This is a genomic window from Corynebacterium sp. NPDC104732, from assembly GCF_055583565.1.
Genome location: NZ_JBVJNS010000005.1, coordinates 57,672 through 111,989 on the forward strand (window position 1 = coordinate 57,672; position 54,318 = coordinate 111,989).

Consider the following 54,318-nt stretch of genomic DNA (forward strand, 5'->3'; position numbering starts at 1 on the left):
GGTTTCCGCGTCCTCGGTGGCAATGAAACTCCAACTGCTCTCAACCACTGGAGTCTTTGTGAGTGCGATCGTCTCGGTCGTGTTTCTGCTGGCCTACTTGTACGCCCAAACCCCGGCCCGAGCCGTTTTCGACGTCTACCGGGCTCCCGAAGAATACCCGGTGCCCTGGGGACGTGTCATTTTCCCGCCCGCGGCGGTGGTCTGCGGGGCGATCGGGCTCCCCGACACCGCCGCGTCGGATGCATTGCTGCTCACGGCCGGTACTGCGGCAGGAACCTTATCAATGCACACTCTCTTTTCCCGAGGCCTTCGTGAGCAGCGCCTCCGCCTCCGCACGCTGGCCAGCCGCACAGAAATCTCGGAACTCACCACTACCCGTCTCACCGCCCTCGACGAGCACCGCGAGTTAGCCCACACCCTAGCCACCATGGGAGCATTCGATGGCACCAGGGTCCGCGTATCCTCAGTCTCCCCCGACTACGAGGCAGTACTCAGCGCCGGTAGCGCCCTCGAGCGCCACGGGCTGGCCCGCATCTCCCCCATGATGCACGCCGACGACCGCAGCAAATGGTGGATCGAACTCACCGCGCTCGGCGTGCAAGCGCTTGCTTCACGACGCTAACCCCTTCATTCTGGGGCCCTTGCATGCCTGTATATCCACTCCGCCCGCAATCCCCGGGAAGCATTCCCCGGGTTTCGGAAGAAAAAACAAGAAAAAGTACAACTGAAGCCCTAAACCTCCCCGAGATCCGGGAAACGCTTCCCGGGTTTCGCAATCGCCTGCCCCAAGTCCCCATCCCCAACACAAAACCCCGCCTCAATGAGGCGGGGTGAAAACCAAAACGTTTGTTTTACAGGTTAGGGAACCAGATTGCGATCTCGCGCTCTGCGGACTCTGGGGAGTCGGAGCCGTGGACGACATTCTCGCCGACGGTCAGGGCGAAGTCGCCACGGATGGTGCCTGGGGTGGCCTTGGATACTGGGTCGGTGCCACCGGCCAGCTGGCGCCAAGCCTCAATTGCGCGTGGGCCCTCAACGATGCCTGCAACGAGTGGTGCGGAGGTGATGAAGGAGACGAGCTCGCCGAAGAATGGCTTGTCTGCGTGCTCAGCGTAGTGCTTCTCTGCGGTTTCCTTGTCTGCTACACGCAGATCCATGGCGGCGAGCTTGAGGCCCTTGCGCTCGATGCGGGCGATGATTTCACCGACGTGTCCATTTGCAACACCGTCTGGCTTGATCAGGATGAGAGTACGTTCAGTCATGGCGATTAGTTTACCTGCTCCACTAGTTCCACTGCAGTCTTGAGGTCGCAATAGCGGTACCACAGGCGTACCTGTTTAATCGCAGCGTAGCCTTTACCCTGGTCTTTCAGGTTTTTGATGGTGTCTTTTTGTTCCGGGGTGAGGGTGATGGGGTCGCGTTCCAGGCGAATTCGGTTGTTGCGTTTTACAAACCCGCTGACCAAGCTGGAGCCGGCAGCAATGATGAACACCACGGCCAGCCAGAAGCTCATACCGGTGGCTCGGACATAGACAGCAAGTAGCGCGAAGATTGCGCACGCAAAGAAGTCCAGGTTTCGCATGAACATGCACAAACTCCTAGTCGTGTTGGGTGGTGAGCAAGCCTCGTTGCATGCGCTCAATCAGGTTTTTACGCAGCACGAGGATGTACGCCCATACTCCCACGAAAATCAGTCCCATGATGCCCATTGATGGGTGTACGAAGAATCCCACGACCGCGAGCACCTGCAGTACGAGGTTGACGGGCAGTGCGATAGGTAGCTTTTGCATGAATGCCCACACGAACATCAGAGCACCGACGATGGTGACATAAACCCAGTTCAGCGTGGTCCAGTGCTCGCCGTTGTCCACGCGGAGGATGACGGTGAGCACCAGCCAGATGGAGATCGCTTCCATGACGAGGGTACCGGCCATGACGCCGCGCAGTCCTTTCATGGGGTCTTTGACGGGGGCATGTCCGGGGCCGAGTGGGCCGTATTGCTGGGTCATGCAGGTTCCTTTCCAAACAGTGCGCGGGCTTCACCGGCGGTGACGACGGAACCGGTGATGATCACACCTGCTCCTGACACGCTTCCACCTTCTGAGGTATCTTCGGCCAATTCGACTGCGACTTCCACGGCGTCGACAAGCGTGTCCGCTACATGGACGCGCTCCTCACCGTAAATCTCGCGGGCTAGCTCTGCCAGTTCGTAGGCGTCGAGGACGCGTGGCGAGGTGTTCTGAGTAACCACCAGCTCGTTGAGGTACGGTTCGAGCTGTTCAAGCACACCGCGCGCGTCTTTGTCGGCGAGCACAGAGACCACGCCGATTACGCGGCTGAAGGAGAAATCTCGGTCGAGCGCCTGGCCAAGGGCTCGCGCCCCGTGCGGGTTGTGGGCAGCATCGATAAAGACGGTGGGGGTGGCACGGACGCGCTCGAGTCGGCCGGGAGAGTCCACCGACGCGAAACCGGCGCGCACCGTATCGACGTCCAGTTGCCGGCCCGCCCCGGCACCGAAGAATGCTTCTACCGCCGCCAGTGCCACCGCTGCGTTGCGGGCCTGATGCTCGCCGGAAAGCGGGAGGAAAATGTCCTCGTATTCGCCACCTAGGCCACGCAGGGTGAGCTGCTGTCCACCCACCGCAATGGTGGAGGACACCACGCCGAATTCCGACCCGGCGCGCGCCACAGCAGCATCGACCGAGACGGCTTTCTCCAGGATCACCCTCATTGCAGCTGGATCCTGCTCCGCGATAACCACTACGTTGTCCGGAGGGGAAAGCAGATCGTCGGTGTCCCAGCGAGACTTAATAATGCCGGCTTTTTCTGCGGCGATCTCTGCGATGCTCTCCCCCAAGATTCCCGTATGGTCCAACCCGATTGGGGTAATCACGTTGACGTCTGCATTGATGACGTTGGTGGCGTCCCACCGCCCGCCGAGCCCAACTTCGATCACCGCGACATCAACTGGGGCGTCAGCGAACGCTGCGTACGCCATGGCCACCAGTACCTCGAATTTGGACATCCGCACGCTAGATCGGGCATCCACCATCTCAACATAAGGTTTGATTTCCTCCCAGGTTCGCACATAGTCACGTGGGTGGATTGGCATGCCGTCGATGGCAATGCGTTCGGTAACCAACTGTAGGTGCGGGCTGGTAGTGCGCCCCGTGCGACGATGGAAGGCCCTCATGAGCGCTTCGATCATGCGGACCGTAGAGGTCTTGCCGTTGGTACCGGCCACGTGGATAGCGGGGAATGCGCGCTCTGGGTTGCCTAGCAGGTCCATGAGCAGTTCGATTCGTTCGAGGGACGGATCGATCTGGGTTTCGTTCCACCGCTGATCCAGTTCCGCCTCTACCGCTGCGAGGGCGACGAGATCGTCGTGAGTAATCTCTCGGGAGGCAGGCTCATTCGTTGGTCCTGCAGCATCAATGGGCAGCGTGAGCCCGGTTTCGTCCAGGGAAACCTCGTGTTCAGACATGCGTTTTAGTGTAGCGCACGCACTTCGACAGCTGTTTCGAAGTGTTCGGCTGGGATACCGATCCTGATGACGGCGATACCGTTGGCGTCGGTGCTGATCGTTTCCACCACTTCTGGCCAGGGGTACCCATCCGGCCAGCGTTGTACTGGAACCTGGGCGAGTTCCTCTTGGCTGAGGTGCCGCAGAGCCGGGTCGAAGGGCACCAAGACTTCGGCGAGGACGCTGAAATCTCCTGGGTTGTTCGGAGAGAATTCCACGTAGCGGAACCAACCGATGTTGTGCGCCGCCCAATAGCGACTGGTGGCAGTGGCTTCGGTTTCCCGGCCGGGTTCCAGGATGGTGTCGAGGCTGACGTCTGCTCCGCTGTTGCGCTCCCGGAACACGCCGATGCCACGGGAGACTTTATCGCGGAGCAGGAAGTCGGAGTCCGGGTCAGCGGCGATGGCGAGTCCCACAGCCGTCGACGCAGTGGGCAGCGGTGAGCGGTGGACGCGGTGTCCGTAGCGTTCGCGAAGCAGCCGAGGAATCAGGGGCAGCGAGCTTGCGCCGCCCACCAGGTAGATGCCCGCAATGTCGGTATCAGTGAGGTTCTCTGATTCACCAATTAACGGTTTGAGCACCTCATAGGTCTGCTCCACCAGTGGCTGCGCTGCATCGTAAAACTCTGATACTGGCAGCACTACCATGTCGTCGCCGGCTTCAATCATGATGCGACGCGACTGCGGTTTGAGCTGCTCTTTCGCGGTGCGGGCTGCTTCCATGAGGTCAACATCGGTGCCCAGCTGTTCCCGCGCCATGTCGGCGAGCAGCGCGTCGAAGTCATCGCCACCGAGCCTGCCGATGCCGAGGGTCTTTTCCACGAGGTGTTCGTTGTCGTCGATCCGCATGAGTGTGCAGTCGAAGGTGCCACCACCGAGGTCGTAAACGATCACGGTGCGCCGTTTCGTGTTCAAAGTTCGCGCGTGCCGGTGGGTGTATTCGAAAGCAGCCGCCGAAGGCTCGTTCACCATCCCGGTTACCGTGGCACCGGCTTGGGTGAAGGCGGTGAGCGTCATGAGGCGCTGCGTGGAATGCGCGTTCGCCGGGACGCCCAGCACGATCTCAATGGAATCGGTGTCATAGAGTCGGCGGAGTTCGTCCACTACCGCACGAGCGAACACGGCGAGAACCTCCCCGAGCGGGAACGTTTTCTCACCGATCTGCACTGGAGTATTCGCGTTGGCATCGGGCGTCGCCAGCAGGCGTTTGAAGGAGCGCACGTTATCCGTGCACTCCTGCGCTGCCCAGCCCGCGACCAATTGGTCACCGGCCAGACCAACCACCGTTGGAATAAACTCCCGCAGGTCACCGTAGGTATCTTCCACTGCGACCACGGGGTAGTTCCCGCGGTCTACAGCAGCGATTACGGTTCGGGTGGTACCAAAGTCAATGCCAAAGCGCATGACACTAGACCCTAGCCGAGCTCCCCAAGTCGTGCAGTGATGCGCTCGAACTCTTCCTTAGCCAGTGCCTGACGAGCCTTGATCTTCTCCACCACAGCCTCTGGCGCCTTCGCCAAGAAAGCCTCGTTACCCAGCTTCTTCGCGGTGGTGTCCAGCTCCTTCTCGGCAGCCTTGAGATCCTTCTCCAGGCGCTTGCGCTCAGCCGCCACATCCACACTTCCGGAGGTATCCAGTTCCACCTCGATGGTGGCTTGGCTCAGGCGAATCTCGATGCTTGCGCTCGGGGTGAAGTCTGCAGGCTTCTCGACGCGCGCTAGGCTCCGAATCGTGTCCTCTAGCGATTCCAGGTCTGCTGCAGCAAAGTCCAGTCGCGCTGGAACCCACTGAGAAGGCTTCACACCCTGATCGGAGCGGAAGCGACGGATCTCCGTGATGAGCTTTTGCACATCCTCGATGCGACGAGCTGCATCCGCATCTGCAGGTGCTCCCCCATTCGTCGTATCAGCGGTTGGCCACTGCGCGATTACGAGGGATTCGCCGTCGGTAAGCGCCTGCCACAGCGTTTCGGTGACAAACGGCATTGCTGGGTGCAGCAGTCGCAGCACCACGTCGAGCACCCGACCGAGAACCAGCTTGGTGTTCTCGCCCTGCTCAGTCTGGCCTTCGCGCGGGATCTGGACCTTCGCAATCTCGAGGTACCAGTCGCACACCTCGCCCCAGACGAAGGCGTAGAGCTCCTCGTTGGCCTTTGCAAACTGGTAGCGGTCCAGGTAGTCATCTACATCGGCGCGGACCTGCTCGAGGCGGTCGAGGATCCACTTGTCGGCGTCGGTAAGGTTCTCGCGAGCTGGGAGCTCGCCCACCACCGCGCCGTTCATCAGCGCGAACTTCGTGGCATTGAACAGCTTGGTGGCGAAGTTACGGGAGCTCTGGGCCGCGTCCTCACCCACTGGAAGGTCGACGCCAGGGTTCGCGCCACGCGCCAAGGTGAAGCGCAGAGCGTCGGCGCCGTACTTTTCCACCCAGTCCATCGGGTCAATACCGTTGCCCAGGGACTTAGACATCTTGCGCCCCTGTTCGTCACGCACCAGGCCGTGCAGGAAGATGTCCGTGAATGGGATCTTCGGCAGGTCACTGTTCTTGCCGGCGAAGGTGCCGAACATCATCATGCGGGCAACCCAGAAGAACAAAATGTCATAGGCCGTGACCAGCACCGAGGTCGGGTAGAACTTGTCCAACTCTGGGGAGCCCTCAGGCCAGCCCATCGTGGAGAACGGCCACAGCGCGGAGGAGAACCAGGTGTCAAGGACATCCTCGTCCTGGACGTAGCCTTCCGGTACTTCTTCACCAGGACCAACGCAGATGACGTCGCCGTCGGGACCGTACCAAATCGGAATGCGGTGACCCCACCACAGCTGGCGCGAAATGGTCCAGTCGTGCATGTCATCGACCCAGTCGAAGTAACGCGGCTCGAGGTTGGCTGGGTGAATCTTGGTGTCGCCGTCACGAACTGCGTCACCGGCCATCTTGGCCAGCTCTGCTACCTTCACGAACCACTGCAAGGACAGGCGTGGCTCGATTGGCTCACCGGTGCGCTCGGAGTGGCCGACGGAGTGCAGGTACGGGCGCACCTCTTTCACGATTCTGTTTTGTGCAGCCAAGGCTTCACGGATCTTCACGCGGGCCTCGAAGCGATCCATGCCATCGAATTGGGTGCCGGTATCGGCGATGTGACCGGTGGCGTCCATGATGGTTGGCATGTCCAGGCCATGGCGTTGGCCCATCGCGTAGTCATTCGGGTCGTGAGCTGGGGTGATCTTCACCGCGCCAGTACCGAACTCTGGGTCAACGTAATCATCGGCGATGACAACCATCTCGCGCCCCTCAATGAATGGGTGCTTGAGCTTCTTGCCCACGAGATTCTTATAACGTTCGTCATCTGGGTGGACAGCGACTGCGACGTCGCCGAGCATCGTCTCGACGCGGGTGGTGGCGACAACAACATGGTCGCCGTCTGGGTCACCGTAGAGGATGCTCACCAGCTCACCCTCGACGTCCTTGTAGACCACCTCAATATCCGAGACAGCGGTCTCCAGCACAGGGGACCAATTAACCAGGCGATTCGTGCGGTAAATCATGCCCTGGTCGTAGAGCTGCTTGAAGATGGTCTGGACCGCATTAGACAGTCCTTCATCCAGCGTGAAACGCTCGCGAGACCAGTCGACACCAGAGCCGATGGCGCGCATCTGCTCGGTGATCTTGCCACCGTACTCGCGCTTCCACTCCCAAACCTTCTCGATGAACTCCTCGCGCTCGTAGTCCCAGCGCTTCTTCCCCTCGGTCTCACGCAGCATCGCCTCGACCTTGGTCTGGGTAGCAATACCGGCGTGGTCCATGCCTGGAAGCCACAGGACCTCAAAGCCCTGCATGCGCTTGCGCCGGGTAATCGCGTCGATAAGGGTGTTGTTCAGCGCGTGTCCCATGTGGAGCTGGCCCGTCACGTTCGGCGGTGGCAGCATGACAGAGAATGGCTGCTTGTCGCTGCTTGGATCAGCAGTGAAGTAGCCCTTTTCTACCCACCCCTCGTACAGGCCCTTTTCTACAGCCTTCGGGTCCCAGCTCTTTGGAAGTTTATCCGCGCGATTAGTCATGGAGACTATCTTAACGCGGTCTACAACTGCACCAGTGGCGGGGTTCTACACCGGGATTCCTTGACCCTCACACTGTGTCATGGTTTACAACTGGGGCATGAAGATTTCTGATGTTGCGAAGGCATGCGGTTGCTCGGTGCGCACTATTCACAACTACCATGCACTTGGGGTGCTCCCAGAGCCTCGTCGCACGTCTGCGAACTATCGGGAGTATTCGGTGAATGACCTGGCGCACGCCTTCCAAATCAGAACCTTGAGCCAGGCAGGGATCCCACTGAAAAAGATCGGTACAGCGCCGCTTTCTGAGCTCGTTACCGAAGCCCAGGCGAATCTGGATGCTCAAGAACAGGCTATTGCGGAGCAACGCCGTCGCTTAGAGCTGTTAGCCCTAGGCGAAGTAGGCGCGCCGCGGGCTGTCACGCAACTGCTCGTTGATGTCATCGGGAATTCAGATTTTGCCAAGCATGAGATTGCCATGCTTGATCTCATGGTCATTGCAGGGGTCACTACTCCCCGCACGTGGGAGCTGTTGTCTCGAAATCTCAAGTCAGCCAGCCACATAGCTGCAACGCGAAAGCTCGCAGCGCTTTGGAGCTGCTCAGAGCCGACCACTGAGGTACTGCAAGAGTTCCGGGAAGCTGTTCCGCAGGCCTACACTCAAGGAATCGAAGAAACCCTCCGCCCTGGTTCTCTGCCATTCCAGCTCTCAGACCTAGACCTTTCTCCTGCTCAGCGAAAGCTACTTGAGGCTGCGCTGCCATGAAATGGTTCGGGCTCGTTGTCCTTGTCCTCCTCGGAGTTCACATTGCTCAGGCCACCCGCCACGGCATCAAATCCGTTCTCCCGGTCCGGGTGTTTCTTCAGGAGCTGCAGTTATGGCGCGACTTTTACTATTTTGTTCGTCGCAGGCAGTTCTTTCCCACCGATGCCCACCCCATCATGCACACCAAAGGGATGTGGACACTCCCCATCGCCATCGGTTGCGCGTCGATCATCGAGCTCATCGCCATTGAACTGTTGTTGGATTCCCTAGCTTTGCGGCTCCTGCTCGCGGTATTAAGTGGCTATGGAATTGCTCATTGCTTATTGTGGTCGACAGTACGTCTACCCAAGTTATATGGATAGCTCCACATTCGTAATCAAAGTAAAGGGAACTGAAATTGCATTGATTCCCATTACTTCGATCACGAGCATTCACCCCTTGAGAACTTTTGCTACAGACAACCACCTGATCAAAAATGAATGCCTCATTCTGGGAGGACCCGAAGGCACAAACATAGAGGTCATTCTGGATCCTCCAGTTCGAGCACTGGGACCTCGCTGGTGGTGGCAGGAGAAACAAGAATTCCCAGTGTTACGCCTGCAATTGTGGGCGGACAAGCCCGAAGGGGTTAGTAAGTAAAATTCTGCATTTCGCACCTCCGAGAGCCCCAATCGTAGGCCAAAATATCGAGTTTTACGTACGGTGTCCAATAGAAAAAGTGCCCTTCCTACTTGGGAAGGGCACTTATCAAACGGATCTAGCCAAGCAGGTCCTTGACGGCTTCGCGCTCGTCGAGGAGTTCGGCGACGTTAGCGTCGATACGCTTGCGCTGGAAGTCAGAGATCTCCAGGCCTTCGACAACCTTCCACTCGCCACCTTCAGCGTAGGTTGGCAGACCAACAACGATGCCCTCTGGGATGCCGTATTCGCCGGTGGATGGGATAGCAGCGGTAACCCACTTGTCGGTGCCGTTGATCCAATCGTGCATGTGGTCGATGGCTGCGGAGGCTGCGGAGGCTGCAGAGGAGCTGCCGCGAACGTCGATGATTTCTGCGCCACGCTTTGCTACGCGTGGGATGAACTCACCCTCGTACCAGTCAGCGTCCACGAGCTCGCTCACAGGCTTGCCTTCACAAAGAGCGTAGGTGATGTCTGGGAACTGGGTTGCAGAGTGGTTGCCCCAAACGACCATCTTCTCGAAGTCGGTGGAGTCCTTCTCCAGCTTGGTAGCCAGCTGGGACAGCGCACGGTTGTGATCCAGGCGCATCAGTGCAGAGAAGCGAGATGCAGGTACATCTGGAGCTGCGGACTGTGCGATCAGCGCGTTGGTGTTTGCAGGGTTGCCTACGACGACGACGCGGATGTCATCAGCCGCATTGTCGTTGATGGCCTTGCCCTGTGGTCCGAAGATCTTGCCGTTGGCTGCGATCAAGTCAGAACGCTCTTCACCCTTGCCACGTGGCTTTGCGCCGACAAGGAAAGCAGCAGATGCGCCGTCGAAAGCCTCGTTAGCGTTGGCGGTGATGCGGATGTTCTTCAGCAGTGGGAATGCGGAGTCCAGGAGCTCCATTGCTACGCCTTCGGTGGCGCGCAGGGCTGGCTCAATCTCCAGCAGGTTGAGCTCGACTGGTACGTCCTTGCCGTAGACGTCACCGTTGGCAATGCGCCACAGGAGGGAGTAGGCGATGTTACCGGCGGCACCGGTGACGGTGATCTTCTTTGCAGAGGTCATAGGTTCAAGGTCCTTTCAAAAGGCGACCACAAAGTGTGTACTAGCTACTACAGTAGCGAGAATTTCGCCCTCACACAGAGCGAAGGATGTGGTTCAACTCAAACGGGTGCAGGCCAATGCTCACATCATTAAGTCTCCAGTACCCCAATTCTGGGTTGACCACCCGGAAAACAAACTGGTTGTTTAGGTATTTGCCTAACCCTTGTCCCTACAACCAGACTTTTTGAGGCACGATAAGTTCTATATACCCATTGGCAAAAATGTGAAGAAAAGGTTTGGAACTGTGAGCACCCTCGTCGATTCTGATACCCCAACACCTTCCACAGAACGTGTTGTTGAAGTGGCGCTGACTCAATTCGCCCGTACCGGATTCGAGGAAACCAAGATCGACACCATTGCGCATGAGTCTGGGATGTCGAAGCGCATGATTCATTACCACTTTGGGGATAAAAAGGGTCTCTACCTGGCGGCCCTGAAGTTGGCTATTGCGCATTTGCGCCCAGAGCCGCAGGATATGGAGCTGGAATCGACGGTTCCGGTTGAGGGGGTCCGCAAGGTAGTTGAGGTGATTTACCGCCGCATTACTTCTCACCCGTGTGCGGTGCGGTTGATGGTGCTTGAGAACCTGTTCGGCTGGGGCGACATGAAGAATTCCACCCCGTTGGCGGATCAGTCAGTGGTGATGCTACAGATGGACAAGCTGCTGATGATGGGCCAGGATGCGGGCGCGTTCCGGTCAGGCATTTCCGCTGTGGATGTTTATTCGATCATTACGTCGATTTGTTTCCACCGCACCGTGTACAACGCGACTTTCAACAACCTGTACTCCATCGACCTGGAGGATGAGGCGAACTTCGAGGGGAACCTCAATCTGGTCATTGACACGGTGCTCGCGTTCCTCACGTCGAACCTGGGTTCACGCGAGGAAATGAGTTACCTCAAGCTGCGTTCTGACAGCAACGATAAAGGGGCTAGCAGCGCTATTTACGACGACTTGTCAGCCCCTACTGTGGAGTTTTAGGCTGTCTTTTCTTTCTCTGCAGTGGTCACGAGCCGCGGTTCGGCTTCACCGCGCGCTACGTGCTCATTGATCACCACTTCTGCGAGGTCTTCCCGATCCGGAATGTCGTACATGATCGGAACCAGGATTTCCTCCATGATGGAGCGCAGGCCACGGGCGCCGGTCTTACGCTCGAGCGCCAGATCCGCGACGGCCTCCAGCGCTTCATCGGTAAAGACGAGGTCGACGCCGTCCATCTCGAACAGGCGCTGATACTGCTTCACCAGCGAGTTTCGTGGTTCGGTGAGGACTTTCACCAGGGAATCACGGTCCAGGTTCGTGACGGTTGCCACCACGGGGAGGCGACCGATGAATTCTGGGATGAGGCCGAACTTCACCAGGTCCTCGGGGCGAACCTCGGAGAAGATGTCCACTTCATCGCGGTCTACCTTGGAAGCAACCTCAGCACCGAAGCCCAGGCTGGTTTTGCCACGGCGAGCCTCAATGACCTGCTCCAGGCCAGCAAACGCGCCGGCCACGATGAACAGGATGTTGGAGGTATCCAGCTGGATGAATTCCTGGTTCGGGTGCTTACGCCCGCCTTGTGGTGGGACGGCAGCGACGGTACCTTCCAGGATCTTCAGGAGCGCCTGCTGCACGCCTTCGCCGGAGACATCACGCGTGATGGATGGGTTCTCCGACTTGCGGGAAATCTTGTCTACTTCGTCGATGTAGATGATGCCGCGCTGGGCGCGGGCGACGTCATAGTCAGCAGCTTGCAGGAGCTTCAGCAGAATATTTTCCACGTCTTCACCGACATAACCTGCTTCGGTCAGTGAGGTGGCATCGGCGATGGCGAACGGGACGTCGAGAAGCTTTGCCAGCGTCTGCGCGAGGTAGGTCTTGCCGGAGCCGGTCGGTCCGAGCATCAGGATGTTAGACTTAGCCAGCTCGATGTCGTCGTCTTTTTTGCGGCCGAGCGCTTTGGTTTCCTCGGCGCGGATGCGCTTGTAGTGGTTGTACACAGCGACGGCGAGGACGCGCTTAGCCCGATCCTGCCCGATGACGTACTTGTCTAGGAACGCGGAGATTTCCTTCGGCTTCGGCAGCTTCTGCTCGTCTTGTCGCTCTGCGGCAGCGGTGTTGAGCTCTTCCTCAATGATCTCGTTGCACAGTTCGATACATTCGTCACAGATGTACACACCGCCACCTGCGATGAGCTTTTTTACCTGCTTTTGACTCTTCCCACAGAAGGAGCATTTGAGCAGGTCAGCGCTTTCTTGCATGCGTGCCATGGAAGTGTTGATCTCGCAATCGTTGGTTACCTACGGATGCCCTACCCTACCGCACTTTTTGTCACGGGCAACAATGCCCCGCCGCTTACCGACGCCCTTTCCCGCTACCCTGGAGCCCATGACTACTTCCTCATTGCATGTTCGCGAATTTGGCACTGCTGGCGTTCCCCTCGTCCTCATCGGTTCGCTGGGGTCGTCGATCAAAATGTGGCTGCCACAGCTTGATCATTTTTCTGCGTCCCGGCGGGTGATTGCGGTAGATCTGCGTGGCCACGGCAAGTCCGAAATAATTCCCGGCTCCACCACTATGGCCGAGCTAGCTGACGATGTGCTCGCTGCGGTCGATGCACCCGTTTTCGACGTCATGGGTCTTTCCTTGGGTGGGGGTATCGCGCAACAGATCGCGCTTTCGTCGCCGGAACGAGTGCGCCGATTGGTACTCGTTTCCACTGCCCCGAAATTCGGCGAGTCCGAAGCATGGGCACAAAAGGCTGCAGACGTGCGCGTCGGCAAGCTGGACGAGTTGTCCCAGGGCACCATCGAGCGCTGGTTCTCACCTGGCTGGCTGCAGTCTCATCCCGCATCCCGCGAATACTGGCGGGCCATGGTGGCAGATAGCCCAGCGGAAGGCTACGCGGCAGCATGTACAGCGCTGGCTGCGTTTGATACCCGAGAGCTCCTCCAGACGATCGACAAACCTACCCTCGTGGTGGCAGGAACGCAGGACACGTCCACACCGCCAGAGGTAGTCAAGCAGCTTGCCGACGGCATCCCCGGAGCCCAATACCACGAGTTCAATCCCGCAGCGCACCTGCTCAATATCGAGCGGGCCGAGGAATTCAATTCGCTAGTGGAAGAGTTTCTCGGCGAAGGTAGTTAGCAGCTTCCCCGGCCATGGCAAGGAGTGTTTTCCAGCGTTTTCCATCTGGATAACATGCTCGGGACGGGAGTAACCGCTGGACGGCTCTGCATCTGCTGGCACGGTGCTCAGAAATAAAGAAAACGCCTCGGATCGAATCATCCGAGGCGTTTTTCTTTTTAGCCGTTCAACTTGCGGTAATCAAAGACCTGGTCAATGATTCCGTACTCTACTGCTTCTGCGGCAGTGAGAATCTTGTCACGGTCAGTATCGATGCGGATCTGCTCCGCGGACTTTCCGGTGTGGTGCGCCAGCGTGGTCTCCATGAGAGTTCGCATACGCTCGATCTCCGCTGCTTGGATTTCCAAGTCGGACACCTGCCCTTGGACGCCACCGGTGGCTGGCTGGTGGATGAGGACGCGGGCGTTCGGTAGTGCCGCGCGCTTGCCTGGGGCACCCGCTGCAAGCAGCACTGCGGCGGCGGAAGCAGCCTGGCCGAGGCAGACGGTTTGGACGTCTGGGCGGACGTATTGCATGGTGTCGTAGATCGCCATCAGCGAGGTGAAGGAACCACCTGGGGAGTTGATGTACATGGTGATGTCGCGATCTGGGTCGAGTCCTTCGAGGACGAGGAGCTGCGCCATGATGTCGTTGGCGGCGGTGTCGTCCACCTGGGATCCCAGGAAGATGATGCGCTCTTCGAAGAGCTTGTTGTAGGGGTTGGATTCCTTCGCCCCGTAGGAGGAGTGCTCTACGAAGGACGGAAGGACGTAACGGGAAGATGGCATCTGCATTGTGTGACAGTCCTTCCTTAGTTGGTGATGTCGCCGTGCTTGGCGTGTTCGATGACGTGGTCGACGAAGCCGTATTCTTTGGCTTGCTGAGCGGTGAACCAGCGGTCGCGGTCAGAGTCCTTGGTGATCTGCTCGAAGGTCTGGCCGGTGTGCTCAGCGATCAGCTCGGCCATTTCCCGCTTGGTGTGGGCAAACTGCTCAGCCTGGATGGCGATGTCGGACGCGGTACCACCAACGCCGGCAGATGGCTGGTGCATCATAATGCGTGCGTGTGGCAGGGCGTAGCGCTTGCCTTTGGTGCCAGCGGACAGCAGGAACTGCCCCATGGATGCGGCCAGGCCCATGCCGTAGGTGGCGATGTCGCATGGAGAGTACTTCATCGTGTCATAAATCGCCATACCGGCGGTGACGGAGCCACCTGGGGAGTTAATGTACAGCGAGATGTCGCGGGTTGGATCCTCGGCGGACAGCAGCAGGATCTGCGCACAGAGCTTGTTGGCGATGTCGTCGTCCACCTGGCTGCCCAGGAAGATGATGCGCTCGCGGAGCAGTCGCTCGTAGACGGAGTCACTGAGGTTCATTCCGTTCGGTGAAGTCATGAATTCCCTACTTTCTGATCTTTGTTAGCAACCAATGTAACGCAGGTTGGGGCGTCGTCATGCCCGTGTTCGCTGACAGCGTTGCTGGGCTTACCGACGCCAAAGGCAAAGGCCCAGCACACTGCTGGGCCTTTAAGTGTCTAGCCGCTGATTACTCAGCTGCTTCTTCTGCTTCTTCTTCGGTCTCTGGGCCGAAGTATTCGGAAGCGTCAACAGCGTTGCCGTCAGTGTCCTTGACGGAGGTCTTGCAGATTGCGGCTGCCAGTGCCTTGCCGCGACGAACGTCGGCAAAGAGGTTGGCGATCTGGCCGGACTGAGTCAGCTGCTGCACGAACTGATTAGGATCCATGCCGTAGGACTGTGCGGTGAACAGGATGTGGTCGGACAGCTCCTGCTGGGAGACCTCTGGCTGCTCTTCCTCAGCGAGGACGTCGAGGAACAGCTGGGTGCGGACTGCTTCTTCAGCGGACTTGCGGGAGTCGGCGTCGAACTGCTCGCGGGTGGTGCCCTGTGCTTCGAGAAGGGACTCGAAGAGCTTCTCGTCGCCACCGAACTGGCCGAGCAGCTGCTGCAGCTGGCCCTGGACCTGCTCTTCCACGATGGATTCTGGAAGCGGGAACTCGGACTGAGCCAGGGCTTCCTTCAGGACGGCGTCGCGAATTGCGGATGCCTGCTGGCCCTTGGAGTTTTCCTCGACCTGCTTTGCCAGGGACTCGCGGAGCTCTTCGATGGTGTCGAACTCGGAGGCCATTTGTGCGAACTCGTCGTCGGCCTCTGGGAGTTCACGCATCTTGGTTGCGGTGACCTCGACCTTGACCAGTGCTTCCTTGCCGGCGTAGTCGCCCTGCTCCAGGGTGGTGGTGAATTCGGCTTCTTCGCCCTTCTTCATGCCCACGAGGGTCTGGTCCAGGCCGTCGATAAGCTCGTTGCTACCAATTTCGTGGTTGAGGCCCTCGGTGGTTGCTTCCTCAACTGGCTCCCCGTCAACGGTGGCGGAGAGGTTGATGGTGACGAACTCGCCCTTCTTGAGCTTGTGGTTGTGGTCCTTCAGGGTGCCGAAGCGCTCGCGGAGGTTGTCGAGTTCCTGCTCGACAGCTTCTTCCCCAGCAGAAACGGCTGGGACCTCGACGAAGATCTTGGAGAAATCAGGGACGGTGATCTCTGGGCGAACGTCGACGTCTGCGGTGAACTCAACGAGCTCGCCGTCTTCCAGCTTGGTGATGTCGATGACTGGCTGGCCGATGACCTTGAGCTCGTTTTCTTCCACTGCCTTGGAGTAGCGGGAAGGAATCATGTCGTTGATGACCTGCTCCAGGACTGGGCCGCGGCCGATGCGAGCCTCAAGGATCTGACGGGGAGCCTTGCCCTTACGGAAGCCCGGGATGGAAACCTGCTGAGACAGCGTCTGGTAAGCCTGATCGAACTCTGGCTTGAGTTCCTCGAAAGGAATCTCGACAGTTACCTTGACGCGCGTGTCATTCAGCTGCTCTACAGAACTCTTCACGAGTAAATCTCCTGGGTTGGTTAGTTCGGGTATTTAGATCAACACTCTACCTGTGTCGTTTACACCCCCTATCAACAAGGGTGCCTTAACAGCGGCCCGACAAACAAAAAATGAGGTACCACTATCAAGTGATACCTCATATTTGTCGGGGCGACAGGATTTGAACCTGCGACCCTCTGCTCCCAAAGCAGATGCGCTACCAAGCTGCGCCACGCCCCGTTAAATGTTCCGCTGCTGTGCGGTACGAGAGATGACTTTACACAGAACCATAAGAGGAAAGCAAAACAGCAGGTTATTAAACGTTTCGCAGGCGCTTTACGACGCCTCCCCCCAAAAAAACGAACATCCTGCGTTCAATCGCTGACGTGAACCGGGAGATCACCAAGTCCGCTGCGCTTTGCACTGTAACCCAGGGTGAATCACATACTAAGACCCTCCAGTCTGCACTGAACCAGTTCACTGGCCGTAGGTGGAACACGCAAACGGATGCGGACAGGGCCGTAGGGAGCGGAAAGTCCCGCGCACGGATGGAAGGCAGGTTTAAGGGACAAAAAGTGTGTCTGAATTCTGTAGGAAAGCCTGGTCAGGCTATGCGATTCGGTAGTTTATATTGCTTGAGGCCCAACCAACGACAAGCCGAACGGACGCACATTTCTTTACTTAACCCGACATTACGCCCCCGAGGTTGCTTCAGAAATGCCTCCACCAGCCCGAACTTCTGGAGGGTAATGTCGGGGTCGATACGCTATCAACCTGACACGCATTTTGCGTGTTAAGGGACAGAATGTGTGCCTGAAATCCACAGTAAAGCCAGGTCAGGGCATGTAAACAGGTGTTGTATATTGTTTGGGGCCTTATAAACCCACAAATCTTGTTCAATACCGCGAGTGATACCGCACCTGTGATAGCAGACGCGGTTACCTAACTCCGGTGACCAAAAACCCGACCCCGATGCCCCGTCTGCCTGGGACAAAAGCAAAAAATCAACGGCACCACCAGGTGACGATGCGCCACCTGTGGCGCTTCGACCACCTAAACCAGAGCTGATCTCACACACGTGGCGAACTTTCCGGGCTTTCCATGCTTATGCTGTCAGCTCAATCGCAATGACCGATACTGCAAGCTGGTGAGGTATCTCCCGATGGAGCAAGCCAACCGGGAAACAGGCCGACCGGTCCTGTTGCGTCAACGGCTATGTCAGCCGACTGCCAACACACTAGTGCCTGGCCGGGCACGCATTGTGCTGTTTAACCCTGTAAAACCCGGGAAGCATTCCCCGGGTCTCGGTGATTTTTTAGGCTTCACACCTGCTATTTCGCTGTTTTTGGCCCAAGATCCGAGAAATGCTTCCCGGGTTTTAGTAAGAATCTTCAGGGGCCGTGATCAGAGCCTCCAGAAGTGCAGTAGCAACACAAAGACCGACCGGCGACACGCCGACCAGACACACATTTTGCCCCCTTAACCCCATTTTGCTACTTAACCCACTTAACCCCGCAGTCCCCTTCCACAAAAAACAAAAAAGCAACCAGCGTCCCGGCTGGTTGCTTCGTTATTAGAAATTGGAGGGAATGACGGGAATCGAACCCGCGTCACCAGCTTGGAAGTCCGGTGTTCACGTAATCCCTACCTTTGGTTACGCATTTTGCTCGACAATCAATAGTTGAAGTGCGTAACATTATGTTGCAAGAGGGGCGGTTTTAAGCCCCGATTTCAGCACCAAGGAGCAGTGGAATGAAACGTGTGAAAGCACTCGGCAAGGGCACCATTTATAAGGAGAAAGATGGTCGACTCCGCGCCGGTTTCACAATCGGCTACGACGGCACCGGCAAGCAACTCCGCCGAACCGTCTCCGCGAGAACCGAGCCGGAGCTCTACCGCAAGCGCGAGGACTTGATCAAGGAGCTGCTGAACTCCAACATGGCACCCGGAAGCGTCACCGTGGAAACTTGGGCGGCATACTGGCTGACCGAGATCGCCGCAGACAAACTGGAGCCACGGGTCCTAGAGGATACTCGGGGCAAGGTGAGAAAGTACATCTCACCGTGCTTGGGGCAGTACTTGCTTCAAGATGTGGGGGCCGAGGAGATCCGTGAGCTTCACCGCTTCGTCCGCTCACACGGTATCTCGGAGCGCACCGTCCAGATCGTCCACTCCGTCGCCTCGGTGATGTTTAAGGCGGCGGTGCGCGAAGACAAGATTGATGTGAACCCGTGCGACAAGGTGGACCGACCAAGGGCGCTAAGCAGGCCGCGCGAGGCACTATCAGTGATGGAGGCCCGCCGAATCATCATGTGCTCCATCAAGGAAGAAGACCCACTAGCCTCGCTATGGACCAGCGCTCTGTTCCTCGGGTGCCGCAAGAATGAACTGCTGGGGCTGGAGCGCCCGCGTCTCGATCTTGAGCTTGGTTTCGTTGACCTGTCATGGCAGATCAAGTCGTTACCGTGGGGTCATGGCCCCGGCTGTCACTGCGGCGAGAAGGTGAAGCCGTATCAGTGCCCGGAGCGGATTACGCCGATGCCTCCGGGGTACGAGCACCGACACGCTGTTGGCTCCTATTATTGGACGCGTCCTAAGACTACGAAGTCTGTGCGTGCCACGCCACTCCCCTCCCCGCTGTGGGCCGGGCTGGACGCGTACATCCGGGCCACGCCGACGGGGCGGCTTGGTTTGGTATGGGCGAAGGAGAACGGTGACCCGCTATCCCCGAGGGCGGTGACAGCGGCGTGGCGTGAAGCGTGCAAGCGCGCCGGGGCGCCAGCGGTGGACTTCCACTGCGCCCGCCACACCACTGTGTCACTGCTTCTTGAGGGTGGGGTAAGTCCGGAGGTGATCGCGCAGATCGTGGGGCACTCCACTATTGCATCTACTCGCCAGTACATGCACGTGAATCACCGCCTGGCGCGGGAGGCTATGGACTCACTGGCTGATGTTATGGCTATTTCCCCGCCCGCAGACCGTTAATGAAGGCGTGGACTAGTTTTAGCTGCTCGGTGCTGAGGGTATGGAGCGACTCGGTGACGACCTGGATAAGGTTGTTTACGTCGTCGTGCTTCACCCTGTCCCCTCCGAGCGTGATCAGTTCGTCTGCGTCGAGGTTGAGGATAAGGGCCGCGCGGACGAGGTAGCCGGAGGGGATTTGAACCGGGACGCGCTTGCCGTGGAGTGGTTTGGTTCCGAGTTCGATCATTCGCCACCATCCCTCAGATACGCCGATTTCTGCGGCGGCTCTTCTGATGCTTAGGCCGTGTTTTTCTCTGGCCTCTTTGAGGCGTTTTCCGACTTCCCACTGCTCGCTCATGCTTTTTAGCATATCGGACGTGTTTCTTCCCGCCACCCCGGCTACGAACTGAAACGTATTGTTACGCTGTTTTACTTTTTGCTACATGTGTTATATACTTATTTATGCGTAACATTACGCCCTATCGAAAGGACTCCTAATGATCCAACCTGCAACTGAGATCATCCTCGATAAACCGGCGTACCGGCTGGCTGAGATCGAGAAGCTGTTCAACGTGTCACGCCATACGGTGTACCGCTGGCGGAAAGAAGGCGCGCTCAGGACGCGCCGTAAGGGAAACACCGTGATCGCCACGGCCCAGGATGTAAAGAACTTCATCGCAACGTGGGAAGACGGGGTCGCGGCATAAAAGAACCCGCCCCGGCGCTGCAACACCATGATGGGACGGGTTTTGCGATTCCCGAAAGGACTCCTAACCCGTAACGAGAAAGGAAAAAAGGAATGCAAGATCAAGACTACACGAAAGAGGTCGTAAAGACCAGCACGGACCGGCAAGTAAAACACCAGAGGGTGCTTCTCGAGGCTGCACTCCTTAAATTGTTTGAGAGCCGTCACAAGGAATTCAAGGCAGAAGTCGCCAGTGAATTTTCCCCTGGCGATAAAACAGATGTGAAGAACGCGCAAGGGCTAAAGATGGGAGGCTTGTCGATGTCTTCCCCAAATAAAGCAGCTATTTGCGTTGATAGGAACATATTCTTTGCCGACGCAAACGATAAAGGGTTTGAGGTTTTCGATAAGCTACCAGACCCCGACTCTGAGAAGGGTCGTCAAGCACTCGCTTTTCTATCTGAGCACGCGCCGGACCTGCTAGAGGCGGACATCTCGAAAGCTGAGGCCGATGCGCTATCGAAAAGTGTTCTAGAGCATTGGCAGGTCACCGGTGAGCTACCCGCCGGGTGGGAGATCGTCGAAGTATCTAAGCCGAGGTTCACGGTCACACTCGCGCGTGATGGCGTAGCGAAGGCAGCGATAGAACATCTTATGAATCAGGTTCACGGCTTAATTGATTTAAAGGCGCTTGAGAAGGGCGGTGAAAAGTAATGGCCATCAAAACCAGAAAACCTACCGGGCGTGTCGCGTTCCCCATGATCCTACTGGCCGGTGAGGCCGGGGCCGGTAAAACCTGGGCCGCGCTTGAGACCAGCGCCATGCAGGAGGTAGACCGCTGCTTCGTGATCGAGATCGGCGAGGGGCAGGCAGATGAATACGCAGCCATCCCAGGGGCTGATTTTGAGATCGTCGAGCATGACGGCACCCTGGGGCAAATCCGTCAGGCTATCGCAGACGCTAGCGCTGAATCGTCAGCCGAGGGCATGTTCAATCTTTTGGTGATTGACTCCATGACCGAGCTGTGGAATCTCCTGAAGGACGAGGCCCAGGCCGCTGCGAACCAGCGTCGCCGAGGCCGGAAAAATCAGGACGGCGACTACTCCATCTCAATGGATTTGTGGAACAGGGCTAACGACGTCTGGGAGGGTGTGATCGGTCAACTCAAGCGATTCCCCGGCCCTGTTCTGCTTACGGCCCGGCTCACAACCGCCGCTGTGGTTGACGGTGACGGGCGCCCGACCGGGGCGAAGGATTGGAAGATCGACGCCCAGAAGAACCTCCCGTACCGTGCCCCGGTGGATGTGCGGGCGCGGAAAAATGGCTCAAGGATGCCGCGTTCTACCAGCAACCCGCAGCCGGTGCCCATTTTGTGTTGTTCGGACACTTCCACCAATTCCAAGCACTCACCTCAGGGCCTCGCACGTTCCTGTGCTCCAACACCTACGACGGCGGCTCTGACTGGTTTGCTGAGCACAACGGCGGTGCATGGCAACAACCATTCGCCACCGCATTCACCACCCACGGTGGCCAACTACTCGATTTGCAGCCGATCTAGTCCACCATTTGAGCAACACAAAGGACACCACATGAGCCGAATGCTAGGAAACATGCCGTCGCGGGCGTTTTGCCATTGTTGCAACGAACCGTTCAAAACGAAGAAGGCCGCTCGAAAGATCGAGGAACGGCAATGGCGCAAAGACATGTGGTGCGAAACCGACAGCGAACAGCCAATGACCCCATACCACCATTTCAACACAGAAGAATCCGCATGATCCCGCTTATCCTCGCTTCCGCCCTCATTGCGTGGGCATACGTACACGAATTGGAGAACCGACCATGAACGACAACGAACGCCTAGATCTGTTCCGAGGCAGTGCTGAGGAAGAAGCAGCCCACCGACGCGAAGTAGACACCCAGTGGTGTGACCAGGGCGCCCCAGACGAACTAGCAGCCGAATGGGGCGAAACCTTTACGACACCAAATGCGGAAAAGTGGCTGCGTAAACACGGCTTCAAACCAGGAACACCAGTGACAGCACCGAACCCGCAGCCACTACCTGACGGCACCACAAGCACATGCAATGAGTTCGCTGGCAAGCCATACATCACGCTACGAGCCACATGGCCCCCGCAATCTTGCCCCGCCTACTACCAGTTCCCGAACGGTGTACAAGTCGCGGACATCTCAGAGCACCTCACCAGCAACGGCGGGCAAGTTGTCCAATACGTCGCCAGATCAACCCGTCTCGACGGACTAAATAAAGGCGAAGTGCTGAAAGACCTCATGAAAGCCCGCGACCTGCTCAACCGCGAGATCCGACGCATACAGGATGCGCAATGACCGACGATACGACCCGGCGCGCGATGCGCCTGCAGGCCGAATACGAGCGACGCCAAGCATCGCGGTTCATGGCGCACACACCCAGGCCATGGGGACGCATCAGCCAGCCAGAACGCGACGAACACATCGGCATCACACGCGCCGTTTTGAACGGTGAAGCAAAGTACAACGGCACGAAAATCCCCGCATGGGCACGAATGATCATCGAGGAACCACTATAAAACACTACAAGCACTGGGATTGTGTCATCATCCCCACAGGTGACGGGAAATGCTTCCTCATCCACCTACCCACATGGACAAAACTGTACCGGGATCGCATAGAATACCGCGACCTTTACCGGGGTATGAGTCGGCCCCGCGTCCCATCAGACAAAAACAAGACCTTCACCCCACGCAAAGGCCATGGTTGGAATGATGTGCACTACCAGCTGTTCACGGTGGAACAGGCCGAAAGAGTTGCTGAGGATATTGCGTGTGGTGACCCGCTGCCAGCGGTAACACTCCCCTTGTCGCACCATGATCTTACGCAGGTGTGGCCGTTCTTGAGTGATCTTTTAGGAGATTTGATTATATGAGCTGCGAATGCGAGTTTTTCAACAACGAACCACCAAACAGTCTCGCAAGTATCGCCGAAAACTATTGCTCCGGCCAGCTAGACGAAGGCGACATCATCACCGACGCAATCATCATCGGCTACGCCACCAACCCTAACCACCCCGACGAACACGCCATCGTGGTTAATTCAGGTGAATGCAAGGACAGGGGACGCATGGTGTACATGCTGACAGACGCACAACACTCCATCCTCAACACCAGGCAAAACCACTACTAGCGGGATTTGAACGACCCTAGCGTCGGGTCATCCCACGCCCCGTTAACCAAATCATCGTGTCTATCGTGACACACGAACGTGTTAGAAGCGCGAATATATCGGCGCACAATCCCTGGATACATGGGGCTAGTTTCCGTGATGATAGCATCTTCATTTTTGCCGTCACGTAACGCCTGACAGTATTCTTCCGCGTCCTTTAATCGATAATCGGCACCGTATTTATCGGCCATCTCCATCCTCACATAGGCCACCTGAATATCTGAGTTCTCGCGCAGGAGCGGGGCCGGCTCAGGCTTGGAGCACCCGGTGAGTGCGAGGGCTGCGACTAGGGTGGTAATGATGATTCGTTTCATGCCCTCAGTCTATCCCCTAGCCAACCCCCAGCGGGTGACAATCTCCACCCATGACACATTCACACATCAATTAGTTATCCACAGTGGCAACTCAAAAAGCGCTGCTACCAGTACAAATAAGATAGAATTGAAACAAATAACGGCCCGGAAAGCGATTGGAGCGCTAACCGAGCCTGTCCACAATGACACGATTGGAGCGTGCATCATGGCTAATCCTCAGCCTACCTGTCCATGCGGAAAACCAGAAACATGGAAGCCTGTCGTTGGATACGAAGGAAGCTACGAAGTATCAGATCACGGGCGCGTAAGAAGCCTAGACAGAGTGCTGGAAACAAAACAAGGTTTGCGGAAATGGCCTGGAAGAATGATGGCCCCATGTCCAGATGCGCAAAACAGGATGGTTGTAAATCTCAGGAAGGGCGGCGAATCGCAACAAGCGAAAGTCCATAGGCTTGTGATGCTTGCTTTCATCGGGCCATGCCCAACTGGGAAAGTTGTTTGCCACAATGATGGAAAATCAACAAACAACCATATTGAAAATTTGAGATATGACACTCAGTCAGAAAACAACTTTGACGCAGTTCAACATGGGACACACCACTGGGCTGCAAAAAAGCGTTGCAAGTACGGGCATGCGTTTATTCCTCAAAACCTTGTGCCATCTCAACTCAAAAGAGGCGGAAGGAATTGTCTTGCATGCGCCCGCGCTAGGAATCATGTGACCCGTCACCCAGAACTAGCCAACTCTTACCAACAGGTATCTGATAGTTACTTTGAAGATATCGTAAGGAAATCAGTTGGCAACAGTAGAAGCTAATATCGGTTCGTTTGAACGTGTCCCAGTAGAGTCGCTGTCCCTCTACTATAAGAACCCGCGCATCGGCGATGTAGATCTAATCGTTGAGTCGATTAAGGCAAATGGCATTTACAAGCCGCTTGTAGTCAATCGTGGAACGTTCACTGGTAGAAAGAACGAAGTCCTGGCTGGAAACCATAGCTTGCTGGCTATCAAGCGCATCGCAGATGAGCAAGCAAGTGAACAGGCATGGCAAGAGATCGACGTTTACATGGTTGATGTGGATGAAGACCATGCTTCCAGGCTCGTGCTTATTGATAATAAGGCAAGTGATTCGAGTTCCTACGACGTAGAAGCATTGACCGAATTACTCAGGTCTGTGGATGACCTCGACGGCACCGGCTTCACAGACGAAGAGTACAACGCCATCCTCGAAGCCCTCGACGGCGACAACGACGAAGAAGAAGAGCCAGAGCATAACCCGCAAACAGTGGAGGGCATCGGATTGTTGGTGAACTGCTCGGACATCGCCGAACGTGAAGCCTTACGTGCCGAGCTACTATCGCGCGGCTTCGAAGTCGGCGACGCCTAAAACATAAAAACCACGCATTTTTATAAATAAGCACCACACCTAATCCGGCAAGATATTGCCTATTCGCCCAATCCTTGTCAGATTAGGGGGTGCCTAATCCACCAATCGGCAAGATCATTCCGGCACAGACCAGGCTCGTTTCACCCGTGGTTGGTTCCACCCGCAGGCCTGTGCGATAGCGTAATCGGTGGCCCCGGCATCGTGCGCCTTCTTAATGAGGCCTCGAAGCTCCTGCTCAAGCTCGGCTACCTCACCCTGTAGGGCCTTCAGCTCTGCACCTACGGCCCGCACCTTATCTAGCTCTGGTGAGTCCCCGGCACTATCGTCATCGACGTGGATGATGCGGTCGAGCACCAGGTATTGCCCCGGCTCCCGCGCTTGCTGGACGCATTCACCCCACCTGGGGCTATTGGGGTCGGGTGATGGTAGGGGGAATGCTTTCCGCCCGTAGGTGGATCGGCAGACCGTGGCGACCGTGCGCCCCCGCACCGCCCCGGCTTTACTGAACGTGACGATTACCATCGTGTTCTCCTTCTGTGCTAGTGTTGGTGGTGGCTCGAGCTCCCCGCACGTAGCGGGGGTGAGCCGTCCTGGTTGCTTTGTGACCAGCTTTCCCCGCACCTAGCGGGGATTTTCTTTTTGCGGGCCAGCTGCCCCCTTAGGCGTGGTAGCCGAAGTGGGCCAAGATCGCGGTCTTCAGCTGGGCAAGTTCAGCGTCGGTAAAGTCCTCGTCTCGCAGGCCGAAGAAAACGTCGATGATGTCAGCGCAGACCTCTTGGCCCCAGTGCGTGTGCTGGAATTTTTCGGCTGCTTTTTGCGCGGCGAACTCGGACACCCAGTCGTGGCGGGACTTGTGGGTGAGGTCGATCGTCTCGAGGATCGCCTTCCCGCGGTAGTACTGCCGTGTCCAGTAGTCGGTTTCTGCCTGGGGGTATTCGGCGTAGCCCATGTTTTCCCGGTGTGCGTGGTGGTTGGCGCAGGTGGTGAGGTAGATTGCGTGGGCGCGCATGATGTAGGCGGTGTAGTCCTTGATGGTGCCGGTGTTCATTGTGGGGTCCTTTCTTTTCCCTCTCTTGCTTACAAACCCATGCTAACACATGTTAGTAACAGTTGGTAATAGCGGGGGCAACTGGAGGGGGGCAAGAAAAAGACCCTCGACATCTTAGATCAGAAAGATCAAATGCCGAGGGTCAACTCTCTGGAGCCGTAAACCAGCGCTTAAGCACATTTTTAGCACCACGATAGCGTTACGCGCCCCACCTAGGAGGCAAAGCGGCAACCGCATTAGCGCAGGTAAACCAGCTATTTTAAGTATTGGAGGGAATGACGGGAATCGAACCCGCGTCACCAGCTTGGAAGGCTGGGGTAATAGCCACTATACGACATTCCCGAATGTGGTACGTCGGGTAACTATAGCGCATGTGATCCCACTTTCCAAAATCGTCATTCCGTTATCGAACTGTGCCACTTTGGGAACCTTATTTATAATTTGCCTCGTTAAAATTGTGTGGCATGAAACCTAAAATTATCGATTCTGATACTGGTCAGGAGCTCTGGACAGCATCTGAATGCGCGGAGTTTTCTAGCACCGCACGTGGCACTTTTACTAGCTATGCCGGCCGAGGTCGCGCACCGAAGCCAGTGGCGAAGCTGCACGGGTTGACGCTGTGGAGTTCTGAGGACGTTAAGGAGTGGGCACAGGACCGGCAGAAGCAAAAGGGGAACTAACTTAACTCTTCACTCGTTGCTGTTGTAAGTGAACGGTTTACAAGGAGCAACGTGTTATCTCTAGTCCTTATCTTCGGAGTTGTCGCCGCTGCGGTATTCGCGGTGTCTAAATTGTCATCGCAAGGCGGGGCGAAGCAGGAGGCAGCTCGTTTTGACGATGCTGTGGCTGATGCTCGGCGGTGGATTGACCGTCTAGGCTCGCAGGTACTTAGCCTGACGGGCTCTGATGCGGCCTCTACCCAGGCAATGGCCGATGCTTCTGAGCGTTTCAATGCCGCAAGTTCTCAGATCAGCACAGCTCAGACCACTCGGCAGGCAGAACTTGCCCGCGAGTCAGCGCTGGAAGGTCTGCATTATGTCAATGCCGCCCGAGAAATCATGGGGATGCCCGCCGGTCCAGAGCTGCCGCCGCTCGAGGGGCAGCGCCAGGCGGGCCGGGTGACAGAAGAGCGCACGATTGATTTCGAAGGCAAGCAGATCACTGCGTCTCCGCAGGCAAGTGCTCATGCGCAGCACTACTATCCTGGCGGCATGGTGGCTGGGCGCCCAGTTCCGGCTGGGTGGTATTCGGAACCGTGGTGGGCGTCGGCAATGCGCACGGGCATGTGGACAGCGGGGTCAGTTCTGCTCTTTTCCACCATGTTCGGAGGCATGTCCGGGGTCGGTTATGACGCGTCGGCGTTCGAGGCCGGTTACGGCGATGGCTTCCAGGACGGCCTACAGGCCGGTGGTATGGACGACGCCGGTGGCGGGCTTTTCGACGACTCCCCCGGCGATCCCGGAGACTTTGGTGGCGACTTCGGCGATTTCGGAGGCTTCGACTTTTAACTAACAAAACCCCGGCGGACCGGGGTTTTTCTTATTCAGCTGGCAGCGCTGGGGCGATGCCGGTTTTCTCGTAGTCCGCGAGGATGTCGATACGGCGCTGGTGGCGCTCCGCCTGACTCCACTCCTGGTCCAGGAAAGCCTCAACGATGGCGAGGGCTTCTTCCTTGGAGTGCATACGACCCCCGAGGCCAATGAGCTGTGCGTTGTTGTGCTCGCGGGCAAGGCGGGCAGTCTCTGGGGACCATGCCAGCGCACAGCGGGCGCCCTTGACCTTGTTGGCTGCGATCTGTTCACCGTTGCCGGAACCGCCGAGGACGATACCAAGGGAACCTGGGTCGTTGACAGTACGGGAGGCTGCTTCGATGCAGAACGCCGGGTAGTCGTCGTCGGCATCGTAGGTGTGAGCGCCGCAATCAATGACCTCGTGTCCAAGGCCCTTGAGGTGCTCGGCGATAATGTTCTTCATTTCGAACCCTGCGTGGTCCGCTCCTAGGTATACGCGCATGTGACCGATTGTAGTTGTTTGTCACAAAGTTGGACGAACCACTCATGGCGGGGCTAGCGTCGGAGTTAACTGCCTGCTGATAGAAAGTGTTTCTGACGTGTCTCATGCGCCTGTAGTTCGTACCGTCCGCCATGACATTAACACCAAGCCTTTCATTGTCATCTGGGAAGTGACCCGGGCCTGTGGTTTGGTGTGCAAGCACTGCCGCGCGGATGCCCAGCATGAGCCGAACCCGAACCAGCTCACGCTAGAGGAAGGCAAAAAGCTGCTGGAGAACCTGGCCAGCTATGAAAAACCGTTACCGCTGGTGGTCCTCACCGGCGGCGACCCATTCGAGCGTGATGACCTGGAGGAGCTGACTCGCTACGGCACAAGCCTCGGGCTGAATATGTCCCTGTCCCCTTCGGTCACCCCTAAACTCACCCCGGAGCGGATTCATGCGCTGCGGGAGGCGGGTGGCAAGGCGATGTCTATGTCTCTCGACGGTGCGACGGCACAAACGCACGACGCATTTCGCGGTTTCTCTGGAACCTTCGATAAGACGGTAGCTATGGCACCGGTCATCAATGAAGCAGGCTACCGACTGCAGATTAACTCGACACTGACCAAGAAGAATATCCACGAAGCCCCCGCGCTACTCAAAACCGTTATGGGAATGGGCGCAAAGATGTGGTACGTGTTCTTCCTGGTTCCCACAGGCCGAGGCGCGGACCTCGATGCCCTGAGCCCGGACGAGCGCGAAGATGTGTTGCACTGGCTGGCGGATGTCTCCAACCGCATCGCCATCAAGACGACCGAAGCACCGCAGTACCGTCGAGTGGTGATCCAAAATCAGCAAGGGGTTCCCTTTGAAGGTGGCCCGCTGTATGAGGAACTCACTGCAAAGACTACTGAGCTGTTGGGCGCTGTTCCTGAGCATCCCCGCCCGCCGCGCGCCCCGATGGCGGTGAACTCGGGCTCCGGTTTCGCATTCATTGATCACATTGGCGACGTCTACCCCAACGGGTTCTTGCCACTGCACTGTGGCAACGTAAAGGAGCAGGATTTCCACGATATTTACACCAATTCGCCCGTGTTCAAGAAGCTCCGCGACCCAGATCATTGGCATGGCAAATGCTCGGTGTGCGAGTTCCACCATGTCTGCGGTGGTTCTCGTTCCACGGCTTATGCGTTGACCGGGGACATCAGCGCCTCTGACCCGACTTGCGTGTATGTGCCACCGGCGTGGCGGGAGCGCGCTACCAGCTAGATAACATTTCTATTAATAGCCCTGCATCTCTTTCGCTTTCAGGTTTTAATAGCTGGTAATTTCAGCGAACTGAAGGGAGTCCCCATGCGGGCGATTGTCATTGCTGGTGCGCTGCTCACCTGTGCCGCCATTGCCGGTTGTACATCTACTGATGACAGTAAAGTTACTGAGCCTGTGGCACAGCCTCCTGCCACGAGCAGTGTCGTCACTAGTAGCACTCCACCTGCCAAGCAGGGAGATCGGGCGCCCTCAAACCCTAAGTTTGCGAAACTCACCCCTAATGTCGTACTGGGCAGTACTGATTATGCGAAGTATTGGACCAGCTCTGGCCTGAAGTATGACAAAAAGGCACGCACCGTCACGGTCACGTTTAATGGTTCGTCAGATGCACTGGTCATGCTAGATAAGGACCCCAGCAAGGCAGTACAGCTGCCGTTCACTGCAGATGTGACCACCACGGATTACTACATCAATCTGATGGCGGGAAGTCTTGACCGCAGTACCTCGTTGACGTGCAGTGTGACGTACAACGGCAAGCCGGTGCTCGAGAATTCGTGGGCCGAGGACGGCAAGATTTCGTGTTCTGTCCCAGCAGAGCTGCTAGCCGATATCGATGCCGGAAAGGTGACGTACTAAAATTCTCCGGGAGTATTTTCCCTAAGGAGTTGTTACCGTGCGCCGTATCGCGGCCAGCCTGATAGCTGTTTTTTGCCTCACCAGCTGTACCAGCACAGAGGGGCCGACGGAATATGCGGCAGCTTCGGCACCACAGCCGGTGGCGTCGGCAAGCAATGCGAGCTTGGACTTGCTCAATTCCTTGCCCGTGAAGGGACGCGCACCGAAAACTGGTTACGCACGCGATAAGTTCCGGCATTGGGATGACGACGTGACGGTGGAGCTGGGACACAACGGGTGCGATACTCGCAATGACATTCTGCAGCGCGACCTCGTTGAGGAAACCTTCAAACCGCGCACCCACAACTGCGTGGTGCTCACCGGGGTGCTGCACGACCCGTACACCGGAACCGACATCAACTTTGTGCGCGGCCCACATTCCTCGGACGTCCAGATAGACCATGTGGTGTCGCTATCGAATGCGTGGCAGACGGGGGCGCAGCAGCTTAACGACGACCAGCGCCGCAATTTCGCAAACGACCCGCTGAATCTGTTGGCTGTTTCCGGTCCGGCCAATCAACAAAAAGGCGATGGCGACGCGGCCACCTGGCTGCCGGCGAACAAAGCATTTCGCTGCGACTACGTCACTCGCCAGGTTCAGGTGAAGGCCAAATACCAGCTGTGGGTCACTGCCCCGGAAAAGGAAGCGATCTCAAGAATCCTCGCAAACTGTGGCTAAGGCTGCCTGCGCACACTAGTATTTACCGAAATACTTATCACAGCACAGTGAGGACCCCTCATGATCCGGAGCACGGCGTCAGCGACAATAGCCCTACTTTCCTTATCAGGCTGCGGGATGGGGGAACAAGCTGCTCGCGACAAAACCAAGAAGAGATGACCGAGTTTTATACGCAGCTCGAAAAGGACATTGCGGAGCAACGGCGAACCGCTACCCCGCTGGACGATAGCTTGGTGGAAGAGATCACGTTGGAGTTCGAGTCGACAGAACCTACTGGCATGCTGCAGTACGTCGATGAACTCGGGGACAACATGGTCCTGGAACAGCCACTCCCCCACACCATGACGATCAAAGCAAAAATCGAAGGTAGTGCAGCATCGATTTCGCTAGCCCCATCGACCCAGAGAAGATGAAAGAGGACATTCGTTTTAGCTGTCGCGCACTGAGAAACGGTACTGTAATTGCCGAGCATATCAACGCGGAGAAAATGGCAAACTGCGCCTGGGATGGGATTCTATATTCACAATGAAAAAAATTGCCCCACTACTGCTGTTACTGACCGTCAGTGCTTGCACTTCTTCACCGACACCGGAACCGGCTCCCTCGCCGACCATCAGCGCACCATCAAGCCACACCCCTACCGGCCCCGCGGGAGCGCTCGATGAGCTGGGAAGTTCAAGTGCATCAATAAATCGCGTATATTCCGTGACCATTGAGGCCACGGGCAATGCCCCAACAGCCCACATCACCTACAGCGCCTCAGGCACCTTAGTTAATATCGACGCCGCGCCCTTACCATTCCAGGAAAAAGCCGAGATCTCGGGAATCTCCCCCGTGATGACAGTGACGTTGGACAATCCAGGCCCGGATCCACAGGTATCCTGCAAGGTCACTTACCACGGCGAGACCGTAGCTGAAGTAGTGGACTCTTCGGGGCAAGCGACCTGCCGCCTAGATACTAAGAAGATCCGGGACATCGACGCCCGCTAATCAAACTGCGGTTTTTCGGTCCTGGTGCGCTTTAGTTCGAAGAAATGCGGATAACCTGCGAGAGCAAATGCACCATCAAAAATCCGGCCAGCTTCCTCGCCTCGTGGAATGCGGGTGAGAACTGGGCCGAAGAAGGCTGTGTCCCCGAGCTTGACTACCGGGGTGCCAACCTCATCGCCCACCTCATCCATCGCGCCTTGGTGGAATTCGCGCAGGGCGTCATCCCACTCCTCGGTGTTCGCCACCTCAGCCAATGACGCAGGCAAACCGACCTGCTCCAACGCAACCGGGATCAGGTCGTCGTAGCCGCCGAAACCTTTGCGGCCACCGTTACCGTCATTGTGCACCAGCGTTCCAAGAGTCGTGTAGAGTTCATCCACCTGTTCCGGATACTGCGTGGCAACCGCGGCAAACACCCGCGCCGGGCCCCAATTGGCCTGCATTTTCTTCATGTACTCGGGATCCAAGTCCCGGCCGTCGTTAAGCACGGCAAGAGACATTGGCACCCAGGTCACTTTGATGTCGCGCACCTGCTCGACCTCCTTGATCCAGCGGGAGGTTATCCAGCAAAACGGGCAGGATACGTCGAACCAAAACGTCACTTCAGAATTCATGCCATACACCTTTCGCTCGCGGTAAATTGGAACCCAATTGTAGAGAAAGGACACCATGACTTCTATCAATCTCACGCGCGACGAAGCTAACCGACGCTCCGAGCTGCTGAAAGTCTCCCACTACGACATCGACCTCGACCTCACCACCGGCGAGGACACGTTCGAATCCCGCACCGTCGTCACCTTCACGGTGCTTAAGCCGGGCGACACCTTCATCGACCTGCGCGCCGATCGCGTCACCGCCACCCTCAACGGCGCTGCGCTTGAGGCCGGCTACTCCCCAGAGGACGGCCTGGCTCTCACGGGCCTTACTCCAGGCGAGTACACCCTGGTTGTTGACGCCACCATCCCCTACTCCCACACTGGCCAAGGCCTGCACCGCTTCGTCGACCCCGCAGACAACCAGCCTTACCTCTACACCCAGTTCGAAACCGCGGACGCGAAGCGCATGTTCGCCTGCTTCGACCAACCTGATCAGAAGGCCACCTACCGCATTTCCGGCGTGACGCCGAAGGACTGGAAGTTCATCACCAACGCTGAAACCGCTGTCGAAACCGAAGGTGAGTTCCTGCGTCATACTGCTTCCGTCGATTACTTGCTGTCGACATACCTCGTCGCGGTCTGCGCCGGGCCATACCATGAGGTGCGCGACACCTGGCGCGGCACACTCACCCACCACCCAGAAACCCCAGCCGACCAGCCACACGAGCTGGAAATCCCGCTTGGTATCTACTGCCGAGCCTCCATCGCATCCTCGTTGGACGCAGAGCGCCTGTTCACCGAAACTAAGCAAGGCTTTGACTGGTACCACCGCAACTTCGGCTACGCCTACCCCTTCGGCAAGTACGACCAGCTGTTCGTCCCAGAATTCAACATGGGAGCCATGGAAAACGCAGGCTGCGTCACTTTCCGCGACGAATACGTCTTCACCTCCAAGGTCACCCGATACCGCTACGAGCGCCGTTGCGACACCGTCCTGCACGAGATGGCGCACATGTGGTTCGGTGACCTGGTGACCATGCAATGGTGGGATGATCTGTGGCTCAACGAGTCCTTCGCCACCTGGTCCGCGGCCATTTCGCAGGCGGAGGAAACCGAGTTCGACACCGCATGGGTCACCTTCGCGAACATCGAAAAGTCATGGGCCTACCAGCAGGATCAGCTGCCATCCACGCACCCGATCTTCGCGGACGCCACCGACATCGAAACAGTCGAAGCCAACTTCGACGGCATCACCTACGCAAAGGGCTCTTCGGTACTCAAGCAACTCCAGGCCTACGTAGGCCGTGAGGCATTCCTCGCAGGTGTCCGCCAACACTTCGCCAACCACGCCTTTGCAAACGCCACCTTTGACGACCTGCTCAGCGCCTTTGAAAAGGCCTCCGGGCGCGATCTGTCTACTTGGGCTGACCAGTGGCTCAAAACCACGGGCATCAACAAACTATCCCCGGTGTTTGAGGTAGCCGACGGCGCATACACCTCCTTCGCTGTTGAGCAGTCCGGCGCCCAGCCCGGCGCAGGCGAGCTGCGCACTCACCGCGTCGCCGTCGGGCTGTACTCGCTTATCGACGGCGCAGTCCAACGCACCCATCGAGTAGAAATCGATGTGGACTGCGCCTCTACCTCGGTTCCTGAGCTGGTCGGCCTGCCGGCCGCCGACCTCGTGTTGGTCAATGACGACGACCTCACGTACTGCCTCATGGGACTCGACGCAGGTTCCCTCGAGTTCGTTCGCGACAACATCGCCCGCATCACCGACCCGATGCCACGCACTCTCTGTTGGTCCGCCGCGTGGGAGATGACCCGCGCCGGAGAAATGAAAGCCCGTGACTTCGTAGCGCTGGTTGCCGCCGGTGCCGCCACCGAAACCGAGATCGCCGTGTTGGAGCGTATCTTGCAGCAAGCCACCACCGCCGTCACGTCCTACGCTGACCCGGACTGGGCTGCTGATCATGGCAACAACATGCTCGCTGAGCTGCTCCTTTCCGGAGTTCATGCCGCAACCCCAGGGTCAGACTTCCAGCTTGCGTTCGCACAGGCCCTGGCAAAGGTACGCCCGAATGACGCAGCCCTGGACTACTTCCGTGGTATCTTGGCCGGCACCGCGCCAGCAGGACTAGACATTGACGCTGACCTGCGCTGGTGGGCACTGACCGCCCTCATCGCCGCGGACGAAGTGGATGAACCACTCACCGAGATTGCCGCCATGCGCGCAGCTGACCCATCTGCCAGCGGACAAAACTCCGCATGGCGCGCAGAAGCAGCAATCAACACGGCGGACAACAAGGCAGACATCTTTGCCAAGCTGCTCGATCTCGACCATCCGCTTTCCAACCTGGACACGCGCCACAAGCTTGAAGGCCTTACCTTCGCGGGCGCTGCCGCCAATCTGGAGCAGTTCAACTCCGAGTACTACGCACGCGCCGCTGCCTTCTGGGACGGCGCCTCCTCCGAGGTCGCTCGTGCCACCCTCACCGGACTGTTCCCTGCATGGGATATCTCCGAGGCGGGTCTAGCTCGCGCTGACGAATTCTTGGCGACGAATCTCGTTCCTGGGCTGGAACGCGTCGTGGCGGAAGCACGCGACCGCATCGCCCGAGCACTGCGGCTGCGCAGCATTGACGCTGTCTCCTAAATGGGTTCACTGCCATTGTTAGGTGGGTTGCGCTGGTGATGCGATAGGGATTAGTCCCACGCGACAAATCCCTACGCTTTCCCAACACAAAACCCCAGGTAAACCGATGCCAAAAACGAAGGGGTTGGATACGACAACCACATCGCTATCCAACCCCCTTGATTTCAAACTAGCCACGGAGCCTGCGTAGTGACAGGAAAGCAAATCCCATTCCTGCCAGCCACATCGCGATTCCGATCAAAATCATCACGTTGGCACCTGTGGAAGCAAGCATCTTTTTGCCATTCTGAGCTGGAGCCGCGTTGGTACCAGCATTATGCTGTGCTCCTGATTGAGACTTAGTTCCGCCCTGGGCAGCTGCAGACTGGCTATTGCTGCCTCCTTCTTTCTGGGGTGCCGCGGCGTTTTTCAGATCCTTAACTACTTTGGCGGCCGCGACCACACCAGCAGTAATCAGGCCAGCTGTGAGCAGGTCTGTTTTTCCTTTGGAAGTATCCTTGCCGCCCGGAGTGTCCGGAACCCCTGGAGTCTCTGGAGTCCCGGGCGCTCCCGGGTTGCTTCCGGGGGCGCATTCGTCGTCGGTGATTTCTGTTTGACCTTTATCCAAGACGTGGAAGGTCACTGTATTCCATTCGGTTGCTTGGTCTGCGCCGATGAGAGTACGCATTTTCATGCGGTAAATGCCTGGCTTGGTAAACATCCAGTTGTTGTGCATATGCACGCGACCATCCCGTTTAAAGGATGCTGGACCATCGGAGCTCCCCAGCATTTCTTGGACTTTAGTTCCGAAGTTATCGGTAAGAAACGCCCACCATTGACCGTCCTTGGGTGCCTCTAGTGGTTCAATCTCAAAGGTCACCTGAGTGCCTTTTTCCAGACCAGGAACGTGTTCAGAGGAGAATCCGGGCCAGATCAGTCCTTGCTTTTGAGACTGGGATAGCGCCCACACGTGGTCACCGGTTCCCTTTAAGAAGGGGAACTTTTCTACTGTGATTCCTTTTTTACCGATTTGCTGACGAGCATGTGGCTTGACCACCAAGGCGACATTCGACGCGTCATGAGTGACATGCTTCTGGGAATGGATTCCAGAATCATCCCCCAGAGCAAAGGTTAATTTGTCGTTCAGCATGACAGGGCCTAAGTCGACGTGACCGTCGTCAATGCGAAGTTTCTCGCACTTCTGTGCTGGTGCCTCAGGTTCCGGCTCAGGTTCCGCCATCTTGGTTGACGCGGCAGGCGAGCCCGGCGAAGCAGTCTCTTTCGGCTTCGGATTCGGTTCCGCGTCTGGGGTGTCAGTCGGCTCAGGCGCAGCTGAAGTAGGTGTGGCTGGCGCTGACGTTATAGGATCGGGGTCGTTTTTCGGGGCCTGCGCTTTAGCCAATTGTGCTTTACCTGACACTTCACCTGATTCAGGGATCTCCATACTGAAGTTGGTGCGCTGGCCAATGGTGGTGGCATCTGGGGTGATCTCCAGGCGCAACACCATCCCCGGATCTGTGCAGCCTTCCCGGGTTTCTACCTGGGTCCTCTCCCCAGGAGCCGAGATGAAGTTGACTTCGCAATCTGGGTATTCCGCATCCTCAGACTCGTAATATCCACCCCGGACTCGGAAAGAAATCCGATCATCTGCTGGCTGTACGGTAATGGCGACCATATCCTCACCACGCTCATAGGGTTCGGTGGAGATGGTGACGGAGTTATCGGTGAGCTCTTTATCGCTGTAGTCGAATGCGGGTGCAGGGTCCTGGGATGCCGGTTCAGGGAAGTTACCGGCCTGCTGCGTCGTTAAGCCCTCTGCGGTGCGCTCGTATTCTAGGGGCTCAGAAACCCACCGGGCGCCCTTGCCAGCAGGAATGTATACCACCTGGAAGTTGCTCCTCTGGGAGCCGATCATCTCCGGCCAGGTAGCGGTGCCATTTTTTACCGGCACTTCCGCCAGGTAGTAGCCGTCGATGTAAAAGACCGCAGTTCCTGAATCCGAACTAGAGCCCGTGGAGAAAGTGAGATCGGTGAGATACTGCGCGTCCTTACCCCCGGAGGAAGCGTCATGAGGCTGGATAGTGAAGGAGTATTTACTGGTGTTTCCATCCTCTGCCTTGCTGTAGGCGGCGCGAATATCGCCTAGCCCATCGGGACTGGGGCGAGTGCCACCCACCTGCCAAGCCACGGTTTGCGGCTTGGAAGCAACCAGATTTCCCTCGAGGTCACGCGCGGAGGCACGGTAGGTCACCATGTATTGGCCGGGCCGGGTGAACGTGGTTTCGTTATGCGTATGCATGCCCGGATCAATCCAGGTGCTGCGCCTGCCCTGATCATGACTGGAAAGCAAGCGGGTAACTGGAAAATCCTCGGTAGAAGCAGTAAACAGCTCCATCTTGCCAGGGCCGTCAAAATCAATTAGGTCGAGTTGGAAGGATTCATCCCGGAACTGTTTCACCGGGATGGCACGGTCGGCACCAAAGCCGATCCACATCGGGTACCCTTTGTCCACGGCCGCGGGTGCCCAGTACAGCAGGTCACCTTCATCACCCAGGAATTTCAGGCGCGGGTCATCTCCCACTGGGAACACGTACTGCTGTTTCTTACTGGTGTCGCCCTTCCCGATCCAGTTGGCGGTTTCCTCGATGGGCTTTAGCCCTTGGGAGCTTTCCGACTTGAGGAGGAAGCTGTCGCCTTCCCAGAAAATTTTGGGCGAATCTACGTGTTCCTCGGTAGCGATGGACTTGTCATCATTGGGCCCCGCCACTGCGAAGTGTGGATTGAGACATAGGGACCCCGCCAGGAGCACACCCACTACCCTCTGCAATTTCTTCACGGCTGACTCTTTCTTGAAAATATTTTTAATTATTCACCAAGAAGATACACCGAAGTTTTCTCTTACTGAAAATCATTCACTAACTTTCTGTCTACTTCCTGGTCGACTACTGTGGAGGACATGGCCACACCACGTCCTCTTCGCGCGCTCACCGCGATTCCGCTCTTGTTTTTCGCCCTCACGGCCTGCGCTACCAACGAAGAAAAAGTGGCCACTAACCTGGAGAAACAAGATCCGGCACCTGTCGCACCTGCAAACACGACGCAAAGTCAACAGTCCACAGGGTCTGCTTTCCTTAACGGCTACCAGGTCCTCCCTTCGGGTGCCCCCGCTGTATGCGCAACCCATGGCGAAACCACGACCATCATCCTGGGCGAAATGCCCGCCAAAAACGCTGCGAGTGTGATCATTGACGGCCAAGGAGTGCAAACTCTTTCGATCTCCGATGCGGAAGACGCCGTCGAGATCACCAATCACGCCATCCCTGTGGAGTTGACGCGCGCGGACGGCGTAACCACGGTGTCCGGCACGGCCGAAGGAACCCGCGTGATTGGCAACCAATCCCAGCGTTTGGATATGACCTTCGTCATCACTGCTGCATGCGCTTAAGTTCGCTACCCTGGTGCGGTGATGCAAAACCACATGATTTCGTCAGTATCCACATGGTGGGATAACCCGACTACCCAGTTGTGGTTAGTAGACCGCCCTATCCAGATTGCGTTCATCTTGGTGCTGGCCCTGGTGGCCAACTGGGCGCTGCGCCGAGTGGTACGCAAGTTAACGCAACGCATCATTGACACGCCACCGCGCTTGCCGACGCTCGGTCCGTTGCGTTCCGAAGAAAAACCGGCAGCGGATCCCACCGATCCGCGTCGGGAATCGCGCATCCGCACGCTCGGAGCAGTAGCGACCTCCGCATTGTCGCTATTCGTATGGCTCTGGGCCATCATCGCGATTCTGGATGAAATCGGAGTCAATGTTGCCCCGATTATCGCCTCCGCTGGTGTGGTCGGTGTGGCGTTGGGCTTTGGCGCGCAATCCTTGGTGAAGGACTTCCTTTCCGGAATCTTCATGCTGGTCGAAGATCAGTATGGCGTAGGCGACACGATCGATGTCGGCGAGCTTACCGGCACCGTGGAAGATGTCAGTCTTCGGCTCACCACGCTACGCGACATCGACGGCACGGTGTGGTTCGTGCGAAACGGTGAGATCCTGCGCATCGGTAATTTCAGCCAGGGCTACGCCGTAGCGCGTATCGACGTACCCCTTGCCCTCGACAACGATGTCGCCGTAGCGAAGGAAACCATCCTTAAGGCCGCCACCGCAGCGGCTGAGGAAGCCGATTTGGCAACGGACATCCTCGACTCCCCGGTGGTCGATGGAGTGAACGCGATAATGTTTGACCACATGACTGTCCGAGTGCGAGTAAAAACGAAACCAGGAATGCAATGGTCCGTGCAGCGTGAAATGCTCGCCCGCATTGTCCCAGCCCTCAGCGCAGCGGGAATCAAACCGCCCTACCACTATCTTCCGCAACTGAAAGACCGCACATGACCTTCTATGATGCCGTGGGTGGCGAAGCCACCTTCAACCGAATCGTCCACGAGTTCTACCAGCGCATGCGGGCCGACGACCTCATCGGCCCCATGTACCCGGACGATGATTGGGAAGGCGCCGAAGACCGGCTCCGCTGGTTCCTCGCCCAATACTGGGGCGGCCCCCAGACATTCTCGGAGCAGCGCGGCCACCCGCGGCTACGTATGCGCCACAATCGATTCCCCATCGGTGTGGCAGAGGCGAAGCGCTGGCTGGAAATCATGCAGGCGTCCCTCGACACCATCCCAGAATCAGACCTCAGCGACGAGCACCGCGCCGCCATGTGGGATCACATGGTGCGCGTTGCCGACATGCTGATTAACAGGGCGGACTAAACCAGCAGGTTAATCCCGCGGGACTCGTAGACCGAACCAAACGGTGCGTCGATACGCACCCACCGGCCCTTACTCGCGACCCGCAAATGCCGCGGCAGGTCAGGATGAGTCGCAATACCGGGGATAAGCCCCAAAGAAGTACAGGTGAAAATCGCCCGCATCGATACCTCGGCAATCCCGTCGTCGCCCTCGACACGCAACACCCGCTGATCGAGTAGCGACTTCGGCGGGCCAAGTGGCCCAGAAAACTGACGTGCCAACGCCCGGCCCTGTTCCGCCAACTCGTGCACTACATCTACCGGTAGTACGTCCAGTTCCACAAAACCGGTTGCCGGTGGCAAAGCTCCCGGCCACGCCACAACGGGGCTCGGCGCCACCTGGCCGTCGAGAAGCTGCTGCGCTAAGAAGACGGTGTCCTCGCCCGTGAGCTCCCCCACTACCCGGCGCGACGCCAACACCTCAAAGGGGGTGGTGACAAAGACATCAAATGCGCCGTCTGCAAGTGGTTGCACTCTCACGAGGGCGCGCGCATCCAGGGCCACTGCGCGCTGCAGCAAAGAACGCAGTCCCCGTGCGCCCTGTGACACGCTGAAATCAGGCAGCATTCCTATTCTTCGCCGTCTTCGTTTTCGTCATTCCCGCCAGAACCAAGCGCAGCCTCCGGCGTGGAAACGCTAGCGAGCACCTTACGCTCAAACTCTTCAATAGGACGTGGCTTGCCTGTCTTAAGATCCACAGTGATCTGCACGCACTCCACCACGCAGGCCAACGCGCCGTGACGATCCTTAAGTTGCTGGACCGTTGTGAAGGATGTCCGTCCGATGCGAACCACCTGAGTCTCCACCATGACTTCCATCGTGTCCGGCATGATCGCGCTCAAGTAGTCAATTTTCATGGAACGCACGAAAGCCGCCGGCATGCTGTGGCCTCGCTCAACAAACTCCTCCATCGCGAACACTGCGCGAGCTTCCTGCGCAATCTCAATGTACGAAGCGTTGTTGATGTGCCCAAAACGATCGAAATCGCCCCACCGAACCGGAATCTTCGTCGTGTGGACCGGGCCTGAAAGCGGTCGATTTCCCTGCGCGTCGGTCATTAATCCTCCTCGATTCCAGCGCCTGCTCAGGCGTTGATATTGTGACACAGCCATCTTAGTAGCAGCGTGACTGTCACACACACTATCAGGGCGCCACCGGGCGCACCTTTGCTCCTTAACCCGCAAAACCCGGGAAGCATTTCCCGGGTTTCGGTAACTTTTTAGGCTTCACACCTGCTATTTCGGTGATTTCAGCCCAAGACCCGGGAATACTTCCCGAGTTTTAGTGAGAAAAGCCAGAACCACACATGAAACACCCCGAACCTCAGGGCCATGCCCAGGGGTTAAATAACGGCACGATGCCTCCAACCACCGAGCTGGGCACGCTTTTTCTTTTAAGCCGCTTTAGCGCCCCGGTAACAAAAAAAGTAGCCCCATTCCCGGGGCTACTTTCTCAAACTCTTAGCGAGTCAGCTTGCGGTGGGTGACGCGAGATGGGCGGGCAGCTTCCGCTCCGAGACGTTCCACCTTGTTCTTTTCGTAGTCTTCGAAGTTACCTTCAAACCAGAACCACTGGCCTTCAGCGACGTTGCCTTCCCACGCGAGGATGTGGGTACAGGTGCGGTCCAGGAACCAGCGGTCGTGGGAGATGACCACGGCGCAGCCAGGGAAGTTCTGGAGTGCGTTTTCCAGGGAGGACAGGGTTTCCACGTCGAGGTCGTTGGTTGGCTCGTCGAGGAGGATCAGGTTGCCACCCTGCTTGAGGGTCAGCGCCAGGTTGAGGCGGTTACGCTCACCACCGGAGAGGACCTTGGATGGCTTCTGCTGGTCTGGGCCCTTGAAGCCGAAGGCGGACAGGTAGGCGCGGGATGGCATTTCGTTCTGGCCAACGATGATGTAGTCGAGCCCGTCGGAGACGACTTCCCACACGGTCTTTTCCGGATCGATGTTTTCGCGCCCCTGGTCCACGTAGGACAGCTTGACGGTCTGACCGATTTTCACTTCGCCTGCGTCAGGTTCTTCCAGCCCCACGATGGTTTTAAACAGGGTGGACTTGCCCACACCGTTCGGCCCGATGACGCCCACGATGCCATTTCGAGGCAGGGTGAACGATAGGTCCTTGATCAGGACGCGACCGTCGAAGCCCTTCTCCAGGTTGGATACCTCCACAACCTGGTTACCCAGGCGTGGTGGGGTTGGGATCTGGATTTCTTCGAAGTCGAGCTTCTTGTACTTCTCGGCCTCGGCGACCATTTCTTCGTAGCGGTCCAGACGGGCCTTGTTCTTTGCCTGACGTGCCTTCGCGCCGGAACGAACCCAGGCGAGTTCTTCCTTCAGGCGCTTTTGCAGCTTCTGGTCCTTCTTGCCAGCAACTTCGAGGCGCTCTGCCTTCTTCTCCAGGTAGGTGGAGTAGTTGCCCTCGTAGGGGTACAGCTTGCCGCGGTCCACTTCACAGATCCAGCCGGCAACGTGGTCCAGGAAGTAACGGTCGTGGGTGACGGCCAGGACCGCGCCCTTGTAGTCCGCGAGGTGTTTTTCCAGCCACAGCACCGACTCAGCGTCCAGGTGGTTGGTCGGCTCGTCGAGAAGCAGCAAGTCTGGTTCGGACAGCAGCAGCTTCGCCAGCGCTACACGACGCCGTTCACCACCGGACAGGTGGGTGACTGGTTCGTCAGACGGTGGGCAGCGCAGTGCTTCCATGGCCTGTTCGATCTTGGAGTCGATCTCCCACGCGTCAGCTGCGTCGAGTTCCTCCTGCAACTTGCCCATTTCTTCCATGAGCTCGTCGGTGTAGTTGGTCGCCATTTCTTCGGCGATCTGCTCGAAGCGCTGCTTCTTCTCGAAGATCTCGCCCAATCCTTCTTCCACGTTCTCGCGAACGGTCTTCTCTTCGTTCAGTGGCGGCTCCTGCAGCAGGATGCCCACGGTGGCACCTGGGTCCAGGAATGCTTCACCGTTGGATGGCTGGTCAATGCCCGCCATGATCTTCAGGATCGACGACTTACCAGCGCCGTTCGGGCCCACGACACCGATCTTGGCGCCCGGGTAGAACGCCATGGTGACGTTATCCAGAATGACCTTATCGCCGTGCGCCTTACGCACATTCTTCATCGTGTAGATGAACTCGCCCAAGATTGCCCCTTTAGTAGAGAGTCCAGAAATTTTAGTCCCCTAAAGGGTACATGAGTGGGCAAGGCATGGCGCGGACTACTCGGGGCAATCCAACACCACGCCTTATCGACGCCCCGACTCGCTAGAACGGTGGCTCCCCCTCTCCCGAGTCCCCAGTGGCGGCGGAGACAAGATCGTTGCCTTCCTCTTCTCCGACGTTTTCCACCCGGCCGTCAGCAGGGGTGACGTCCTCAGCTGGAGTTACGTCCACCTCAGATACCTTCTTGATCCCCACGGTATGGGACTTAAGGTCAACCCCCACGTGCTGGGCGCGCAGCACTACTCGGGACTGCTGTTTACCGTTACCATCCAGCCACTCATGTGTCACCAGCTTTCCAGTGGCGATGATCGGCAGCCCCTTCCCCAAGCTAGCTGCACAGTTGACGGCGAGGTCTCCCCAGCATTCCACGGTCAGGTACAGCTGGTCGTAGTAGTCCCATTTGTCTTCGTCTCGCTTCACAGCCCGGGACGCGGCAACGCGCATGGTGAAAAAGGTGTTGGCTTCGATGCGGCGAAACTTCGGGTCAGCGACGATGTTTCCGGCGATGGTGTAACTGTGTTGTGCCATTGTCTGGTCCTTTTCGTATCTCAGTGACAAGTTACGAAGCTGACAATGGCAGATGGTGAATGAGGCGTCGATAAGCCTGCTGCTCGCCCTGTGGATAACTTGCGTTATCCACAGGTTTTAGCGTTCGAAGGTCTCGCTGTAGTAATCGTCGTGCGGATTTTTGCCATGCTGGAAGGCTGCGAGCTGAGCGTTATAGGCCTCCAGATCGTCCTCCACCTCCTGCGGATTCGACTCCATTTCGGTGGTACGGCGCCGGTCATCGGCGAACCATTCCCAAATCAGCACCGCCCATACGATGAGCAGTGGGAACTGACCAGAACCCCAGGAAATGCCACCACCGACGACCTGGTCGTGCAGCAGGTCCACATGCCACGGCAAGCCGAGCTTGGTGTAGAACTCTTCACCCATGATCTGGGTGGCCATCATCAGGTAAACGCCGAAGAACAGGTGGAACGGCATGGAGAACGTCAGCCACCCCAGCTTCGACATCGGGCTGTGCTCCACCGGAGACTTATCCACGCCGATGAGATCCCAGTAGTACAACGAACCGGACCACAGGAACACCACGTTCATGATCAGGTGACCGGCGTGCTCATCAATCATGATCTCGTACAGCGGAGTGATGTACAGAATGTAGAAAAACACCACGAACTGGATCGTGTTCACCGCCGGATTCATCAGGAACCGTAGCCACGGATTATCCACCGCAACCTCAAGCCATTCCCGCGGACCAGGATTATCCGGGGACGGGCGCAGCGCCTGTAGGAAGAGCGTCACCGGCCCACCGAGCACCCACGCCACCGGGGCGCCCATCGTCAAAATCATGTGGCCGACCATATGCATGGAGAACGTTGCTGGCATGTTCATGCCGATACCGGAACATACCGTGAGCAGCAGCACCGCACAGCCCAAAAGGAACCACAGGGTGCGGGTAATCGGCCAGCTACCTCCGTTTTTGTGGACCCGTAGGACAGCCCACAGGTAGCCGACGGCAAAGATAATCGCGGCGGCCCCAAAGAGAATATCGAACCGCCACATAGTCCAGACATTCCAGAATGTTGGCTCCTGGTACAGCCTGTAGCCGAGCTCAATATCCATGGTGTTGAGGTCAACATTTCGTGGCGGTGGCGGCGGGGTGCGCCCCAAGGAAATCGCCACGCCCGTCACCGCACCCATAACCAACACTTCCACGGCGGCGACCCGACGGAACAGCTTGTTATTGTCCGCGAGCTTCGGGATCGTGAGCTGACGGTGCACGAAACCGAACAGCGCGAGCACCACCACCCCGATTGTCTTAGCCAAGATCAGCAGCCCATATCCGGTGGTGAGCAAATCGGTCCAGTGCATCCGGATCGACGTATTAATCACGCCCGACACTGCCATCACCACCACCGACACCAGCGCCACCGCAGAGTAGCGACGGACCGCTACATCCAACGCAGGGCCTTTACGACGCCCATGCGCAATCAACGCCATGAGTCCACCGACCCACAACATCATGAAAATCAGGTGCCAAAGGTAGGAATTCGTGCCATAGTCATGATCGCCACCCGTGGCTGAGTGACCTTCCATGCCCAGCGGTACCACAGCCAAGATCGCACCAGTGAGCCACACCGGCTGCATGATCCACCGGTAGGTAGTCAGCGCCCCTAGACCAGTGATGAGTGCAAAACCTGCCGTCACCTGCCATGCCACCGATGTGGACACCAATTGCAGCGCCTGCAACCACTGCGTCGGATTCAACGTGTCCTTCAACGGCGAACCAGACACATCCGACAAGTACATCGGTACCATCAGCTGCGCGATCACCGCGAAGCACAGACTTGATACTGCCCCCGTCCGGGCCGCGATACTCCCATCCACACTGAGCAGAGTCGACTGCAGATCAGAATCCTTCGGCTTGATAAAGAAAGCAGCCGCCATAAACGAGCCGATCGCAAGCGCAGCCAACATCAACCCCGCCGACCTCAAAAACGGCAACCCCGCCGTCGTCAGCGGACCAGGATCTGGAATACCCAACGCCGCAAGAGAAGCCCCCAAAAACGCCCACGAAATAACCGCACCGACCACACCCGCGGTCGCTGCGAAAATTACATAGAGCACCTTCGAGGTCCGTGGCCTGTCCCCGATCACCTTTTCCGTCATGCTAATACCCTAACCCCGGGCAAGGGGTAAGGCCCTAATTTGCAGGCCCCTACCCAGCGTGCGGTAAAGTTCCCGTTAGCCCCTGTGTGGGGCCACTCCCTCCTTAGCTCAGCGGATCAGAGCAGACGGCTTCTACCCGTAAGGTCGCAGGTTCGAATCCTGCAGGGGGGGCTTTTTAGTGCGTTCGCGCCACACCCATACTAAGGAAACCAGGAATAACGCTGGCATGATCCACGCGAGATAGTGCCACTGATGCGCCCCAAAATGTGTTTCATCGGCGCTCAGACCAGCGAAGTAGCCAAGGGCCAGGGATACGATGAACAGGCAGCTGGCTACAGCGACACTAACTACTTTCATGTAACGGATGTTAGTGGAGTTGGATAGGGATTGGTAGGGGCGCTGCTAAAAACTACGCCTTCCGTCGCGTTTGCCGGGGTGTTTGAAACCGGTAGGCGTAGGGTTTTATCACGCGGGACAAATCCCTATCATCACTCCCCGCGCTGCTCGTTCGACATGCTGTCCAAGTGATTGTTAAACGCCAATTGGATGTTCGTTATCCGCCCCTGTTCATCCTGCGTGACCTGAACTTCGTGTTGTGCTCCGTCACTCAGCGTGTAAGTAGCTACAATGCGACGATCCGACGGGAAGCGTTCGATCGCGCACTCCACCCCTTTGAAGTGGCTTGCGACTCCTTTGAGCGACCACTCCGGGTCATCAACCAACGGCAAATAACGCGGAATTTTTGTGAGCAAGGTGTTCAGGTCTGGGCTAGGGACAGTTAATGGACCGGCATCATCGCGAATATTGTCCAATTTCCATACCACGCGTGATCCAGCATTGTTGAAGGCCGCTTGGTAGAAGTTCGCTTCAGGGCCGAAGATAAAAAACCCTGTGTTGATGACGTCATTGCCGAGGTTAGCGATAGTGTTCGCGACGTCATTAACTACTTCGTAAGGGACCTCCTGCGTTGTGAAGCTGGAAAAGTTGCACTGCTCACCGAAAGCACGGTAGCCGTGCGATGCCTCGGGACGGAAATACTCCTCTTCGCCTTCGATCATGGGCGACCAACGCCACAGCAGCGTGGCGGGATCCACTGCAATCGAGGCGACCGGGTACGTGTCGCAGTACACTCGGCCACGGTCCGAGGCGAAAGTGAGCACTCCTCTGTCGTATGCCGCCTGATAGTTCGGCCCCAATGAGCGTTCGAGGAGTGCGCCAAACATATCTTGTTTAACCATGCTTAGCAGGGCGGAATACTGTCCTATTCTCCAAATTTCAGGGATTATGGCTGCGAGACTAGCATCACACTTTTCGACGCGCAGGGTAACTAAGTGAACTGCGCCACCAGAATCCAACGGCCCTCAGCCTGGTCAAACACCAGCCCAAACCCCACTCGTGACAGGGTGCCGTCCATCAAAACCTCGTGGTGAGGTGGGGAGTCGATCCACATCGGAACAGCCATTCCCAAATTCGGCACGCGGGCAATGACCTCCATAAATAGGCCACTGTGATCCATTGTGTGGATGTTGTTCAGGTAAACGGCATGGTTGTAGGCGGTTTCCCCAAGACCAAAGTCGTAGGTGAAGGGCTGCAGGCCTGCAGCTACACGACGTGCATTCAGTTCAGCCAGCACGGGGTCCAGCAGCGCATTGCCGGTGATAGGAGCTGCAGTCACACCAGGAACAGAGGAACCTGCTGGCAGTGGTGAAAGTTGGAAAGTTGGCAGCTGGATTGCTGGCAGTGGTGGGAGCTGCGAACTGCCCATGACCTGCGCGTGAGCAGGTGCGGCTCCCCCGGCTACAATCGCGGTAGCCAGGATCGGGGCAAAGAGGCGAGCTAAACGCATGGGATGGAAGTCCAATCGATCGATGATCAAGAATTGATAACAGATTAACCCCAATTCGGCTCAGTTGCCTAAGAAACTGACGAATCCGTCGTGAAGCAAGCGCGGTTAAGATGGGTGCAGCACCCCGACGATCAAGGAGAACGATGGCTCTTCCACACCCCAGCCCCACCGCCCGTGCGCTCGTGACTGGCGCTAGTCAAGGTATTGGTATGGCGATGGCGCGCGACCTTGCTGACATGGGTCACAACTTGATTTTGGTGGCGCGTCGTGAAGATGTGCTCACAGAGTTTTCCGCTGAACTCGAACAAAAGTACGGCATCACTGCGGAGGTGTACGCCTGCGATCTGGCTGAACACAACGCCCGGCGCGCACTCATCGAGCACATGCACTCGCGCGAGATCAACATTCTGATTAATTCCGCGGGTATCGCCTCTTTCGGTCCTTTTATGGAGCAGTCCTGGGATTATGAGCTCACGCAGTTCCATCTCAATGCCACTGCATGTTTGGAGCTGACCCGTGCTGCTCTCGATCAGATGCTGCCTCGAAATGAAGGCGCAATCTGCAACGTAGGGTCGTTGGCGGGCGACATGGTGATCCCGAACAACGCCACCTACATTTTCACCAAGTCGGGACTGAATAAGTTCACCGAGGCTTTGCATTATGAGCTGCGTGGCACGGGTGTGACGTGCACACTTCTGGCTCCGGGGCCGGTCCGGGATGCGGTGATTCCGGAGGACCAGCAGTCGATTGTGGATCGCGTCGTCCCCGATGCGCTGTGGACCACCTATGAGTCCTGTTCGCGGGAGACCCTCGAGGCGATGGCTGCGGGTAAGCGTCGGGTCGTGCCAGGCCCGCTCGCGAAAATTATGGAGGTGGTCACCAACGTCGGACCTACGCGACTGGTGGCACCTATCCTTGGCAATTTTTACAAGAAGATGAGCTAGATGACTGACCCTATTCCCATGAAAAATGACCGCCTCGTCTGGATTGACCTGGAGATGACGGGGCTGGACCCGAAGCACCATGTGATCGTCGAGGTCGCAGCGCTCGTCACCGACGCCAACCTCAATATCCTCGGCAGCGGCGTCGACCTCGTCGTCCATGCCACCGAGGCAGAGCTGGCCGAAATGGACGACTACGTGCGGAATATGCACACAAGCAACGGGCTTATCGACGCCATTAGCTCCTCAACCTTGTCCCTGACGGATGCCGAGGACGCCGTGCTTGCGCTCATCGAAGAACACTGCTCCCCCGACCACCCCGCTCCCCTGGCTGGCAATTCGATTGCAACTGACCGCACTTTTATCCGGGAATACATGCCGCGTCTTGACCAGGCATTGCATTACCGGATGGTCGATGTGTCCTCCGTGAAAGAACTCGCGCGCCGTTGGTACCCGCGGGTCTACTTCGCACAGCCCGAGAAGGGGATGTCTCACCGGGCGCTCAATGACATCGTCGAATCCATCCGCGAGCTCGACTACTATCGCCGTTCCCTCTTCGTTGCGGACCCTGGCCCAACAACGGAGGAAGCTACCGCTTTCGCAGCCTCCGCTGTGGACCACTACCAGCGGTTTTTGTAAAACTGGACTCGTGCATTAATATGAACTGCGCTGCTTAAAACAGCAGCGATGGTGGCTGTAGTTCAGCTGGTAGAGCACCAGGTTGTGATCCTGGGTGTCGCGGGTTCGAGTCCCGTCAGCCACCCCAAAGTGACCCGCCCTCTCATGTTGAGGGCGGGTTTTGCATATCTTTACGTCTGAGTTAAGACTTCCCTGGGACTACCATCAGTTTTGTGCCGTAGGTGCTGTTTTTTCAGTACATTCGACATCAACGAAGCTTTTGTACAGGAAGGTGGCAAATGAACAGAGCGTTTTTCGCTGTTGTGATGCCAGCAGTAGTTCTCACGGGGTGTGGGTCCCAGGAGACGCCTGTGGCTTCGGAAGGAGCGAAGCCGATCACCGTCGTTACGCCCACACAGGCGTCAGCCACGCCTATGTTCAGTGCCCCGACGCCGTCTCCCTCAGCTACCCCTTCTATAAAGCCTTCTTCTGCCATGCCACGCCCGGGGGCCGTCGATGAGGTGCCACGAGAGACAGATTTCAACACTGTCGACGTGATGTATCTTGCGGAGTCCGTGGTCCGCAGCCGGCGTATCGTGTCCACCTCCGAGATCCTCTTGGCTGCCGACAATATCTCGCCCGAAGCGAAAGATATCGCTACCCGTGTGAGTCAGAAACATTCCGCCCGGCTAGCCACCCAAGAACAGCTCCTCACCACCTGGGGCATTACCACCTCACCCGAGGTGCTGTTCCCACCAGCACCGATTGGGATTCCGACCCAGGCGGACGTGGACCAGTTGCATTCGATGCACGGGAAGGATCTGGAGAACCGGTACCTCAATTTGCTGCAGGGCAACATAGCGGGCGCGGTGACTTCCGCGCAGCAGCACCTCGGCAAGGGATTTAACCCGGAGCTGCAGGCTGCCGCGCAGCTGGTGGTGGATGAGGCAGAAAAAGAACAGGCCCCCATTATGGAGGCCTTGAAGGGTTAAGCGTTTCCTGCGCTCCACTCCTCCCACGGGATGTTCCAGTCGCCGAGTCCGTCGTAGCCGGACAGGGTGCCACCGATGGTGTTCTTCACGGTAACGATGTCACCGCGCTTGAAGTTCTGTTGGAACCAGGCTGCGTTTTCCGTGGACACGTTGATGCAGCCGTGTGAGGTGTTTTGGCTACCCTGCGCCCACACAGACCATGGGGCAGCGTGAACGAAAATACCGGAGTAGCTCATCTGGGTGGCGTATTGAACTTTAGTTTTGTAGCCGCCCGCATCAAGAGCGAGGCCGTAAGTGGTCGAGTCCATGACCATTTCCGGGTAGGAATCGCCGATGATGTACACGCCGTTGGGGGTTGGCCACTGCGAGGAACCGAGCGAAACCGGCATCGTCTTGATGACGGCGTCACCGTCGTAAATGCTCATGGTTTTAGTGCTGTCATCAACCACAGCAGTGTAGCCGCCAACAACGTTGAAGGAAGTAGCGTTATCCTCGCTGCCGTACACACCGCCGCCGAGATCTACTCCGTAAATGTCAGCCTTCACGCTTACTGACGTTCCCGGATTCCAGTAATTCTGCGGACGCCAACGCAACTCATAATCATTCAGCCAGTAGAAAGCCCCCTCAACCTTGGGTTCTGTGGTGATGGTGATTGCTTCCTGCGCCGCCTTACGATCCTGAATCGGCGATGAGAACCGTATACCAATGCTCTGGCCCACACCCACGTTCATACCTTCGAGCGGGGAAAGCGCCACATACGCCGTGCCGGCCGGGCTCTGAGTGGTAAAGACCGACTTAGCCAGGGCCCCATTCGACCCCTCCGCCGTCACCGTGTAGGTGCGGTAGTACCCAAGCACCTCCGAGGTGGTCCAACTCTTGTTATCAGGGGAAATCTCTCCCTGGATCACCTTGCCGTCTTGATTCGTCATCTGGACGTCGGTAAGCGTGCCATCCAGCGCCTTTACTGTCACAGCCTTCGCGGGGCTCACCCCCTGCGCGCCGTCCTCAACCGAAATCGCAGGTGGCAGCTTTTCGACGACCGCTGCCTGCTCCCTATCAGCCCCCTGCTCCCCGGCCCCGCTATCACCGCGATCAATGGTGCAGCCAGCCAATGCCACTACTGAAATCAGTGCGACAACAACCGCCCCGACGGACCTCTTCATTTATCCTCCGAAAACTGAACTTTGTTAGGCCACTAAATGTATCGGGTTCCGAAGCGAAAACGCTACCGAAATCCACGAAGTTAGATAACGATTCAGTAGCTATTGTTCCCACACCCCAAAAACACGCCCTGAACAGGCGATTTTACTTGCAAGGCACATAGCTGTTATATTTTTCTTCGTTGCCAGCGAGGCCAAGAGCTTCACGGACAACGATGCGCCATTAGCTCAATTGGCAGAGCAACTGACTCTTAATCAGTGGGTTCGGGGTTCAAGTCCCTGATGGCGCACAAGTAAAACACCGTCTGACCTAGTCAGGCGGTGTTTGTTTTGTTAGGGGTTGGCGGCCCGTTGGGCCTTGTCACTTTAATTCCCGGGAAGCGTTTCCCGGATCTCGTCAGAGAATCGAGATTCACTGCTGCTTTTTTGAAATTCTTACCCCGAAACCCGGGAAATGCTCCCCGGGTTTCATCACTAGAGCCCCTTCACTGGATCGGCACGGATTAGTCATCCATTCACCAGCTCTTAGGACACATTTGTCTGTTTTATATATGCCTTCGGTAACATTGTATGCATGTCTTCCGCACTGCTCATCGTTGATGTTCAAAATGATTTTTGCCCTGGTGGCGCAATACCTGCTGCTAATGGGAATATCGTTGGGGAAAAGATTGCGGAACTCGTTCGTAGCGAACACCACTATGACTACGTACTCGCCACCAGGGACTGGCACATCAAGCCAGGGACTCACTTTTCAAAGAATCCAGATTATTTGGATACTTGGCCTGTGCACTGCGTAGCGGATTCGCTGGGGGCTGAGTTCCATCCGGCCCTCGATCTCGCTTTCGCAGAGTTTCCTCCCACGGCGCTGTTCCCCAAGGGCCAGTACACGCCAGTGTATTCCGGTTTTGAGGGAGCTTGCCAGGGCGTTCTGCTGGAGGATTACCTTAAGGAACACGGCATCACACACCTTGACATCGCCGGTATCGCTACGGACTTCGTCGTCCGGGAAACAGTGCTGGATGCAGTGCGAAAGGGCTTCAAGGTTCGGGTTTTGACCGAACTAGTTGCACCGATGAATAAAGAATATGCAGAACTAGCGCTCCAGGAAATGGAAGACGCCGGGGCTACCCTGGTGTAGAGAAAAAACGGCCGCGACAAAGGCTTCTATTGCCCCGTCGCGGCCGCTGCTTTTTATCTATTAGGAACGCTCAGCGAGCATCCGCTGGATCGCTTTCAGGTCGCGGTTCTTCTTCCGGGAGCTAGCAACAGATAGCCCGATCAAGCCTGCAACAACGAGTACAGCGCCACCGATGGCAGCCTGAATCTTCGGATCCTGCAGCTTAACCGCCAAAGACTGCTGCGCGTCGCTTACCAGCGCCTGTGGGCGGCTGCGTTCTGCCAGCTGGTCAAGGGTGCTAGCGAGCTGACGGCGAGTGCGTTCAATGTCGCGCTGGATGTCATCGATGTTGCGTGCCACGAGGTGTCTCCCGAAATTAAAAGAGTTAGTGCTTACTTCGCTTAACTCTACCTGTTTAGGTGCCCGCGCTGCAGCAAAGCATGCTCACGGTAAGCTAAAACGCATGAGACTTGACGTTGGCACCCCTGCCCCAGAATTCAGCCTAAGCGATGACACCGGAGCAACCGTCTCCCTTTCCGACTTCCGTGGCGAACGGGTTGTCCTGTTCTTCTACCCGCGCGCAAACACCCCAGGCTGCACCAAAGAAGCCTGCGATTTCCGCGACAGCCTCGCCCCACTCAACGAGGTCGGGATTAAAGTCGTCGGCATTTCCCCCGACGCTCCTGAAAAACTCACGAAGTTCCGCGCCGACCACGACCTGAACTTCCCATTACTTTCCGACCCTTCCCGTGAGGTTATGAAGGCATACGGAGCATTCGGGGAGAAGAAGAACTACGGCAAGATCGTCGAAGGGGTTATCCGCTCGACGTTCCTCATCGAAGCCGACGGACGCATCGGCCTGGCGCTCTACAACGTTCGTGCTACCGGTCACGTTGCGCGCGTCCTTCGCGAGCTCGGGGTATCCAGCTAAAGTCATGTCCGAGATCCTCGTCCCCCGTCGTCGTCCCGCGCAACAGCGCAGCCGCGAAAAGTACAGCCGTATTTTGTCGTCGGCGCGCGCCGTGCTTGTCGACGCCGGATTCGAGTCATTCACGTTCGACGAAGTGGCCCGCAGAGCCGAGGTTCCCATCGGCACGTTGTACCAATTCTTCGCCAACAAATATGTACTGATCTGCGAACTCGACCGCGAAGATACCGCAGCGATCGTCGCCGAACTCAACGCATTCTCCAAGCGCGTCCCCGCACTACAGTGGCCGGAATTCCTTGACGAATTCATCGACCACCTTGCCAAGCTCTGGAAAGAGGACCCCTCCCGGCGCGCCGTGTGGCACGCCGTTCAATCCACCCCAGCGACCCGCGCCACCGCAGCCGCAACCGAGAAGGAAATGCTGTCCATTATCGCGGCAGTCATGGAACCTCTCGCACCCCGCGCACCACTAGATATGAGGCTCGGACTGGCTGGAATCCTGATCCACACCGTCACTTCCCTACTCAATTACGGGATCCGCGAGGATGAACACTCCTTCGACGCTACCGTCGCAGAAATAAAACGGATGCTTGTGGCATATCTGTTTGCCGTCGCCCAGGTGTAGCAGCCTGCATCGCTAATGTGCGGGACCTGGAATTCGAGTCTAGGTGAATAAAATACCCAAAAAGCAAAAATAGCAGATTTGCAGCTCCCGCTCTCGAATTCCAGGTCTCGCGGTTAGCGGTCCGAGGGTGCTGGTGCCAACAAGCACACCGCCGTGGCGTAGTCGCCGTCGTGGCTAATCGAGACTTCGACATGGGCAGCAACCAAGTCTTGGCGTAGGCGCACGCGCCCCCACTGATCTTGCTCGATGCAAAGCTGTGACCAGATCATTTCCTCTGCAACTGGTGGCTGGTCATACATGGATTGCGACCAGGCTTTGACGAAGGCTTCTTTTGCCGCCCAGCACCCGGCGAGATGCTGGGTGCGGTTGGTTTTCCTGGTTGCACGTCGCAACTCTAGCGGGTGAAATACCTCCAAGAAGCGCGACCCTGGCTGTTCTAATTGCGTAGCAAAACCGGGGATGTGGACAAGGTCAATGCCAACGAACAAGTAAGCTCCCGTATCTAATCAGATGATGCGGTTAAGCCTACTAAATGCGAGCACCGGTGCTGGTCGAGAACATGTGCACTGCGTCATCGGATGGGGCAATGCAGAAGGTATCTCCTGTCGGATTTGGTAATGCAAACTGTACTTTTACCTGGATTTTCGTCAGTTTGCATTACCAAATCCGGCACGAGTTTCTGGAAAGCTCTTGCCAACATGGAAAGTTGTTTCTTTACTCAAGCTTGTCAGCACAACACCCACCAAGGAGCCCAACAATGACCACCCCAGAACAAGCCCGCGAACAACTTCAACTCGCTAACCCTCTTTCCTCCCGCGCCAGTAGCTTCAATCCAGTGTGGATCACGTACGT

Annotated in this window: 60 protein-coding genes and 5 tRNA genes (1 of these 65 cut by a window edge); 35 read left to right on the plus strand and 30 right to left on the minus strand. The window is 57.3% G+C overall.

Annotated elements, in window-relative coordinates:
* The first annotated feature begins 58 nt into the window (after positions 1–58).
* The gene (locus ACZ6ZO_RS05175; protein WP_208767935.1) at positions 59–622 is read left to right on the plus strand and encodes a hypothetical protein; all 564 of its coding nucleotides are present in this window, start codon (positions 59–61) and stop codon (positions 620–622) included.
* Between the two features lie 229 nt (positions 623–851).
* Here the strand turns inward: ACZ6ZO_RS05175 and ndk are convergent, their stop codons facing one another.
* The 6 genes from ndk to ACZ6ZO_RS05205 are packed head-to-tail and all read right to left on the minus strand — an operon-like array spanning position 852 to position 7,577.
* Positions 852–1,262: a nucleoside-diphosphate kinase gene (gene ndk, locus ACZ6ZO_RS05180; protein ID WP_182385592.1), complete on the minus strand. Its 411-nt coding sequence runs from the start codon at positions 1,260–1,262 to the stop codon at positions 852–854.
* Between the two features lie 5 nt (positions 1,263–1,267).
* The gene (locus ACZ6ZO_RS05185) at positions 1,268–1,588 is read right to left on the minus strand and encodes a hypothetical protein (protein ID WP_465291067.1); all 321 of its coding nucleotides are present in this window, start codon (positions 1,586–1,588) and stop codon (positions 1,268–1,270) included.
* A gap of 10 nt (positions 1,589–1,598) precedes the next feature.
* Positions 1,599–2,009, minus strand: a complete 411-nt coding sequence (locus ACZ6ZO_RS05190; RefSeq protein WP_182385590.1) for a DUF4233 domain-containing protein — start codon at positions 2,007–2,009, stop codon at positions 1,599–1,601.
* Complete coding sequence (folC, locus tag ACZ6ZO_RS05195) at positions 2,006–3,484, minus strand: bifunctional tetrahydrofolate synthase/dihydrofolate synthase (RefSeq protein ID WP_465291069.1); 1,479 nt, start codon at positions 3,482–3,484, stop codon at positions 2,006–2,008. The genes ACZ6ZO_RS05190 and folC overlap by 4 nt, the downstream gene beginning before the upstream one ends.
* Positions 3,485–3,489: 5 nt before the next feature.
* Positions 3,490–4,926 (minus strand): Hsp70 family protein, encoded by a 1,437-nt coding sequence (locus ACZ6ZO_RS05200; RefSeq protein ID WP_465291071.1) that lies wholly within the window; start codon positions 4,924–4,926, stop codon positions 3,490–3,492.
* A gap of 11 nt (positions 4,927–4,937) precedes the next feature.
* Entirely contained in the window at positions 4,938–7,577 is a 2,640-nt protein-coding gene (locus tag ACZ6ZO_RS05205; RefSeq protein ID WP_465291073.1) for a valine--tRNA ligase, read from the minus strand.
* 97 nt (positions 7,578–7,674) lie between these two features.
* Here ACZ6ZO_RS05205 and ACZ6ZO_RS05210 point away from each other — a divergent pair, with 97 nt between their 5' ends.
* Both ACZ6ZO_RS05210 and ACZ6ZO_RS05215 read left to right on the plus strand, forming a co-directional pair.
* Positions 7,675–8,340 (plus strand): MerR family transcriptional regulator, encoded by a 666-nt coding sequence (locus ACZ6ZO_RS05210; RefSeq protein ID WP_182385586.1) that lies wholly within the window; start codon positions 7,675–7,677, stop codon positions 8,338–8,340.
* A complete protein-coding gene (locus ACZ6ZO_RS05215) occupies positions 8,337–8,702 on the plus strand; it encodes a hypothetical protein (RefSeq protein ID WP_465291076.1) in 366 nt (121 codons plus the stop codon). Before ACZ6ZO_RS05210 ends, ACZ6ZO_RS05215 begins: the two co-directional genes overlap by 4 nt.
* A 395-nt stretch (positions 8,703–9,097) precedes the next feature.
* On the opposite strand, the gene ACZ6ZO_RS05220 is transcribed toward ACZ6ZO_RS05215, so the two are convergent.
* Positions 9,098–10,072, minus strand: a complete 975-nt coding sequence (locus ACZ6ZO_RS05220; protein ID WP_182385584.1) for a malate dehydrogenase — start codon at positions 10,070–10,072, stop codon at positions 9,098–9,100.
* A gap of 283 nt (positions 10,073–10,355) precedes the next feature.
* On the opposite strand from ACZ6ZO_RS05220, the gene ACZ6ZO_RS05225 reads away from it, so the two are divergent.
* Positions 10,356–11,093: a TetR/AcrR family transcriptional regulator gene (locus ACZ6ZO_RS05225; protein WP_182385583.1), complete on the plus strand. Its 738-nt coding sequence runs from the start codon at positions 10,356–10,358 to the stop codon at positions 11,091–11,093.
* Here ACZ6ZO_RS05225 and clpX read toward each other — a convergent pair.
* On the minus strand, positions 11,090–12,367 hold the full coding sequence (gene clpX, locus ACZ6ZO_RS05230; protein ID WP_182385582.1) for an ATP-dependent Clp protease ATP-binding subunit ClpX: 1,278 nt from the start codon (positions 12,365–12,367) through the stop codon (positions 11,090–11,092). The two genes, ACZ6ZO_RS05225 and clpX, sit on opposite strands and share 4 nt — an antisense overlap.
* Before the next feature lie 118 nt (positions 12,368–12,485).
* Here clpX and pcaD point away from each other — a divergent pair, with 118 nt between their 5' ends.
* The gene (pcaD, locus tag ACZ6ZO_RS05235; protein ID WP_465291079.1) at positions 12,486–13,247 is read left to right on the plus strand and encodes a 3-oxoadipate enol-lactonase; all 762 of its coding nucleotides are present in this window, start codon (positions 12,486–12,488) and stop codon (positions 13,245–13,247) included.
* 158 nt (positions 13,248–13,405) lie between these two features.
* On the opposite strand, the gene ACZ6ZO_RS05240 is transcribed toward pcaD, so the two are convergent.
* The 4 genes from ACZ6ZO_RS05240 to ACZ6ZO_RS05255 form a co-directional block, all read right to left on the minus strand.
* The gene (locus ACZ6ZO_RS05240; RefSeq protein ID WP_182385580.1) at positions 13,406–14,020 is read right to left on the minus strand and encodes an ATP-dependent Clp protease proteolytic subunit; all 615 of its coding nucleotides are present in this window, start codon (positions 14,018–14,020) and stop codon (positions 13,406–13,408) included.
* Between the two features lie 17 nt (positions 14,021–14,037).
* Entirely contained in the window at positions 14,038–14,619 is a 582-nt protein-coding gene (locus ACZ6ZO_RS05245; protein WP_182385579.1) for an ATP-dependent Clp protease proteolytic subunit, read from the minus strand.
* Positions 14,620–14,770: 151 nt separating this feature from the next.
* Positions 14,771–16,123 carry a trigger factor gene (gene tig / locus ACZ6ZO_RS05250; RefSeq protein ID WP_465291082.1) on the minus strand — a complete coding sequence of 451 codons (1,353 nt, stop codon included), beginning with the start codon at positions 16,121–16,123 and terminating at the stop codon, positions 14,771–14,773.
* 145 nt (positions 16,124–16,268) lie between these two features.
* Positions 16,269–16,342, minus strand: a tRNA-Pro gene (locus ACZ6ZO_RS05255).
* Between the two features lie 1,512 nt (positions 16,343–17,854).
* Here ACZ6ZO_RS05255 and ACZ6ZO_RS05260 point away from each other — a divergent pair.
* Positions 17,855–19,087, plus strand: a complete 1,233-nt coding sequence (locus ACZ6ZO_RS05260) for a tyrosine-type recombinase/integrase (protein WP_465291084.1) — start codon at positions 17,855–17,857, stop codon at positions 19,085–19,087.
* On the opposite strand, the gene ACZ6ZO_RS05265 is transcribed toward ACZ6ZO_RS05260, so the two are convergent.
* The gene (locus ACZ6ZO_RS05265; RefSeq protein ID WP_465291086.1) at positions 19,062–19,424 is read right to left on the minus strand and encodes a helix-turn-helix domain-containing protein; all 363 of its coding nucleotides are present in this window, start codon (positions 19,422–19,424) and stop codon (positions 19,062–19,064) included. The two genes, ACZ6ZO_RS05260 and ACZ6ZO_RS05265, sit on opposite strands and share 26 nt — an antisense overlap.
* Before the next feature lie 139 nt (positions 19,425–19,563).
* Here ACZ6ZO_RS05265 and ACZ6ZO_RS05270 point away from each other — a divergent pair, with 139 nt between their 5' ends.
* From ACZ6ZO_RS05270 to ACZ6ZO_RS05295, 6 genes are all read left to right on the plus strand, one after another.
* Positions 19,564–19,773 carry a helix-turn-helix domain-containing protein gene (locus ACZ6ZO_RS05270; protein WP_465291088.1) on the plus strand — a complete coding sequence of 70 codons (210 nt, stop codon included), beginning with the start codon at positions 19,564–19,566 and terminating at the stop codon, positions 19,771–19,773.
* Between the two features lie 92 nt (positions 19,774–19,865).
* The gene (locus tag ACZ6ZO_RS05275) at positions 19,866–20,465 is read left to right on the plus strand and encodes a hypothetical protein (RefSeq protein ID WP_465291090.1); all 600 of its coding nucleotides are present in this window, start codon (positions 19,866–19,868) and stop codon (positions 20,463–20,465) included.
* Complete coding sequence (locus ACZ6ZO_RS05280) at positions 20,465–21,526, plus strand: AAA family ATPase (RefSeq protein ID WP_465291092.1); 1,062 nt, start codon at positions 20,465–20,467, stop codon at positions 21,524–21,526. The genes ACZ6ZO_RS05275 and ACZ6ZO_RS05280 overlap by 1 nt, the downstream gene beginning before the upstream one ends.
* Before the next feature lie 64 nt (positions 21,527–21,590).
* Positions 21,591–22,094 carry a hypothetical protein gene (locus ACZ6ZO_RS05285; RefSeq protein ID WP_465291094.1) on the plus strand — a complete coding sequence of 168 codons (504 nt, stop codon included), beginning with the start codon at positions 21,591–21,593 and terminating at the stop codon, positions 22,092–22,094.
* Entirely contained in the window at positions 22,091–22,315 is a 225-nt protein-coding gene (locus ACZ6ZO_RS05290) for a hypothetical protein (RefSeq protein ID WP_465291096.1), read from the plus strand. Before ACZ6ZO_RS05285 ends, ACZ6ZO_RS05290 begins: the two co-directional genes overlap by 4 nt.
* A 352-nt stretch (positions 22,316–22,667) precedes the next feature.
* Positions 22,668–22,928: a hypothetical protein gene (locus ACZ6ZO_RS05295; RefSeq protein ID WP_465291098.1), complete on the plus strand. Its 261-nt coding sequence runs from the start codon at positions 22,668–22,670 to the stop codon at positions 22,926–22,928.
* Here ACZ6ZO_RS05295 and ACZ6ZO_RS05300 read toward each other — a convergent pair.
* Positions 22,925–23,281, minus strand: a complete 357-nt coding sequence (locus ACZ6ZO_RS05300; protein WP_182384886.1) for a lipoprotein — start codon at positions 23,279–23,281, stop codon at positions 22,925–22,927. The genes ACZ6ZO_RS05295 and ACZ6ZO_RS05300 overlap by 4 nt on opposite strands.
* A gap of 205 nt (positions 23,282–23,486) precedes the next feature.
* On the opposite strand from ACZ6ZO_RS05300, the gene ACZ6ZO_RS05305 reads away from it, so the two are divergent.
* Together ACZ6ZO_RS05305 and ACZ6ZO_RS05310 are read left to right on the plus strand one after the other, a co-directional pair.
* Positions 23,487–24,098, plus strand: a complete 612-nt coding sequence (locus ACZ6ZO_RS05305; protein ID WP_465291100.1) for an NUMOD4 motif-containing HNH endonuclease — start codon at positions 23,487–23,489, stop codon at positions 24,096–24,098.
* Between the two features lie 181 nt (positions 24,099–24,279).
* A complete protein-coding gene (locus ACZ6ZO_RS05310; protein ID WP_465291102.1) occupies positions 24,280–24,669 on the plus strand; it encodes a hypothetical protein in 390 nt (129 codons plus the stop codon).
* Positions 24,670–24,783: 114 nt separating this feature from the next.
* On the opposite strand, the gene ACZ6ZO_RS05315 is transcribed toward ACZ6ZO_RS05310, so the two are convergent.
* From ACZ6ZO_RS05315 to ACZ6ZO_RS05325, 3 genes are all read right to left on the minus strand, one after another.
* Positions 24,784–25,191: a hypothetical protein gene (locus ACZ6ZO_RS05315; RefSeq protein ID WP_465291104.1), complete on the minus strand. Its 408-nt coding sequence runs from the start codon at positions 25,189–25,191 to the stop codon at positions 24,784–24,786.
* A 136-nt stretch (positions 25,192–25,327) separates the two neighbouring features.
* A complete protein-coding gene (locus ACZ6ZO_RS05320; RefSeq protein ID WP_465291106.1) occupies positions 25,328–25,717 on the minus strand; it encodes a hypothetical protein in 390 nt (129 codons plus the stop codon).
* A 267-nt stretch (positions 25,718–25,984) separates the two neighbouring features.
* A tRNA-Gly gene (locus ACZ6ZO_RS05325) sits at positions 25,985–26,059 on the minus strand.
* A gap of 122 nt (positions 26,060–26,181) precedes the next feature.
* On the opposite strand from ACZ6ZO_RS05325, the gene ACZ6ZO_RS05330 reads away from it, so the two are divergent.
* Together ACZ6ZO_RS05330 and ACZ6ZO_RS05335 are read left to right on the plus strand one after the other, a co-directional pair.
* A complete protein-coding gene (locus ACZ6ZO_RS05330) occupies positions 26,182–26,397 on the plus strand; it encodes a helix-turn-helix transcriptional regulator (RefSeq protein WP_343160367.1) in 216 nt (71 codons plus the stop codon).
* A 51-nt stretch (positions 26,398–26,448) separates the two neighbouring features.
* The gene (locus ACZ6ZO_RS05335; RefSeq protein WP_182385575.1) at positions 26,449–27,225 is read left to right on the plus strand and encodes a DUF1542 domain-containing protein; all 777 of its coding nucleotides are present in this window, start codon (positions 26,449–26,451) and stop codon (positions 27,223–27,225) included.
* A 31-nt stretch (positions 27,226–27,256) separates the two neighbouring features.
* Here ACZ6ZO_RS05335 and ACZ6ZO_RS05340 read toward each other — a convergent pair whose 3' ends face one another.
* The gene (locus tag ACZ6ZO_RS05340; RefSeq protein ID WP_182385574.1) at positions 27,257–27,730 is read right to left on the minus strand and encodes a ribose-5-phosphate isomerase; all 474 of its coding nucleotides are present in this window, start codon (positions 27,728–27,730) and stop codon (positions 27,257–27,259) included.
* Between the two features lie 97 nt (positions 27,731–27,827).
* Between ACZ6ZO_RS05340 and ACZ6ZO_RS05345 the strand changes: the two genes are divergently transcribed.
* The 5 genes from ACZ6ZO_RS05345 to ACZ6ZO_RS05365 all read left to right on the plus strand — a co-directional run bounded on the left by ACZ6ZO_RS05345 (position 27,828) and on the right by ACZ6ZO_RS05365 (position 31,323).
* Positions 27,828–28,979 (plus strand): TIGR04053 family radical SAM/SPASM domain-containing protein, encoded by a 1,152-nt coding sequence (locus ACZ6ZO_RS05345; protein ID WP_208767951.1) that lies wholly within the window; start codon positions 27,828–27,830, stop codon positions 28,977–28,979.
* A gap of 84 nt (positions 28,980–29,063) precedes the next feature.
* Positions 29,064–29,615 carry a hypothetical protein gene (locus ACZ6ZO_RS05350; RefSeq protein WP_465291109.1) on the plus strand — a complete coding sequence of 184 codons (552 nt, stop codon included), beginning with the start codon at positions 29,064–29,066 and terminating at the stop codon, positions 29,613–29,615.
* 37 nt (positions 29,616–29,652) lie between these two features.
* A complete protein-coding gene (locus ACZ6ZO_RS05355) occupies positions 29,653–30,333 on the plus strand; it encodes an HNH endonuclease family protein (RefSeq protein WP_182385571.1) in 681 nt (226 codons plus the stop codon).
* Between the two features lie 155 nt (positions 30,334–30,488).
* Complete coding sequence (locus ACZ6ZO_RS05360) at positions 30,489–30,746, plus strand: hypothetical protein (RefSeq protein WP_465291111.1); 258 nt, start codon at positions 30,489–30,491, stop codon at positions 30,744–30,746.
* Between the two features lie 292 nt (positions 30,747–31,038).
* Positions 31,039–31,323 (plus strand): hypothetical protein, encoded by a 285-nt coding sequence (locus ACZ6ZO_RS05365; protein ID WP_465291113.1) that lies wholly within the window; start codon positions 31,039–31,041, stop codon positions 31,321–31,323.
* On the opposite strand, the gene ACZ6ZO_RS05370 is transcribed toward ACZ6ZO_RS05365, so the two are convergent.
* Positions 31,320–31,937 (minus strand): mycothiol-dependent nitroreductase Rv2466c family protein, encoded by a 618-nt coding sequence (locus tag ACZ6ZO_RS05370; RefSeq protein ID WP_465291115.1) that lies wholly within the window; start codon positions 31,935–31,937, stop codon positions 31,320–31,322. The two genes, ACZ6ZO_RS05365 and ACZ6ZO_RS05370, sit on opposite strands and share 4 nt — an antisense overlap.
* Positions 31,938–31,992: 55 nt before the next feature.
* On the opposite strand from ACZ6ZO_RS05370, the gene pepN reads away from it, so the two are divergent.
* Positions 31,993–34,572: an aminopeptidase N gene (pepN, locus tag ACZ6ZO_RS05375; RefSeq protein ID WP_465291117.1), complete on the plus strand. Its 2,580-nt coding sequence runs from the start codon at positions 31,993–31,995 to the stop codon at positions 34,570–34,572.
* A gap of 169 nt (positions 34,573–34,741) precedes the next feature.
* On the opposite strand, the gene ACZ6ZO_RS05380 is transcribed toward pepN, so the two are convergent.
* Complete coding sequence (locus tag ACZ6ZO_RS05380) at positions 34,742–37,387, minus strand: choice-of-anchor M domain-containing protein (RefSeq protein ID WP_465291119.1); 2,646 nt, start codon at positions 37,385–37,387, stop codon at positions 34,742–34,744.
* A 120-nt stretch (positions 37,388–37,507) separates the two neighbouring features.
* Between ACZ6ZO_RS05380 and ACZ6ZO_RS05385 the strand changes: the two genes are divergently transcribed.
* Genes ACZ6ZO_RS05385 through ACZ6ZO_RS05395 form a run of 3 tightly spaced genes read left to right on the plus strand, consistent with a single transcriptional unit; the run spans position 37,508 to position 39,318 of the window.
* Positions 37,508–37,996 carry a lipoprotein LpqH gene (locus ACZ6ZO_RS05385; protein WP_465291121.1) on the plus strand — a complete coding sequence of 163 codons (489 nt, stop codon included), beginning with the start codon at positions 37,508–37,510 and terminating at the stop codon, positions 37,994–37,996.
* A 33-nt stretch (positions 37,997–38,029) separates the two neighbouring features.
* Positions 38,030–38,941, plus strand: coding sequence for a mechanosensitive ion channel family protein (locus ACZ6ZO_RS05390; protein WP_465291123.1), 912 nt, complete (start codon positions 38,030–38,032; stop codon positions 38,939–38,941).
* Entirely contained in the window at positions 38,938–39,318 is a 381-nt protein-coding gene (locus ACZ6ZO_RS05395) for a globin (protein ID WP_182385564.1), read from the plus strand. Before ACZ6ZO_RS05390 ends, ACZ6ZO_RS05395 begins: the two co-directional genes overlap by 4 nt.
* Here ACZ6ZO_RS05395 and ACZ6ZO_RS05400 read toward each other — a convergent pair.
* From ACZ6ZO_RS05400 to ACZ6ZO_RS05420, 5 genes are all read right to left on the minus strand, one after another.
* On the minus strand, positions 39,315–39,923 hold the full coding sequence (locus ACZ6ZO_RS05400) for a DUF8185 domain-containing protein (protein ID WP_465291125.1): 609 nt from the start codon (positions 39,921–39,923) through the stop codon (positions 39,315–39,317). The genes ACZ6ZO_RS05395 and ACZ6ZO_RS05400 overlap by 4 nt on opposite strands.
* Positions 39,924–39,925: 2 nt before the next feature.
* Positions 39,926–40,414 (minus strand): acyl-CoA thioesterase, encoded by a 489-nt coding sequence (locus ACZ6ZO_RS05405; RefSeq protein ID WP_465291127.1) that lies wholly within the window; start codon positions 40,412–40,414, stop codon positions 39,926–39,928.
* A gap of 402 nt (positions 40,415–40,816) precedes the next feature.
* On the minus strand, positions 40,817–42,487 hold the full coding sequence (gene ettA, locus ACZ6ZO_RS05410; RefSeq protein ID WP_208767961.1) for an energy-dependent translational throttle protein EttA: 1,671 nt from the start codon (positions 42,485–42,487) through the stop codon (positions 40,817–40,819).
* Positions 42,488–42,608: 121 nt separating this feature from the next.
* Positions 42,609–43,094, minus strand: coding sequence for a single-stranded DNA-binding protein (locus ACZ6ZO_RS05415; RefSeq protein ID WP_465291130.1), 486 nt, complete (start codon positions 43,092–43,094; stop codon positions 42,609–42,611).
* 117 nt (positions 43,095–43,211) lie between these two features.
* The gene (locus ACZ6ZO_RS05420) at positions 43,212–45,239 is read right to left on the minus strand and encodes a bifunctional copper resistance protein CopD/cytochrome c oxidase assembly protein (protein WP_465291132.1); all 2,028 of its coding nucleotides are present in this window, start codon (positions 45,237–45,239) and stop codon (positions 43,212–43,214) included.
* A gap of 97 nt (positions 45,240–45,336) precedes the next feature.
* Between ACZ6ZO_RS05420 and ACZ6ZO_RS05425 the strand changes: the two genes are divergently transcribed.
* A tRNA-Arg gene (locus ACZ6ZO_RS05425) sits at positions 45,337–45,410 on the plus strand.
* A 317-nt stretch (positions 45,411–45,727) separates the two neighbouring features.
* Here the strand turns inward: ACZ6ZO_RS05425 and ACZ6ZO_RS05430 are convergent.
* Positions 45,728–46,594 carry a DUF6882 domain-containing protein gene (locus tag ACZ6ZO_RS05430; RefSeq protein WP_465291134.1) on the minus strand — a complete coding sequence of 289 codons (867 nt, stop codon included), beginning with the start codon at positions 46,592–46,594 and terminating at the stop codon, positions 45,728–45,730.
* Complete coding sequence (locus ACZ6ZO_RS05435; RefSeq protein ID WP_465291136.1) at positions 46,567–47,085, minus strand: CAP domain-containing protein; 519 nt, start codon at positions 47,083–47,085, stop codon at positions 46,567–46,569. Before ACZ6ZO_RS05435 ends, ACZ6ZO_RS05430 begins: the two co-directional genes overlap by 28 nt.
* 143 nt (positions 47,086–47,228) lie before the next feature.
* On the opposite strand from ACZ6ZO_RS05435, the gene cmrA reads away from it, so the two are divergent.
* From cmrA to ACZ6ZO_RS05455, 4 genes are all read left to right on the plus strand, one after another.
* On the plus strand, positions 47,229–48,029 hold the full coding sequence (cmrA, locus tag ACZ6ZO_RS05440; RefSeq protein WP_182385555.1) for a mycolate reductase: 801 nt from the start codon (positions 47,229–47,231) through the stop codon (positions 48,027–48,029).
* Positions 48,030–48,665, plus strand: a complete 636-nt coding sequence (gene orn, locus ACZ6ZO_RS05445) for an oligoribonuclease (RefSeq protein ID WP_182385554.1) — start codon at positions 48,030–48,032, stop codon at positions 48,663–48,665. It begins immediately after the preceding gene.
* Positions 48,666–48,716: 51 nt separating this feature from the next.
* A tRNA-His gene (locus tag ACZ6ZO_RS05450) sits at positions 48,717–48,792 on the plus strand.
* 346 nt (positions 48,793–49,138) lie between these two features.
* Positions 49,139–49,636, plus strand: coding sequence for a DUF305 domain-containing protein (locus tag ACZ6ZO_RS05455; protein ID WP_465291139.1), 498 nt, complete (start codon positions 49,139–49,141; stop codon positions 49,634–49,636).
* On the opposite strand, the gene ACZ6ZO_RS05460 is transcribed toward ACZ6ZO_RS05455, so the two are convergent.
* Positions 49,633–50,799 carry a L,D-transpeptidase gene (locus tag ACZ6ZO_RS05460; protein ID WP_465291141.1) on the minus strand — a complete coding sequence of 389 codons (1,167 nt, stop codon included), beginning with the start codon at positions 50,797–50,799 and terminating at the stop codon, positions 49,633–49,635. The two genes, ACZ6ZO_RS05455 and ACZ6ZO_RS05460, sit on opposite strands and share 4 nt — an antisense overlap.
* Before the next feature lie 214 nt (positions 50,800–51,013).
* Between ACZ6ZO_RS05460 and ACZ6ZO_RS05465 the strand changes: the two genes are divergently transcribed.
* Together ACZ6ZO_RS05465 and ACZ6ZO_RS05470 are read left to right on the plus strand one after the other, a co-directional pair.
* Positions 51,014–51,086 (plus strand) — tRNA-Lys (locus ACZ6ZO_RS05465).
* A gap of 284 nt (positions 51,087–51,370) precedes the next feature.
* Complete coding sequence (locus ACZ6ZO_RS05470; RefSeq protein WP_465291143.1) at positions 51,371–51,934, plus strand: isochorismatase family protein; 564 nt, start codon at positions 51,371–51,373, stop codon at positions 51,932–51,934.
* Between the two features lie 60 nt (positions 51,935–51,994).
* On the opposite strand, the gene ACZ6ZO_RS05475 is transcribed toward ACZ6ZO_RS05470, so the two are convergent.
* On the minus strand, positions 51,995–52,273 hold the full coding sequence (locus ACZ6ZO_RS05475; RefSeq protein WP_182385530.1) for a DUF3618 domain-containing protein: 279 nt from the start codon (positions 52,271–52,273) through the stop codon (positions 51,995–51,997).
* 103 nt (positions 52,274–52,376) lie between these two features.
* On the opposite strand from ACZ6ZO_RS05475, the gene bcp reads away from it, so the two are divergent.
* Positions 52,377–52,844 carry a thioredoxin-dependent thiol peroxidase gene (gene bcp, locus ACZ6ZO_RS05480; protein WP_182385529.1) on the plus strand — a complete coding sequence of 156 codons (468 nt, stop codon included), beginning with the start codon at positions 52,377–52,379 and terminating at the stop codon, positions 52,842–52,844.
* A 4-nt stretch (positions 52,845–52,848) separates the two neighbouring features.
* Positions 52,849–53,466, plus strand: coding sequence for a TetR/AcrR family transcriptional regulator (locus ACZ6ZO_RS05485; RefSeq protein ID WP_182385528.1), 618 nt, complete (start codon positions 52,849–52,851; stop codon positions 53,464–53,466).
* 113 nt (positions 53,467–53,579) lie between these two features.
* On the opposite strand, the gene acpS is transcribed toward ACZ6ZO_RS05485, so the two are convergent.
* A complete protein-coding gene (gene acpS, locus ACZ6ZO_RS05490; protein ID WP_465291146.1) occupies positions 53,580–53,954 on the minus strand; it encodes a holo-ACP synthase AcpS in 375 nt (124 codons plus the stop codon).
* A gap of 269 nt (positions 53,955–54,223) precedes the next feature.
* Between acpS and ACZ6ZO_RS05495 the strand changes: the two genes are divergently transcribed.
* Positions 54,224–54,318: the 5' end (the start) of a hypothetical protein gene (locus tag ACZ6ZO_RS05495; RefSeq protein ID WP_465291148.1), read on the plus strand. It continues 199 nt past the right edge of the window; 95 of the gene's 294 nt are visible here — the first part of the coding sequence; the start codon lies at positions 54,224–54,226; its stop codon lies beyond the right edge, outside the window.

Excerpts from the sequence above, each read along its gene's own strand:
- ndk (WP_182385592.1), bottom strand. The coding sequence starts at position 1,262 with ATGACTGAACGTACTCTCATCCTGATCAAGCCAGACGGTGTTGCAAAT.
- ACZ6ZO_RS05185 (WP_465291067.1), bottom strand. The coding sequence starts at position 1,588 with ATGTTCATGCGAAACCTGGACTTCTTTGCGTGCGCAATCTTCGCGCTA.
- ACZ6ZO_RS05190 (WP_182385590.1), bottom strand. The coding sequence starts at position 2,009 with ATGACCCAGCAATACGGCCCACTCGGCCCCGGACATGCCCCCGTCAAA.
- folC (WP_465291069.1), bottom strand. The coding sequence starts at position 3,484 with ATGTCTGAACACGAGGTTTCCCTGGACGAAACCGGGCTCACGCTGCCC.
- ACZ6ZO_RS05200 (WP_465291071.1), bottom strand. The coding sequence starts at position 4,926 with ATGCGCTTTGGCATTGACTTTGGTACCACCCGAACCGTAATCGCTGCT.
- ACZ6ZO_RS05205 (WP_465291073.1), bottom strand. The coding sequence starts at position 7,577 with ATGACTAATCGCGCGGATAAACTTCCAAAGAGCTGGGACCCGAAGGCT.
- ACZ6ZO_RS05210 (WP_182385586.1), top strand. The coding sequence starts at position 7,675 with ATGAAGATTTCTGATGTTGCGAAGGCATGCGGTTGCTCGGTGCGCACT.
- ACZ6ZO_RS05215 (WP_465291076.1), top strand. The coding sequence starts at position 8,337 with ATGAAATGGTTCGGGCTCGTTGTCCTTGTCCTCCTCGGAGTTCACATT.
- ACZ6ZO_RS05220 (WP_182385584.1), bottom strand. The coding sequence starts at position 10,072 with ATGACCTCTGCAAAGAAGATCACCGTCACCGGTGCCGCCGGTAACATC.
- clpX (WP_182385582.1), bottom strand. The coding sequence starts at position 12,367 with ATGGCACGCATGCAAGAAAGCGCTGACCTGCTCAAATGCTCCTTCTGT.
- pcaD (WP_465291079.1), top strand. The coding sequence starts at position 12,486 with ATGACTACTTCCTCATTGCATGTTCGCGAATTTGGCACTGCTGGCGTT.
- ACZ6ZO_RS05240 (WP_182385580.1), bottom strand. The coding sequence starts at position 14,020 with ATGCAGATGCCATCTTCCCGTTACGTCCTTCCGTCCTTCGTAGAGCAC.
- ACZ6ZO_RS05245 (WP_182385579.1), bottom strand. The coding sequence starts at position 14,619 with ATGACTTCACCGAACGGAATGAACCTCAGTGACTCCGTCTACGAGCGA.
- ACZ6ZO_RS05260 (WP_465291084.1), top strand. The coding sequence starts at position 17,855 with ATGAAACGTGTGAAAGCACTCGGCAAGGGCACCATTTATAAGGAGAAA.
- ACZ6ZO_RS05265 (WP_465291086.1), bottom strand. The coding sequence starts at position 19,424 with ATGAGCGAGCAGTGGGAAGTCGGAAAACGCCTCAAAGAGGCCAGAGAA.
- ACZ6ZO_RS05270 (WP_465291088.1), top strand. The coding sequence starts at position 19,564 with ATGATCCAACCTGCAACTGAGATCATCCTCGATAAACCGGCGTACCGG.
- ACZ6ZO_RS05275 (WP_465291090.1), top strand. The coding sequence starts at position 19,866 with ATGCAAGATCAAGACTACACGAAAGAGGTCGTAAAGACCAGCACGGAC.
- ACZ6ZO_RS05280 (WP_465291092.1), top strand. The coding sequence starts at position 20,465 with ATGGCCATCAAAACCAGAAAACCTACCGGGCGTGTCGCGTTCCCCATG.
- ACZ6ZO_RS05285 (WP_465291094.1), top strand. The coding sequence starts at position 21,591 with ATGAACGACAACGAACGCCTAGATCTGTTCCGAGGCAGTGCTGAGGAA.
- ACZ6ZO_RS05290 (WP_465291096.1), top strand. The coding sequence starts at position 22,091 with ATGACCGACGATACGACCCGGCGCGCGATGCGCCTGCAGGCCGAATAC.
- ACZ6ZO_RS05295 (WP_465291098.1), top strand. The coding sequence starts at position 22,668 with ATGAGCTGCGAATGCGAGTTTTTCAACAACGAACCACCAAACAGTCTC.
- ACZ6ZO_RS05300 (WP_182384886.1), bottom strand. The coding sequence starts at position 23,281 with ATGAAACGAATCATCATTACCACCCTAGTCGCAGCCCTCGCACTCACC.
- ACZ6ZO_RS05305 (WP_465291100.1), top strand. The coding sequence starts at position 23,487 with ATGGCTAATCCTCAGCCTACCTGTCCATGCGGAAAACCAGAAACATGG.
- ACZ6ZO_RS05315 (WP_465291104.1), bottom strand. The coding sequence starts at position 25,191 with ATGGTAATCGTCACGTTCAGTAAAGCCGGGGCGGTGCGGGGGCGCACG.
- ACZ6ZO_RS05320 (WP_465291106.1), bottom strand. The coding sequence starts at position 25,717 with ATGAACACCGGCACCATCAAGGACTACACCGCCTACATCATGCGCGCC.
- ACZ6ZO_RS05330 (WP_343160367.1), top strand. The coding sequence starts at position 26,182 with ATGAAACCTAAAATTATCGATTCTGATACTGGTCAGGAGCTCTGGACA.
- ACZ6ZO_RS05340 (WP_182385574.1), bottom strand. The coding sequence starts at position 27,730 with ATGCGCGTATACCTAGGAGCGGACCACGCAGGGTTCGAAATGAAGAAC.
- ACZ6ZO_RS05350 (WP_465291109.1), top strand. The coding sequence starts at position 29,064 with ATGCGGGCGATTGTCATTGCTGGTGCGCTGCTCACCTGTGCCGCCATT.
- ACZ6ZO_RS05360 (WP_465291111.1), top strand. The coding sequence starts at position 30,489 with ATGACCGAGTTTTATACGCAGCTCGAAAAGGACATTGCGGAGCAACGG.
- ACZ6ZO_RS05370 (WP_465291115.1), bottom strand. The coding sequence starts at position 31,937 with ATGAATTCTGAAGTGACGTTTTGGTTCGACGTATCCTGCCCGTTTTGC.
- pepN (WP_465291117.1), top strand. The coding sequence starts at position 31,993 with ATGACTTCTATCAATCTCACGCGCGACGAAGCTAACCGACGCTCCGAG.
- ACZ6ZO_RS05385 (WP_465291121.1), top strand. The coding sequence starts at position 37,508 with ATGGCCACACCACGTCCTCTTCGCGCGCTCACCGCGATTCCGCTCTTG.
- ACZ6ZO_RS05390 (WP_465291123.1), top strand. The coding sequence starts at position 38,030 with ATGATTTCGTCAGTATCCACATGGTGGGATAACCCGACTACCCAGTTG.
- ACZ6ZO_RS05395 (WP_182385564.1), top strand. The coding sequence starts at position 38,938 with ATGACCTTCTATGATGCCGTGGGTGGCGAAGCCACCTTCAACCGAATC.
- ACZ6ZO_RS05400 (WP_465291125.1), bottom strand. The coding sequence starts at position 39,923 with ATGCTGCCTGATTTCAGCGTGTCACAGGGCGCACGGGGACTGCGTTCT.
- ACZ6ZO_RS05405 (WP_465291127.1), bottom strand. The coding sequence starts at position 40,414 with ATGACCGACGCGCAGGGAAATCGACCGCTTTCAGGCCCGGTCCACACG.
- ACZ6ZO_RS05415 (WP_465291130.1), bottom strand. The coding sequence starts at position 43,094 with ATGGCACAACACAGTTACACCATCGCCGGAAACATCGTCGCTGACCCG.
- ACZ6ZO_RS05420 (WP_465291132.1), bottom strand. The coding sequence starts at position 45,239 with ATGACGGAAAAGGTGATCGGGGACAGGCCACGGACCTCGAAGGTGCTC.
- ACZ6ZO_RS05435 (WP_465291136.1), bottom strand. The coding sequence starts at position 47,085 with ATGCGTTTAGCTCGCCTCTTTGCCCCGATCCTGGCTACCGCGATTGTA.
- cmrA (WP_182385555.1), top strand. The coding sequence starts at position 47,229 with ATGGCTCTTCCACACCCCAGCCCCACCGCCCGTGCGCTCGTGACTGGC.
- orn (WP_182385554.1), top strand. The coding sequence starts at position 48,030 with ATGACTGACCCTATTCCCATGAAAAATGACCGCCTCGTCTGGATTGAC.
- ACZ6ZO_RS05455 (WP_465291139.1), top strand. The coding sequence starts at position 49,139 with ATGCCACGCCCGGGGGCCGTCGATGAGGTGCCACGAGAGACAGATTTC.
- ACZ6ZO_RS05460 (WP_465291141.1), bottom strand. The coding sequence starts at position 50,799 with ATGAAGAGGTCCGTCGGGGCGGTTGTTGTCGCACTGATTTCAGTAGTG.
- ACZ6ZO_RS05470 (WP_465291143.1), top strand. The coding sequence starts at position 51,371 with ATGTCTTCCGCACTGCTCATCGTTGATGTTCAAAATGATTTTTGCCCT.
- bcp (WP_182385529.1), top strand. The coding sequence starts at position 52,377 with ATGAGACTTGACGTTGGCACCCCTGCCCCAGAATTCAGCCTAAGCGAT.
- ACZ6ZO_RS05485 (WP_182385528.1), top strand. The coding sequence starts at position 52,849 with ATGTCCGAGATCCTCGTCCCCCGTCGTCGTCCCGCGCAACAGCGCAGC.